51 protein-coding genes and 1 pseudogene (1 of these 52 running past the window's edge) are annotated in these 57,259 nt (G+C 36.0%); 9 read left to right on the forward strand and 43 right to left on the reverse strand.

Annotated elements, in window-relative coordinates:
• A protein-coding gene (locus NSQ14_RS09485) for a glycosyltransferase (protein WP_041846123.1) crosses the window boundary here: on the forward strand, positions 1-353 show its final stretch. Its footprint begins 385 nt before the window's first position; the window shows 353 of its 738 coding nt (coding positions 386-738); its start codon lies off the left edge, out of view; it ends in the stop codon at positions 351-353.
• A gap of 251 nt (positions 354-604) precedes the next feature.
• On the opposite strand, the gene NSQ14_RS09490 is transcribed toward NSQ14_RS09485, so the two are convergent.
• The 5 genes from NSQ14_RS09490 to NSQ14_RS09510 all read right to left on the reverse strand — a co-directional run bounded on the left by NSQ14_RS09490 (position 605) and on the right by NSQ14_RS09510 (position 7,297).
• A complete protein-coding gene (locus NSQ14_RS09490) occupies positions 605-1,657 on the reverse strand; it encodes a zinc-dependent alcohol dehydrogenase family protein (protein ID WP_041846122.1) in 1,053 nt (350 codons plus the stop codon).
• A 648-nt stretch (positions 1,658-2,305) separates the two neighbouring features.
• Positions 2,306-2,947 (reverse strand): PAQR family membrane homeostasis protein TrhA, encoded by a 642-nt coding sequence (gene trhA / locus NSQ14_RS09495; protein ID WP_346216273.1) that lies wholly within the window; start codon positions 2,945-2,947, stop codon positions 2,306-2,308.
• 379 nt (positions 2,948-3,326) lie between these two features.
• Entirely contained in the window at positions 3,327-4,349 is a 1,023-nt protein-coding gene (locus tag NSQ14_RS09500) for a homoserine dehydrogenase (RefSeq protein WP_041846120.1), read from the reverse strand.
• 69 nt (positions 4,350-4,418) lie between these two features.
• On the reverse strand, positions 4,419-5,186 hold the full coding sequence (aroD, locus tag NSQ14_RS09505) for a type I 3-dehydroquinate dehydratase (protein ID WP_041846119.1): 768 nt from the start codon (positions 5,184-5,186) through the stop codon (positions 4,419-4,421).
• A 458-nt stretch (positions 5,187-5,644) separates the two neighbouring features.
• Positions 5,645-7,297: an ABC transporter substrate-binding protein gene (locus NSQ14_RS09510; protein WP_346216274.1), complete on the reverse strand. Its 1,653-nt coding sequence runs from the start codon at positions 7,295-7,297 to the stop codon at positions 5,645-5,647.
• Positions 7,298-7,394: 97 nt separating this feature from the next.
• Between NSQ14_RS09510 and NSQ14_RS09515 the strand changes: the two genes are divergently transcribed.
• A complete protein-coding gene (locus NSQ14_RS09515; protein WP_328187225.1) occupies positions 7,395-8,654 on the forward strand; it encodes an MDR family MFS transporter in 1,260 nt (419 codons plus the stop codon).
• A gap of 57 nt (positions 8,655-8,711) precedes the next feature.
• Here NSQ14_RS09515 and NSQ14_RS09520 read toward each other — a convergent pair whose 3' ends face one another.
• The 6 genes from NSQ14_RS09520 to aroB form a co-directional block, all read right to left on the reverse strand.
• The gene (locus NSQ14_RS09520; protein WP_251245691.1) at positions 8,712-9,218 is read right to left on the reverse strand and encodes a shikimate kinase; all 507 of its coding nucleotides are present in this window, start codon (positions 9,216-9,218) and stop codon (positions 8,712-8,714) included.
• 13 nt (positions 9,219-9,231) lie between these two features.
• Positions 9,232-10,041, reverse strand: a complete 810-nt coding sequence (aroE, locus tag NSQ14_RS09525) for a shikimate dehydrogenase (protein WP_227139350.1) — start codon at positions 10,039-10,041, stop codon at positions 9,232-9,234.
• An 81-nt stretch (positions 10,042-10,122) separates the two neighbouring features.
• Positions 10,123-11,247 carry a prephenate dehydratase gene (gene pheA / locus NSQ14_RS09530; protein WP_041846114.1) on the reverse strand — a complete coding sequence of 375 codons (1,125 nt, stop codon included), beginning with the start codon at positions 11,245-11,247 and terminating at the stop codon, positions 10,123-10,125.
• Positions 11,248-11,322: 75 nt separating this feature from the next.
• Positions 11,323-12,402, reverse strand: a complete 1,080-nt coding sequence (gene aroC / locus NSQ14_RS09535) for a chorismate synthase (RefSeq protein WP_251245693.1) — start codon at positions 12,400-12,402, stop codon at positions 11,323-11,325.
• Positions 12,380-13,684: a 3-phosphoshikimate 1-carboxyvinyltransferase gene (gene aroA, locus NSQ14_RS09540; protein WP_095141222.1), complete on the reverse strand. Its 1,305-nt coding sequence runs from the start codon at positions 13,682-13,684 to the stop codon at positions 12,380-12,382. Before aroA ends, aroC begins: the two co-directional genes overlap by 23 nt.
• Positions 13,685-13,708: 24 nt before the next feature.
• On the reverse strand, positions 13,709-14,761 hold the full coding sequence (gene aroB / locus NSQ14_RS09545; RefSeq protein ID WP_041846111.1) for a 3-dehydroquinate synthase: 1,053 nt from the start codon (positions 14,759-14,761) through the stop codon (positions 13,709-13,711).
• Between the two features lie 435 nt (positions 14,762-15,196).
• On the opposite strand from aroB, the gene NSQ14_RS09550 reads away from it, so the two are divergent.
• Both NSQ14_RS09550 and NSQ14_RS09555 read left to right on the forward strand, forming a co-directional pair.
• On the forward strand, positions 15,197-15,748 hold the full coding sequence (locus tag NSQ14_RS09550) for a CueP family metal-binding protein (protein WP_346216275.1): 552 nt from the start codon (positions 15,197-15,199) through the stop codon (positions 15,746-15,748).
• A 58-nt stretch (positions 15,749-15,806) separates the two neighbouring features.
• Positions 15,807-16,604, forward strand: coding sequence for an HAD family hydrolase (locus NSQ14_RS09555; protein ID WP_346216276.1), 798 nt, complete (start codon positions 15,807-15,809; stop codon positions 16,602-16,604).
• Positions 16,605-16,850: 246 nt separating this feature from the next.
• Here the strand turns inward: NSQ14_RS09555 and panE are convergent, their stop codons facing one another.
• From panE to NSQ14_RS09570, 3 genes are all read right to left on the reverse strand, one after another.
• A complete protein-coding gene (gene panE / locus NSQ14_RS09560) occupies positions 16,851-17,765 on the reverse strand; it encodes a 2-dehydropantoate 2-reductase (RefSeq protein ID WP_346216277.1) in 915 nt (304 codons plus the stop codon).
• A gap of 127 nt (positions 17,766-17,892) precedes the next feature.
• The gene (locus NSQ14_RS09565; RefSeq protein ID WP_041846108.1) at positions 17,893-19,056 is read right to left on the reverse strand and encodes a C40 family peptidase; all 1,164 of its coding nucleotides are present in this window, start codon (positions 19,054-19,056) and stop codon (positions 17,893-17,895) included.
• Positions 19,057-19,401: 345 nt separating this feature from the next.
• Positions 19,402-20,751, reverse strand: coding sequence for an aspartate kinase (locus NSQ14_RS09570; RefSeq protein WP_346216278.1), 1,350 nt, complete (start codon positions 20,749-20,751; stop codon positions 19,402-19,404).
• Positions 20,752-21,222: 471 nt separating this feature from the next.
• Here NSQ14_RS09570 and NSQ14_RS09575 point away from each other — a divergent pair, with 471 nt between their 5' ends.
• Complete coding sequence (locus NSQ14_RS09575; protein WP_346216279.1) at positions 21,223-21,963, forward strand: sulfite exporter TauE/SafE family protein; 741 nt, start codon at positions 21,223-21,225, stop codon at positions 21,961-21,963.
• Positions 21,964-22,921: 958 nt separating this feature from the next.
• On the opposite strand, the gene NSQ14_RS09580 is transcribed toward NSQ14_RS09575, so the two are convergent.
• From NSQ14_RS09580 to NSQ14_RS09605, 6 genes are all read right to left on the reverse strand, one after another.
• On the reverse strand, positions 22,922-24,931 hold the full coding sequence (locus NSQ14_RS09580; protein ID WP_346216280.1) for a penicillin-binding transpeptidase domain-containing protein: 2,010 nt from the start codon (positions 24,929-24,931) through the stop codon (positions 22,922-22,924).
• Positions 24,932-25,265: 334 nt separating this feature from the next.
• Positions 25,266-26,804, reverse strand: a complete 1,539-nt coding sequence (locus NSQ14_RS09585; RefSeq protein WP_270577082.1) for a plasmid pRiA4b ORF-3 family protein — start codon at positions 26,802-26,804, stop codon at positions 25,266-25,268.
• 440 nt (positions 26,805-27,244) lie between these two features.
• Positions 27,245-28,903, reverse strand: a complete 1,659-nt coding sequence (locus NSQ14_RS09590; protein ID WP_328187212.1) for a peptide ABC transporter substrate-binding protein — start codon at positions 28,901-28,903, stop codon at positions 27,245-27,247.
• 405 nt (positions 28,904-29,308) lie between these two features.
• On the reverse strand, positions 29,309-30,655 hold the full coding sequence (locus tag NSQ14_RS09595) for a type II restriction enzyme (protein WP_041846103.1): 1,347 nt from the start codon (positions 30,653-30,655) through the stop codon (positions 29,309-29,311).
• Entirely contained in the window at positions 30,636-31,490 is an 855-nt protein-coding gene (locus tag NSQ14_RS09600; protein WP_200889704.1) for a DNA adenine methylase, read from the reverse strand. The genes NSQ14_RS09595 and NSQ14_RS09600 overlap by 20 nt, the downstream gene beginning before the upstream one ends.
• A gap of 133 nt (positions 31,491-31,623) precedes the next feature.
• Positions 31,624-32,397, reverse strand: a complete 774-nt coding sequence (locus NSQ14_RS09605; RefSeq protein ID WP_346216281.1) for a site-specific DNA-methyltransferase — start codon at positions 32,395-32,397, stop codon at positions 31,624-31,626.
• 467 nt (positions 32,398-32,864) lie between these two features.
• Here NSQ14_RS09605 and NSQ14_RS09610 point away from each other — a divergent pair, with 467 nt between their 5' ends.
• Positions 32,865-33,215 (forward strand): DUF2200 domain-containing protein, encoded by a 351-nt coding sequence (locus NSQ14_RS09610; protein WP_346216282.1) that lies wholly within the window; start codon positions 32,865-32,867, stop codon positions 33,213-33,215.
• A 194-nt stretch (positions 33,216-33,409) separates the two neighbouring features.
• Here NSQ14_RS09610 and NSQ14_RS09615 read toward each other — a convergent pair whose 3' ends face one another.
• From NSQ14_RS09615 to NSQ14_RS09660, 10 genes are all read right to left on the reverse strand, one after another.
• Positions 33,410-34,126 carry a bifunctional nitric oxide dioxygenase/dihydropteridine reductase 2 gene (locus tag NSQ14_RS09615; protein WP_034770379.1) on the reverse strand — a complete coding sequence of 239 codons (717 nt, stop codon included), beginning with the start codon at positions 34,124-34,126 and terminating at the stop codon, positions 33,410-33,412.
• Between the two features lie 755 nt (positions 34,127-34,881).
• A complete protein-coding gene (locus NSQ14_RS09620; RefSeq protein ID WP_034770380.1) occupies positions 34,882-35,421 on the reverse strand; it encodes a DUF1572 domain-containing protein in 540 nt (179 codons plus the stop codon).
• Between the two features lie 157 nt (positions 35,422-35,578).
• Positions 35,579-35,767, reverse strand: coding sequence for a hypothetical protein (locus NSQ14_RS09625; protein ID WP_034770383.1), 189 nt, complete (start codon positions 35,765-35,767; stop codon positions 35,579-35,581).
• 299 nt (positions 35,768-36,066) lie between these two features.
• A complete protein-coding gene (locus tag NSQ14_RS09630; RefSeq protein ID WP_072012680.1) occupies positions 36,067-37,263 on the reverse strand; it encodes an MFS transporter in 1,197 nt (398 codons plus the stop codon).
• 82 nt (positions 37,264-37,345) lie between these two features.
• On the reverse strand, positions 37,346-37,882 hold the full coding sequence (locus NSQ14_RS09635) for a GNAT family N-acetyltransferase (protein WP_034770385.1): 537 nt from the start codon (positions 37,880-37,882) through the stop codon (positions 37,346-37,348).
• A gap of 146 nt (positions 37,883-38,028) precedes the next feature.
• A complete protein-coding gene (locus tag NSQ14_RS09640; RefSeq protein WP_034770386.1) occupies positions 38,029-38,355 on the reverse strand; it encodes a nucleoside triphosphate pyrophosphohydrolase in 327 nt (108 codons plus the stop codon).
• 197 nt (positions 38,356-38,552) lie between these two features.
• The gene (istB, locus tag NSQ14_RS09645; RefSeq protein ID WP_108897602.1) at positions 38,553-39,278 is read right to left on the reverse strand and encodes an IS21-like element helper ATPase IstB; all 726 of its coding nucleotides are present in this window, start codon (positions 39,276-39,278) and stop codon (positions 38,553-38,555) included.
• The gene (istA, locus tag NSQ14_RS09650) at positions 39,275-40,690 is read right to left on the reverse strand and encodes an IS21 family transposase (protein WP_322107725.1); all 1,416 of its coding nucleotides are present in this window, start codon (positions 40,688-40,690) and stop codon (positions 39,275-39,277) included. The genes istB and istA overlap by 4 nt, the downstream gene beginning before the upstream one ends.
• A 251-nt stretch (positions 40,691-40,941) precedes the next feature.
• On the reverse strand, positions 40,942-41,775 hold the full coding sequence (locus tag NSQ14_RS09655; protein WP_051989081.1) for an NERD domain-containing protein: 834 nt from the start codon (positions 41,773-41,775) through the stop codon (positions 40,942-40,944).
• Positions 41,776-42,979: 1,204 nt separating this feature from the next.
• Complete coding sequence (locus tag NSQ14_RS09660) at positions 42,980-43,231, reverse strand: hypothetical protein (protein WP_034770387.1); 252 nt, start codon at positions 43,229-43,231, stop codon at positions 42,980-42,982.
• Positions 43,232-43,368: 137 nt separating this feature from the next.
• On the opposite strand from NSQ14_RS09660, the gene NSQ14_RS09665 reads away from it, so the two are divergent.
• A complete protein-coding gene (locus NSQ14_RS09665) occupies positions 43,369-43,761 on the forward strand; it encodes a helix-turn-helix domain-containing protein (RefSeq protein WP_346217115.1) in 393 nt (130 codons plus the stop codon).
• On the opposite strand, the pseudogene NSQ14_RS09670 reads toward NSQ14_RS09665, so the two are convergent.
• A pseudogene (locus NSQ14_RS09670) lies at positions 43,753-44,604 on the reverse strand (ABC transporter ATP-binding protein); the annotation flags it as partial. The gene NSQ14_RS09665 and the pseudogene NSQ14_RS09670 overlap by 9 nt on opposite strands.
• 340 nt (positions 44,605-44,944) lie before the next feature.
• Between NSQ14_RS09670 and NSQ14_RS09675 the strand changes: the two are divergent.
• A complete protein-coding gene (locus NSQ14_RS09675) occupies positions 44,945-45,208 on the forward strand; it encodes a Parvovirus coat protein VP1-like protein (RefSeq protein ID WP_072012682.1) in 264 nt (87 codons plus the stop codon).
• 216 nt (positions 45,209-45,424) lie between these two features.
• Here the strand turns inward: NSQ14_RS09675 and NSQ14_RS09680 are convergent, their stop codons facing one another.
• The 5 genes from NSQ14_RS09680 to rarD form a co-directional block, all read right to left on the reverse strand.
• The gene (locus NSQ14_RS09680; protein ID WP_396122133.1) at positions 45,425-45,766 is read right to left on the reverse strand and encodes a type II toxin-antitoxin system PemK/MazF family toxin; all 342 of its coding nucleotides are present in this window, start codon (positions 45,764-45,766) and stop codon (positions 45,425-45,427) included.
• Entirely contained in the window at positions 45,760-46,035 is a 276-nt protein-coding gene (locus tag NSQ14_RS09685; RefSeq protein ID WP_034770392.1) for an AbrB/MazE/SpoVT family DNA-binding domain-containing protein, read from the reverse strand. The genes NSQ14_RS09680 and NSQ14_RS09685 overlap by 7 nt, the downstream gene beginning before the upstream one ends.
• A 100-nt stretch (positions 46,036-46,135) precedes the next feature.
• On the reverse strand, positions 46,136-46,627 hold the full coding sequence (locus NSQ14_RS09690) for a methylated-DNA--[protein]-cysteine S-methyltransferase (RefSeq protein ID WP_326973912.1): 492 nt from the start codon (positions 46,625-46,627) through the stop codon (positions 46,136-46,138).
• A gap of 230 nt (positions 46,628-46,857) precedes the next feature.
• Positions 46,858-47,745, reverse strand: coding sequence for a fructose bisphosphate aldolase (locus NSQ14_RS09695; RefSeq protein ID WP_041846767.1), 888 nt, complete (start codon positions 47,743-47,745; stop codon positions 46,858-46,860).
• Between the two features lie 368 nt (positions 47,746-48,113).
• Entirely contained in the window at positions 48,114-49,049 is a 936-nt protein-coding gene (rarD, locus tag NSQ14_RS09700) for an EamA family transporter RarD (protein ID WP_043988273.1), read from the reverse strand.
• A gap of 366 nt (positions 49,050-49,415) precedes the next feature.
• Here rarD and NSQ14_RS09705 point away from each other — a divergent pair, with 366 nt between their 5' ends.
• Positions 49,416-49,955 carry an HD domain-containing protein gene (locus tag NSQ14_RS09705; RefSeq protein WP_041846766.1) on the forward strand — a complete coding sequence of 180 codons (540 nt, stop codon included), beginning with the start codon at positions 49,416-49,418 and terminating at the stop codon, positions 49,953-49,955.
• 313 nt (positions 49,956-50,268) lie between these two features.
• Here NSQ14_RS09705 and NSQ14_RS09710 read toward each other — a convergent pair whose 3' ends face one another.
• The 7 genes from NSQ14_RS09710 to NSQ14_RS09740 form a co-directional block, all read right to left on the reverse strand.
• Positions 50,269-50,448 carry a hypothetical protein gene (locus NSQ14_RS09710; RefSeq protein ID WP_346216283.1) on the reverse strand — a complete coding sequence of 60 codons (180 nt, stop codon included), beginning with the start codon at positions 50,446-50,448 and terminating at the stop codon, positions 50,269-50,271.
• 524 nt (positions 50,449-50,972) lie between these two features.
• Positions 50,973-51,935, reverse strand: coding sequence for a hypothetical protein (locus NSQ14_RS09715; RefSeq protein ID WP_346216284.1), 963 nt, complete (start codon positions 51,933-51,935; stop codon positions 50,973-50,975).
• A 140-nt stretch (positions 51,936-52,075) separates the two neighbouring features.
• The gene (locus tag NSQ14_RS09720; RefSeq protein WP_052480328.1) at positions 52,076-53,026 is read right to left on the reverse strand and encodes a DUF3994 domain-containing protein; all 951 of its coding nucleotides are present in this window, start codon (positions 53,024-53,026) and stop codon (positions 52,076-52,078) included.
• A gap of 342 nt (positions 53,027-53,368) precedes the next feature.
• Complete coding sequence (locus NSQ14_RS09725; RefSeq protein WP_346216285.1) at positions 53,369-54,352, reverse strand: SPFH domain-containing protein; 984 nt, start codon at positions 54,350-54,352, stop codon at positions 53,369-53,371.
• Positions 54,353-54,404: 52 nt separating this feature from the next.
• The gene (locus NSQ14_RS09730; RefSeq protein ID WP_346216286.1) at positions 54,405-55,148 is read right to left on the reverse strand and encodes a TPM domain-containing protein; all 744 of its coding nucleotides are present in this window, start codon (positions 55,146-55,148) and stop codon (positions 54,405-54,407) included.
• Entirely contained in the window at positions 55,145-56,173 is a 1,029-nt protein-coding gene (locus tag NSQ14_RS09735) for a TFIIB-type zinc ribbon-containing protein (RefSeq protein ID WP_346216287.1), read from the reverse strand. The genes NSQ14_RS09730 and NSQ14_RS09735 overlap by 4 nt, the downstream gene beginning before the upstream one ends.
• 138 nt (positions 56,174-56,311) lie before the next feature.
• Positions 56,312-56,989, reverse strand: coding sequence for a PspA/IM30 family protein (locus NSQ14_RS09740; protein WP_034770406.1), 678 nt, complete (start codon positions 56,987-56,989; stop codon positions 56,312-56,314).
• Positions 56,990-57,259 lie beyond the last annotated feature (270 nt).

The raw sequence follows: 57,259 nt of genomic DNA on the forward strand, positions 1-57,259 counted from the left end.
ACAATGCCGGTCTTCATTTCAACAATGATTTAGAGCTCCTGAAATTATTGCAAAATTATAATCCAATTAATGGCTGTACGGTGATGTTTTCGAAAAAAGTTGTAGAAACTGTTGGACTTTTTAATGAACAACTAAAATACGCACAAGACTATGAATATTGGCTTCGGGTCGCTTTACAATATCCCATTCATTATTTCCCAATGACCCTAACAAACTACCGGATTCATGATGATATGGGGACGGTTCGACATAAAGAAGAAATCACAAATGAATTCCATTATGTCAGGGATCAATATCATGATGCAATTGGAAATTTAATAAACATACGGTCTAATAATCAGTTAGACCAATAAATCCTTGAAAATAGAAAACTGTCCAAACGCATCCCTTTGAGCATTACCAGATACACAGGATTTTTGGACAGTTCATTTTTTATCCCACCTTAATGGCGAGTCACCTAAAGATTTTCGAGATTACAAAGAAGATAGGTGGAGATGAAGAACCCCCCACGGATAGAAGTTTCACTTTATTGAAATCTGCTTGTTGCATTTTCTAGATAATAAGAGTTTACCACTATTATAGCCAACACCTTCTAATAACAAGTTTAACTAAAATCTGTTATGATATTAAATCCATATGTTTGATAATTTGACATGTCGTTAAATACATCCGTTACATCATTTAGAGAAATTTCACGAGATACAAGTGATTTTGGATTTAATTTCCCTCGGGCGATCAGTCGCAATAATCCATCATATTCGGTGCGGGGATTCCCCAGGCTTCCAACCACTTCCAATTCCATCATTGTCACCATATCAATGGGAATGTCGACAACACCTGATTCACTGCTGGTTGTAAGTCCGATTTGGACATGGCGACCACCCTTTCTAAGTGATAAAATGGAATTTACAATAGTTTCTTTTATACCAAGTGCATCAATGGAAGCATGGGCACCGCCTTTTGTGATTTCCTGCACAGCTTTGGGGACAACTTCCTTACGAGCATTAATTGTGACCACTGCTCCCTCTTTTTGAGCCATTTCAAGCTTTTTATCATCAATATCTACTGCAATAACTTGTGCACCTAAAGCGTTGGCGACTTGAATAGCGGATAATCCGACCCCACCGGAACCATTAACAACAAGCCAATCACCGGGACGTATATTTGTTTTGACGACACCGTGGAATCCGGTCATATAGCGACAGCCAATGGCAGCAGCCGTTATCGCATCAACTTCATCAGGGAGATGAACCAAATTAAAATCACCTTGTGGGATGCGAATATATTCTGCATAAGCCCCGTCATTGACCATTCCATGCACTCTAACATGTTCACATAGATTAGACCTGCCGCTTAGACAGTAGGAACAATGGGCACAGGATTCATGAAACGGTGTCGTCACACGATCGCCCGGCTTAAAATTATTGATTTCTTTCCCAACTTCGACAACAACGCCTCCCATTTCATGTCCAGGAATAATCGGTAGTTCAGGCTTTATACCAAGCCACCCCATATCCCCCATCCATGCATGCCAATCACTTCTACAAACCCCGCTTGCTTCCACTTTAACAATGACATCATGTGGTCCCGGCGTCGGATCCGGCACTTCACCTACCCGTAACGGTTTTCTTAACTCAACAATTTGTGCAGCTTTCATGTACATGTCCCCCTTTGAATGATTTGAATGAATCGTTTAATCGGTTTTTTTTAGAAAACTTCGGTCCGGTTTGCCCCTTTAGGAAGAATATTAGTCTATATATATTTCATGTGGTCCTTTTCTAGTTTCTCTCGTAGCAAAAACAAACCTATTTTTATAAATGGTTGATATTGATTGGCATATGTTAGCGTTTACATTTTGGAGTGAATTGTGTAAGGATTGTTGTAGGATACATAATTGGCAAACAAGAACCATTGAAGATTTATTTATTAATATACTAAAAGGTCAAATACTTGTCAATATTTTTTCAGACTTTTATATATATTTTTATTGTTATACACAAAAAATATTCTTTAAAAAGAAAGACCGTCTAAATCATTTCAAACGGCCTAAATCTTTCTAGGATTATTTATATTGCTGCTTCACAATAGCAATGGTATACGCATGTGTGAATGTAAAAGGGGTAATATCTACATCACATTGTTTACAGTGAACGGTTTTTTACCGATTCCTTTTATCAACGTTTCCCCTCTTTTCATAATTTTTCTTTCTATCAATCTATTATTATTCTATCCTGCTTTATATCCGTTTTCAATGTATAAAATAAACAAACCACAGCCCCCGTACTGTTTAGGACTGCGGTTTGTTTTAAGGTAGTAGATAAAACAATACACAAAAGAAATGGGCAACGGTTCCGGCAATAACGAACAAGTGCCAAATCATATGATGAAATTTAAATCCACGCCAAACATAAAAAATTGCTCCGATTGTATAAAAAACGCCTCCGATTACAAGTAATACAACACCATTGAATGGCATATTTTCGACAATTTGCTTCCAACCGATGACAACTAGCCAACCCATTAATACGTACAAAATCGTCGATGTAAATAAATATTTTTTCACAAAGAAAGATTTAAAAACAATTCCACCAATGGCAAGGCCCCAAACAATACCGAACAAAGTCCAACCCAGACCACCTTTTATAACAAGTAATGTTATGGGCGTATAGGATCCAGCAATAAACAAATATATGGATGAATGATCCAGTATTTCGAAAACATCTTTCGCTTTTCCTTGGGGAAGGGCGTGAACAAGCATAGATGATGTATATAATAAAACCATTGTCGCCCCGAAAATTGTAAAACTCACAACATGAATTGCAGTTCCGTTTATTGAAGACGAAACAATAAGGATGACGAGTGCCGCTATACTTAATAAAGCCCCGATTCCGTGAGTGACAGCATTTGCAATCTCCTCCCCTTTTGTAAATCTGTGTGTTTCCGCCAAAACTATCATCTCCAATCTTTATCAATTAATTTTATCAATTAATTTTTAACAAGGAAAGGTGAATATTTACTTGAGGTTTGTATCCCAAAGAGGGTTCGTCGTCAAATTTGAGTAATTCTCGCCTCAAAATGGTAACGAGTTTCGGTTTCGTCGTAGAAAACAAGCATTTCTCACCTAAAAATGGTAAAGAGAATCAGGAGCGTCGTCAAAAACGAGCATTTTTCGCCTCAAATTAATTGGTGAGGAGGTCGGTTTCGTCCGTAAAACTGAGACTTTCTAGCCTAAAAAAGTCGACGAAAATGTATCTCGTCAACAAAATAGAGAGTTACCCGCTTTCCATTTACGACGTTCAAAAGACACTCTTCATGTTACATACAAATTACAAATCTCTCCGATATAAATTTATGACATCTTTTAATACTGCTGCCGCTGCTCCTCTCGGATGTGATGCACCGCCTGTTACGCAAACAGTACCCATTTCTTGCGTTTCAAATACAATTCCTTTATTTGTTCCATTTACATAATACAAAGGATTAGAAGGCGGAATGGTTCGTGGTCTTACCTCAAGGGAAAGATGTTCATTTTTTAAAATGACACTGGCCAATAATTTTATTCGTTCATTCTTCTCCTGTGCTTCATTTATTTTCTCTTTTGTGACATGTTCAATTCCCTCAATTTGGATATCGTTTAAGGAAAAACTCGTTTCCAATAACCCGTTCGTAAGTAATAAAATTTTACCTGCACTATCATAGCCTTTCACATCTAAACTCGGGTTCCTCTCGGCAATTCCTTTCATTTGAGCGACTTTTAAAGCTTCATCGAATGATAGATTGTTGTCGGCCATGGTAGTCAAAATAAAGTTTGTGGTCCCGTTTAAAATTCCCTCAATCCTTGTTATTGTTGCGCCGGCCAAACTATACCCGCCAATATCCATGGTCGGCAGTGCAGCCGCGGTTGCCCCACTGAATTTCATACTGACCCCCTTTTTCCGAGCTGCTTCTTTTATTCTTTTAAAAGAATGAACAAGCGCCCCTTTTGAAGCAGAAACAATAGCCATTCCTGCTTCGATGGCATTTAGTATGTACGATAATCCCGGCTCGCCGGTCTTAATATCGGTTGGTGTACATTCAACAAGGACATCACCATTCCATTTTGGAGGGACTAAAAAAATATTTTTTTCCTCGGCATATTGAGTAAGTGCATTGGATCCAACGTCATAATTCATCAATTTGTCCAAAGAGATCCCTTCTGCTTCATAAAGCATCCCTTTTGTACCAATAATACCTGTCACTTTTGGATGGAAACCGTACATATTTTTAATTGATTCGGAATGGCTCAACAATAGTTTACAAAATTCCTTGGCGACAACACCGTATCCTGTAATAATTATTCTTTTTTCCATGATAAATCCTTTCCTGACTGCTTTTCTTTTGTTAAATAAGCTCACATCTTTTTAATGCTAAATATACCTTCATGCTTCAAAATATTTATGAAAGATGTTCAATACGTGTCTTAAATCATCGGCAGGAATTTGCCCCGGTGCCGAAGCGGTTCTACCGGCTCCAAACGTACAAGCTGAGCCGAACAGTTCTCCGGATAAACGACTGATTAATCCAAGGGGACCCATGGCCATCGTAATGAGCGGATGGTCTCTATCCTTATTTTTCATCGTAATCGTAGCATCTAGTAAGGTAAGAATATCTTGAACATTTTTCGGCATAACGGCGATTTTTGAGATATGACCACCAAGCAATTGCATGGTCTCAAGCCGGCGAATTATTTCATCCTTTGTTGGCGTTTGCTGGAAATCGTGGTTTGAAATAATCATATAAACTCCATTTTCTTCAGCTAAAGCCACAACTTCTTTTACAATTGTTTCACCGCTGGATAGTTCAATATCAACAAGATCTGCTCTTTTTGTTTGGATAACGGTTTTTAATAGTTTCAAATAATAGTCTCCGGCAATTTCTTTCATCCCGCCCTCTTTATGCGTACGGAACGTAAAAATGAGCGGAATATTGAACAGTTGGGTACTCATTTTTTCAAGTAGATTTTTTATTGCTGCTAAATCTTCAACTTTTGAATAAGCATCTGCACGCCATTCAATTATATCAGGTTTCAAATCTTTAATTTCTTCCAATTCTTCAAGTAATTCTTGATCCGTTGTTCCCATCAGCGGAATGATCACTTTTGGTATTCCTTCGCCAATTTCAATATCTTTTATTTTCAACATTTTTATTTATTTCCCCCAATACCATATTCAAACGACAATAAGTACTTCACGGTATCAATTGATAAGACACAAAATATTATGCGTTCATGGTATGTTTTTGAAAAAATTTAAGGCAAGCCCATATGATTCGCCCCAAAAAGCCATATTTAAGCAAAACACGTAATGTCTGAAAATTAAAACAATTACAATATCTAGTGTAAATTTTTTTTTTTAAATCCAGTGACAATATATAACTAGTTTATCATAATTGGAAAATTTTAAAAATGTGAAAACAAAAATTGCGTCTTTAAATCGTCCATTTGTAACACCAAAAAAAGTTACTCTTCAGCGGTTTTACAAAATGCATTTCCTATCCTCTTCTGATTTTTATAAACGATTAGGGTATGGCCTCTTCATTTCGTAGATTCCCGGAAGAATTGGAGAAATCCTACAAAAGTCAGATAATACAATCGTATATGCATGAATTATATTTCCGGACGGACCCAAAGCTTAGAAAAATCAACATAGCCAAAATGCTTCATCTGGATATTCATGATATCATTTGAAAATGGAATTTCCTTTTTTTGATGATACAGCGGAATCATAATCGACTTTTCAATCAACAATTTTTCCATTTGTTCATGAAGATCATCCCACTTTTCAAACGGCGTCTGAACATACCTATCCACTTGTCTTTTTAATCCGAGATCATTGTTCAAAATACTGGCAAGTGGCGAATATCCGTTTTTTAAAAAATAGTAAAAAGAAAAGGTTTCGTTCATTTCAAAAATTTCTCCGTGAATATAGAGATCCACTTCTTCCTGTTTCGTTTTTTCATATACTGATTCCTCAAAGGTCAGCCACTTTACTTCAATCGGAACCCCTGCCTCTTCCAAAATCTCTTTCAACCAGTTTGTCATCGGTTCATTCCATTTCCGTTGCATAAGGATCAGCGGTGCGTAAAAACGAGGTCGCTCTACCTTAGGAATCGGGTATGGCTCTTTCTTATGCGATAAGCAGCTCGCATGATTGGGTACCATTTTTTCATATACACCAGTTACTTCATGGCGATGCCCCGCAATAACCGAATGAATGTAATCGCGTACCTCTTGCCGGCTGATATCCGAATTTCGATTGGCGTTCATTATAACAACACCGAATCCGGAATGACTTTTAAAGACAAAAGTAGACTCGTGCTCTTTTTTCAAATTAGAAGTATAGATGAAATCATAGTCTTTCGGTACTTGGATAAATTCAATTTCGTCAAGGAGCGGCCGTTCCTGAAAATGTTCTTTAAAAGCAATTAATTTTGTTTTCACCTCACTATTTTCAGCAACATAAAAAGGACCTGTTCCAACTAATCCATGATCCGTTTCTTTATAAATGCTGGCAATGATTGTTCCCAACAGCTGAAGGGTATAGCTGCAACCATTCGGTGTATCGATATCGATGACAAGCGGTGTTACGGCACGAATTCGTTCAACCGGTTGCCAAAGGTTCGCATATTGAGGTTGCTTTCTCATGTTCTCTAAACATTGGACAACATCATTCGCCGTTAAAATAGACCCGTCATGAAATTTCACATCTTTTTTTAAATAAAGTCTAAGCTTTGTTGGAGTCATATTCCAACTATGGGCAATTTCCGGTTCCACTCCTCCTCTTTCATCGATGGCCACTAACCGGTTATAGACCGTTGCCACCAAATTTGCCAGGTGTACATGGACGGCATCCAACGGGTGAAGAGAATGAAATGGATATTTGCGGGGAATGATGAGTTGATCGATTTCATAGACAGTTTGTTTGAATCCGAACTTTGATTGAAAATGGTTTAGTAACCTTGTTTTTCGCTCCTGAGACCAATCCATCAATAAATATTTGCTACTTTTTTCAATCGGCTCCTCTTCAATCATTGTAGTTAACTCTTGTTCATAAACTTCTTCAACATTTTTCAACCATGTTAATTTCGATACATTCCCGCGACCACGTCCTGATGTAAATGAAAGCCAACCTTCCCTTTCCCATGTTTTTATATAGCGAGCCGTTTGTTTTGGACTTAAATGTAAAATTTGTGCCATATCCTCTACTCGAACCGGCCCTGATTCAACAGATTTCCATAGTGTAAATAAATACTCATTCATTTTGTTCCCACCTAAAAGTAGACAATAATATTTAATATTGTCTATTTATTTTTATATATGTCTATTTTAATATACTAAACATAAGGGGGTCTTCCAAATGAAATGGCACGAATATCCGCAAAATATTAAAGTCCGATTAATTACCTCATTTCTTAATCGAACCGTTTCCTCATCCGTAATGCCCTTTATGGCCTTATTTTTTGCCCAAGAAAAAGGAAAAATTTGGGCCGGTTCATTTTTAATTGTGACCGTTTTTATTAGTTTCATTATGAATTTGATTGGGGGATATATTTCTGATCGTTTTCCGCGTAAAAAGGTATTACTGATTACTTCTTCTTTAAGTGCGATGACGTTCCTTTTGATGACGTTGAGTTTACTCCCAAGTGACCGGTTGATTGGGTTGTTTGCAGTTAGTTATATTATTTTTATTGTTGTGTCACGGCTCGGGAGTCCGGCAATGGAGGCAATCATAATTGATTCAACAACACCCGAGAATCGAAAATCAGTGTATGTGATTGATTATTGGCTAGTCAATTTATCTCTGGCGATTGGGACGGCTCTTGGCGGCATGTTTTATGTAAATCATCAAATCGAATTGTTTGCCGTTCTCACTTTTACATCATCTTGTTTGCCTGTTGCCTATTGGTTGTGGCTTCAAGATGTTTCTGTAAAGCAATTAAAAAAGCAGCATAATAATGTTATTCTTGATGTATTAAGCAATTACAAAGTTGCCATTAAGGATGCTCCTTTTGTCAAAGTGGTAGTCGGATCAATGTTCATTTTTGCTGCAGAATTTTCGATGAGCAGTTATATTGGTGTCCGGTTAGCAAATGAATTTGAGCCGATTGATTTTGGCGGTTTTACGGTTGACGGGGTTCGCATGTTGAGTATTCTCAATATCGAAAATACATTGCTGGTTGTGTTTTTGACATTTTTTATAAATCGAATGGTTAATCATTTCAGCAAGCAAAAAGGTTTATTGGTTGGACTTTTGCTTTATGGGATTGGCTATGTGACGGTCACTTCGGCAAACATTTGGTATCTGTTAGTCTTATTTAATTTTATTGCAACAGTTGGCGAACTGATTTACTCACCAATTCGAAAGACCGAGCAATCGAACATGATTCCGGATGATAAACGCGGGTCATACTCCGCTTTTTCAAATGTCTCTTTTAGTGGGGCTGATTTAATCGCCCGTTCAACCATTATTATTGGAGCATTCTTGGTTCCGTCGATGATGTCGGTTTATATCGGTGTGATTATCATGATGGGAATTTTGCTGATGTATACGGGATTGTTTGCCGGAAAACCTGTACTGCAAAAAGTATCAGTTATGAACAAGAACACAAAAGGTTAACGATAAACGAATTTAATTTTTCTTTACAAAAAAAGGACTGCAAATTATGCAGCCCTTTTATATCATTTCATATTTGTTCATAATCCCTATAATGTCAGTACAAACTTCTTCAATAATGCGGTCGTTAGCAATAATCTCATCTGCATATTTTTTATATAACTCGTACCGCTCTTCATAAAGGGCGAGCAGTTTTTCCTTGCCTTCTTTTAACAATGGTCTGGATTGGACGATGATGTCCGCCATGATTAAATCTACCGGCCGATCTAAAAAGACGATAACCCCATTGTCACCCAACAATTCTATATTGATTGGTTTTTTGATGACACCGCCGCCGGTTGAGACAATCAAATCCTTTCGCTTAGCAATTTCCATGCAAGCCCTTGTTTCAATTTCACGAAAATGGTCTTCTCCCTTTTCAAATAACTGGGGGATTGTCTTTTCTGTCCACTCCACAATAAATTCATCCAAGTCGATAAAAGGCTTTCCGGTTTTCTCTGCTACCAGTTTGCCAATGGTCGTTTTTCCACTCCCCGGCATACCGATAATGACTAATTTGTTTTTCATTCAATCACTCATTTTACTGAAATTTTTTATCGAAATCATCCATTACTTTTGTCAAAATTTCATGACTGATTTCTCTTTCTTGCCAAATTTCTTCCGCTTTTATGGCTTGACCGACCAACATTTCCAGTCCACCGCATATCTTTTTATCCAATCGCCGACCAATTTCCAAAAATTTAGTAACCCGCGGGTTATAGATAATATCAATCAATGTAGCAAAATTTATAATGATCTCTTCCGCAACCGGGCTTTCGTCCACACTCGGGTACATGCCGACTGAAGTTGTATTGATTAGTACATCCCCTCTAACGGTAGCGATCTCATCATACGTCATAAATTGAACTCGCAAATCATCATATACATCTTTACATGTTCGTCGCGATACAATATACAATTTTTTTACCCCATGGTCGAGTAAGTATTGAACGACGGCTTTCGCTGCACCACCGTAGCCCAGTACCATACACACTTTATTTTCAACCTCAACATGATTGCACTGAAGAATCGTGCCAAAGCCAAAATAATCAGTATTATATCCGTATAATTTTCCGTCTTTCAGCAATATCGTGTTAATCGCATTTAATTTTTTTGCCTCTTCTGATAGACCATCTAAGTATGGAATAATCGTTTGTTTATAAGGAATCGTTACATTCGCCCCTTTAATCTCCAATACCTTTAATCCATCGACAAATTTTTGTAAGTCTTCTTTTTTTACTTCAAATTTTTTATAAGCTGCCCGGATTTTTAAAAGAGAAAAAATCTTTTCATGAATTTCCGGCGAGATACTATGGTCTAATTTTTCACCTAAAAGTCCGTAAAATTCCATGGAAACTGCCAATCCTTTCCGTTAAACTCGATGGATTTTGCATGTTTGTTGTTCGATTTCACTAATGTCAACTTTCACTAATTATCTTACTGTATCTTGTTGATAACACCCGAGCAAGCGGAAATACTCACAGCCTTCTTCAATTAAACTTAAGGCTTTTTTCACTTTTTCACTCCGGATATTTCCTTCAAAATCCACATATAGCACGTATTTCCAATTTCCTTCTTCGGTAGGCCTGGATTCAATTTTCATCATGTTAATATCATTTTCAGCAAAATGGCTCAATAGCTGGTAAAGGGTCCCAACTTTATGTTCCAATGAGAAGACAACACTCGTTTTATTACTTTTGGCAGCCACTTGTAAATGTTTAGAAATAATAATAAATCGAGTCGAATTACCAACTTTATTGTTAATATTTTCTTTAAGAATTTCCATATTATAAATCTCCGCCGCTCGTTTTCCGGCAATCGCCACTTTTGTTTGATCATTCAATTCACGAATATGGCGTACACTATCAGCCGTACTTAAAAACGGGATCAAGCGCCAGTGCTTATAATTTTTTAAAAACTTACTCGTTTGTTCAAATCCTTGTGGGTGAGAATATACTTCCTGGACTTTTGACAGGTCTGTTCCTTTAAGACCAATTAAATGTTGATTCACTTTAATATATTGTTCACCAACAATATAAAACTCGTATTTAGTCAATAAGTCGTAAACTTGGGAAATCGCACCCGTTGAAGAGTTTTCAATCGGTACCACGCCAAAATCAATTTCATCATTTTTCACGGCTAAAAAAACATCCTCAAACTCTTCATAATTGCTTGATTCCACATTCTTACCAAAGAATTTGAACATCGCTTCTTCAGAAAAAGAACCTTGCACTCCGTAACAGCCAACTTTTAAAAAGTGGTTCATTTGTTCGCCGGGAAAAACACCATCCCGGATCATTTTGTATTCCAGTTCCTTACCTAAATTAATCAGGTTTGTGTAAAATTTTTTCAATGCCCATTGATAATTTGGATCTTTTAAATTTTTTATATTTTTCTCAATTACTTCCGTTTCCCGATCCCGGTTTAAAACAGGTAACCCGTCCTTCTTTTTATAATTACTCAACTTTATAACGGTGTTCATCCGTTCCTCAAAAAGTTCCGTTAATAGTTTATCAATTTGATCAATTTTTTTTCGATAATCATCTATCTCTGACATTTTTTTACCCCTCTTTATGAAATTAAAACTCCGTGAAGATGTACAAAATTTGTATCCCTTGGAGTTGATCACTCTTTAGGAAATGAACATTAAGTCTAAAATTCCGAGGGCAGTGACTGCTTCAATAACTGGTATTGCCCGTGGTACAATACAAGGATCATGCCTGCCTTTAACAACTAAATCAGTATTTTTATGTTCGGCAATATTAATTGTTTGTTGTTTTTTTGCAATGGAAGAAGTTGGCTTAATGGCTACTGTGAATAGAACCGGCATGCCATTGGTAATCCCGCCTGTAATGCCGCCGTTATTATTCGTGTGCGTTTTAACCTCATCTCCCTCGTAGTAGTAAGCATCATTCGTCTCTGAACCTCGGAGTTTCGTCATTTCAAACCCTTTGCCAAATTCAATTCCTTTAACTGCCGGCACTGAAAATATTAAGTGAGCAAGGACGGATTCAACGGAATTGAAAAAAGGATCCCCAATTCCGGCCGGGATGCCAACGACGGTACATTCAATGGTTCCCCCGACCGAATCCATATCTTTTCGTGCTTGTAAAATTACCTCTTCAATTTCTGTCCGTTTTTCTCCGTCAATAAGCGGTAATTCTTGCTTCTTTAACTCATCAAAAAGAGCTTGGTTTACTTCCACATCCTGAAAACTTTTGTCATCAATATGACTAATACTTTTTACATGGGCACCAACAAAGATTTTTTTTTCGGCCAAAATTTGCTTAGCAATCGCCCCGGCAAATACAAGCGGTGCCGTAATTCTGCCGGAGAAATGACCACCGCCGCGATAATCATGGAACCCGCCGTATTTGACAAATGCCGGATAATCCGCATGACCCGGTCGCATTAAATTTTTTATATCCTCATATACTTTTGAACGTTGATCACTATTTCTGATAATCGCTGTCAACGGTGCACCGGTTGTATATCCGTTAAAAAATCCGCTGATTATTTCTGGTGTATCGCTCTCCTTCCGTGTAGTCGACAATAAACTTTTTCCCGGTTTTCTACGATCCATTTCCGCTAGTACTTTATCCATGTCAATTGCAACACCCGGCGGTAAACCATCAATTGTAATTCCGATGGCTGGGCCATGTGATTCACCAAAAATAGATAATTTTAACTTATTTCCCATTATCCCGCTCAAAGAAACGACCTCCTAGTACTTTAAAGTCTCGCCAAAAGTTTGGGTATGATTTCGAAACACATTCATGGTCTTCTATTAGAATAGACGTTTTACAGACCGTCGAAGCGATGGCAAGGGTCATGGCGATACGGTGGTCATTATGACTCCATACTGCGCTACCGCCATATAAACTTGGCACTCCTTCGATAATTAATCCATCCTCTTTTTCAATAATTTTTGCACCAATTTTATTCAATTCAGTCGCGATTGCATGGAGGCGATCCGATTCTTTGATCCGGAGTCTTCCTGCGTTTATCACCTTGGTTGTTCCTTTACTTAATGCTGCTGCCAACGAAAGTACCGGGATAATATCTGGACATTGAGAACCATCAATAACCGTTGCCGTTAACTCTTTTTCCGGTTTACCGGTTAAACCTCCGTTTTCTTGATAAAATTTCATCCCCATTCGTTCCAGTATATGAATGACCTCTTTATCCCCTTGTAACGAGTCTAAATTCAAATCATGCAAAACAACCTCATTATTTAATGCATTTGCTACCAAGAAAAATGCTGCTTGGGAAAAATCAGCCTCAACCCGATAATCACGGGCTTTATATTTTTGGTTTCCCTTGATAAAAAATTCTTGATAATTATGGTTAATAATATGAATACCAAAATCTTTTAAAGCACTCAACGTAAGATCAATATACCCTTTTGATTCCATTTCTGTCGTAATGACAATTTTTGAATCACCGTCAAGGAGCGGTAACGTAAATAATAATCCTGAGATAAATTGCGAACTAACATTCCCCGTAACTTCATAAAGACCGCTTTTTAACTTGCCCTCAACCCGTAGGTCCAGTTCACCTTCTTTGTAACTGTATTGAATCCCTTGCTCATCAAAAATATTATAATATGTATGAAGCGGTCTTTGTCCCAATTTTCCTCTGCCGATAAAGCGATGCTCCCCCGGAAATAAAGTGGAGATTGGAACGACAAATCGTAATGTAGAACCGGATTCATTACAGTCAATAAGGACTTCATCAATATTCCTTTTTCGGTCTAGTTGCCCGGTTGCATAGATGCCAACAACTTCCAAAACGTCTTCATTTTTTGTCATTTTTGCTCCGAATGATTTCATTGCCTCCATTGTTGCAAGAATATCATCAGAATAATCAATGTTTGAAATCCGGCTTATTCCATCACTGAGTGCGGCACAAATAACTGCCCGATGAGCAATACTTTTTGATGGTGGTACTTTCACTTCACCGTTTAATTTCTTTGGATCAATTAAGCAGTCCATTTTATTCCCCCCCTAAATTCTAAATTATTTAAAGAAATCAATTGTCGTCTCTTTGATATATGATTCACCAATCCGTTTTAATAAAATAACATGAAGGACATCGTTTATATTTTTCTTGTCTAATTGAATTGTTTCCAAAATGGGTGTAAGACTTGGGATTTCCAATTGATATGGGAGATGATATTGCTGAACGATTTGCATAATTTGTTCGGCAACACCTTTTTCCGTTAATCCTTTTTCTTCTGCACGTTTTGAAATTTCGTACATACCGATTGCCACTGCTTCTCCATGCGTATATTTTTTATATTGGTAAAATGTTTCTATTGCATGACCGAGCGTATGGCCAAAGTTGAGAAGCATTCGGTTTCCGGTATCCTTTTCATCCTCTTCAACAACTTCCTTTTTTATCTCACAACAACGGTAAATGATGTTTTCAATATGTTCCATAACCATTTCCATACTTTGGTAATTTTTCAATTCATTAAACAAATTCACATCTTTAATACAGCCGTATTTGATTACTTCCGCCATCCCATCCCAAAAGAACCGCTCCTCTAAAGTATGAAGGACATTCGGATCAATCAGTACTAATTTTGGATGATAAAAGCTTCCTACTAGATTTTTCCCTCTGTCCAAATCGACTGCAACTTTCCCTCCGACACTGCTGTCAACTTGGGCGAGAAGTGAAGTTGGAATTTGCACATATGGAACGCCCCTTAAATAAGTCGATGCCGCAAAGCCGACAATATCACCAATCACGCCCCCGCCAAGAGCGATAATTAAATCGCTTCTTGACAATTTAAAATCTAAAAATTGATTATAAATTTTTGGAAGAATATGGAAGGATTTTGTCTCTTCTCCGGCCGGCAAAGCTAATAGATCTACTTGAAATCCGGCATGTTCAAGACTAGTTAAGACGTTTCTGCCATAGTGTTGATTGACATGAACATCTGTTACAACAAAAATTTTCCGTCCTGCATAAATTTTTTTAATTTCTTCACCAACTTGTTCAAGGAGTCCTTTTTCAATAAGAATTGGATAACTCCTATCCCCCAAATGAACGAATAATTTTTTCATGAAAAGCACCTTCTTTTCGTTAGTTGAAATAAAAAAATAGAACCCTATAAGCTGAGTTCTATTTTTTATTAAGTATAATTACTTTTTCTATTACATGAAGAACTCATCAGTGAAAACTATTCATTTTGTGCAATACAAAAAGCCGGCGCTAAAATAAAAGCCCCAGAAGAAGCCAAAAAAGCTATAAAATTTGCCAACTCTTCTTGCCTGTATTAATTGTTCCATGATCATTCCCCATCTATTTTAAACGTATCAATATTATAAACATTTTGTTTTTTATTATAACAAATTATAGCCGTTTGTCAATGATTAACTGCTAAAAAATAGAAATTATCATTCCCATTTTCTGGAATCAGTTAATGTTTTACTCATTGCATTATTGATTAACTTGTTTTACATTTAAATTATCAAGATTCTATAGAAGGGTGAGGCACCATGAAGAATAAAATCATATGGCTTTCCGGTATCCTCGGAATAGTATTAATATCATTTTTCGTTTCTATTAATTTGGATAAAAACATAAATAATGAAAAAAATACAACGATAAAAAATCAGAGCGGGGATATTAAACAATTAGTCCATGACTACAGTGTCGGTAATTTGAAAAACGGTTCAGCATCGATAACCTCACAGCAACTAATTGTGACAGATAAAAATTCCAATCAAGTGACATACGATCTTCCCAAAGATGAATTTTTTGTTTCCATTGCGCCGTACATCCACCAAACCCATCCGTGTGAAATCCATAGTTTGACAGGCTGCCGCGGTGAACTGGCTAACGAAGAATTTCATGTTTTTATTGAGAATACAGAGGGCAACGTTATTGTCGATAAAAAAATGAAAACACATGCAAACGGATTTATCGATCTTTGGCTGCCCCGAAATGAAACATTTACGATAACCATTACGAAAGATGAGAAAAATGCCCAATCAGAAATTTCCACATTTGAAGATGATCAAACCTGTGTGACAAATATGAAGTTATGATTTTATTCAAAATACACCACATTTTGGAAAAGAGCTAAAAAAGAAAGGATTTGCGACGATGAAATGTTTTTCAATTGATTTGGATGGTACTCTATTAAATTCAACCCGTGAAATACCAGAGGAAAATTTTGCAACTTTAAAATATCTGCATGAGCAAGGACATTATGTAATTATTAATTCAGGCCGGGCAATTGAGGATGTTCTTAAATTTGAGGAGATTGGAAAACTTAATCTTCCTATCATCAGTATTAATGGAACGGTTATCTATTCTGAAAATCGTGATATTCTATTTGAAGCCTCGATACCAATTTCAACGTATAAAAAATTATTTTCGCTTTTAGGCGAGCTCGGTCTCGGTATTATGGTATATACGAATCAAGGCGGTTTTCCATTCCGTAATCCGGACATTCAAGGGAAAAGCTGGGAAGAAATCGAGTCCATGTTCGCAAATTATAATTATGATCAAATTTTTGAAAAAGACAATTTGAAAATCTATAAAGTAATGGCTGTTACTCGACCTGATCAAATTGAAACAATTGATCTTGCAAAAAAAACTGTTGCAGGGAAATTAGCACTGTCTGTTGCATCCTCGCACCCAGACAATATTGAGTTTACATCGGTTGAGGCAAATAAAGGAACAGCGCTATTACGATATCAAAAACATATGAAGATTTCGTTTGATGAAATTTATGCCTTTGGTGACGGTGGGAATGATGTGGAACAATTTAAAGTGGCAACAACAGCAATCGCTATGGCCAATGCACCGCTTGAAGTCCAAAAAGAGGCAGATATAATCACTAAAACCAATGATGAAAATGGATTTACCTATGCAGTAAGAGAATTATTGAAGATGTAATGGCGTTTATTTATTAAATGAAAGTAAGGACAGTCTGAAGCCACTGAAAAATTATTCGATAAGTTTGCTTGCACAATTTACAAGGGGTAAACCCAGTAAACCAAACGGATATCCTGTCCGGAAAGTGTTTTCAATATCATGTTTACCCTTTTTCAGCGGCCTCGGACAGTCTGATATGTCCCTACTTATGCTTTTTGCAATTGTATGTTAAAACTATATTTTTCTAGAAAAACTTACGCTGAAGTTTTACCGTGAACGCTCATATATTTTTAGATTCGCATAGACGGACTCTAAAACGGGTACGGGAAGATCGGCTGTCTTGGCGATTTCTAACAGATAGCCGTGCAAGTGATCCGCTTCTACAGGGAGCCCTTTTTCCATATCTCGTTGCATGGACGATTTCATTTCAGGCGCTAAGTTTGCAATCTTTTCCATCTGAATCGTCTCTAATTCATTGGATATTGGTGCTCCTGCAACATTCATAACATCGATTATTTCTTTTGTTAATTGTTTAATTGTCTCCATTCCACTCGGATGGTTACAAATTGGACCGATCGGAGCTCTCATTAAAGTAGTAATTCCCGACATGGTAGCAATAAATAAATATTTATGCCAAAGATCTTCAATAATGGTCGAGCTTAATTGAAAATCCGCCTTTGTTCCTTTTAACGCATCAGCTAATTTTATGATTCTCTCAGATTCTTGCCCGGATCGTTCACCATATACAAGCATATGTAACGGACCTTTCTGAATAACTGCCCCCTCGCTATCCAGTGTGGCTTCAATGTAACATAGACCACCAATTACCTTTTCTCTACCGAATTGTTCATCCAGTTTGTTATAATGAGCCATTCCATTTAGTAACGGAATAACCATTGTGTTTTCCCCCACATATGGACGAACGTCGTCTATTGCATTGTCTAGTTGATAAGCTTTTGTTGATAAAAGGATGACATCATATGATTCAACTTCTTCACCTGTAATAACTGTTTTTGGTGATAATGTGGCATTCCCATAGTCACTATGAATAACCAGCCCTTTCTCCTTTAAGTTGCGCATTCTTCCTTCTCTTACTAAAAATGTGACATCTGCCCCTTTTTCCAGTAAACGTCCCCCAAAATAGCCGCCAACTGCCCCTGCTCCAACGACAAGAAACTTCATTAGTATACCCCCTATTAAAAAAGTAAAATATGTTGTAATCATTATATACTATTTCCAAAATTTTATTATAAAAGAAAAAAATAGCCGACCAATTAACAATCGGTCGACCTTAATAATGTTTACTATTTTAATTGATGATTCTTCTTACATTTCCATTAAATGCATTAGCCCAGTAGCCGCTTGTCATATTTTCTATTCTAACACCGTAACTGGTTTGGGAACCGATAAATTGTCCATTTCCCAAATAAATACCAACATGACCATTGGTTCTGCCATCTGTATTAAAGAATACAAGATCTCCCGGACGCATGTCACTCGGGGCAACTTTCGTACCTTGTCCAACGAGTACTCCTGTTGAACGTCCAACAGAAATACCGGCTTGAGCAAAGGCCCAATTAACAAATCCGGAACAATCAAAAACGCCATTTACAGGATCTGCTTTACCGAATCCATAACTAGAATTACCAAGAAATTGTTTACCGGCAGAAATTACAGTATTTATTGCATTTCCGCCGCTTACCGTTGGAACAAATGAAGAACTGGATGGTTTATTTCCTTTAGCAACTGCTGTTTTACTACTTGTATTATTTGTTGAATTATTTGTACTTGCTGTAACTGCCGCTTGAAGAGCCGCTTGTTGCGCAGCTTGTTCAGCAGCGAGTTTCTGTGCCAAAAGTTGTTCTCCCTCTGTTGCTAATTGTTGTTTAATAGATTCCGCTTGGGATTTTTGCTCAGCGATCTGACTTTGCATACCTGCCAGTTCTTCTTTCATATCATTAAGTTTGTTTAATTCATCTTGTGCAGCTTTTTCAGTTTCCTCAATCGCTTTTTTATCTTCTTCTTGTTTTGCAATTAAATCTTGATCTGCTTTTGTTAATGTTGAAATAGCACTTGCACGACTGATGAAATCCTCAAAGTCAGTAGCACCGAGCAAAACTTCCAAATATCCTAATGGTCCGCCACCAGCTTGCATAACACGAAGCCGATTCTTAATTTGTTCTTCCCGTTTCGCCATTTGTTCCTGAATGGCTGCTTTTTCAGCTTGTAGCTGTTCTATTTTTGCTTGAGTGGCCGCAATTTTCTCTGTTGTTTCTTCCATTATTTTTTGATTCTCTGCAATCGTTTGTTCTAATCTGGCAATCTGTTCATTTATTTTTGCCTTTTCTGTCTGATTTTGTATAATTTTGCTTTGAATTGAATTACTTGTTTCTGCATATGTATATGTTGGTACCGATGAAAAAGAGATTCCAAGTACAATTGTTGCGCTCAGTGCTGTAAGCGGCTTCTTCAAGATTATAACCACCTTTACTTATTAAGTCGATTTCTGTCTTTTATTCTACACGAGTCTAGTTTCAATCTATTTACTATAATATTACAATTATATTTCAATTGATTTTCCATTCTATTATTTTTGTTAAAATTCAACAAGCAAGTCTTGTTAAATAAATTCAAACTCTACTTTTTAATTTAATAGACGATCTTGTATTGTTTTTAATCTCATTATCATTATTAAAAACTTGTTTATCTTTATTTTCTACAATCTTCCTCCACTAGATAAATTGACTTACATTTAACATGACCAAATGGAATGGTCATTTTGCTTTCCACAGAAAAAAAGCCTGGTCAAACCAGACTTTTAGTTAAAAAACTCTTCATATAATGCTTGTACTGCTTTCCTCTCATCAGCTGCTTTCACACCGAACATCATGCTTACTTCTGATGAACCTTGGTTGATCATTAAAATATTTACTCCGCTTCTTGCAAAGGCTGCAGCAGCTCGAGACATTGTTCCGATCGCTTGCCTCATTCCTTCACCGACTATCATAATCATTGCTAAATCATGTTCAATATGTACTTCATCGGCATGTAATTCAGTCTTTATCCGCTCTAGAACTTGTCTTTCCGTTGCTAAATCCAGTTGATTTTGCCGTAAAATAATAGAAATATCATCAATTCCGGATGGCGTATGTTCATATGACAAATGGAAATCTTCCAAAATTTGCAGAAGACGCCGACCGAAACCAATCTCTCTATTCATTAAATATTTATTTACATAGATATTACTAAAACCGGTATCACTGGCTATTCCTACAACCGGACCGTTCTGGTTATTCCGATGATGGACAATTTTCGTTCCCGGATGATTTGGGTTATTTGTATTTTTTATATTAACCGAAACACCGGCGCGAAATACAGGAATAAGTGCCTCATCATGGAATACGCCAAAACCGCCGTAAGATAACTCTCGCATTTCTTTGTAAGTAATTTCATGAATTTCTTTCGGGTTGTTAACAAAATTCGGATTAACGGTATAGACGGCATCGACATCCGTGAAATTTTCATAAACCGTTGCTCCAACGGCACTGGCCAAGATTGAACCCGTTATGTCTGAGCCCCCGCGAGAAAAAGTAACAATTTCACCTGTTTTTGAATAACCGAAAAACCCTGGAAATATCAAAATTCCGGGTCTGTCACGAAGTTTTTTCAATTGTTCATATGCTTCAGGGAGCACTTGGGCATTTCCCGGTTCATCAGTTAAAAACAAACCTGCTTCTTTCGGATTTACATAGTGTGCTTCCACGCCACAGGATTGAAAATAAGCGGCAATCAACTTAGCACTGTTATCCTCTCCACTTGCCTTTACTGCATCCATAAACCGAGAAGCATTTGATCGATCCCCATGTAAAATTTCTTGTAAATCAGCGGCGATCCGATCAATAATATGCTCGGATACCCCCAGTTTGTGAGCAATTTCTGCATAACGATCAACGACTGCCAGAAAAGCTTCTTTCCCATTTCCCGTTTTACAATATTCTTCCCCGCATTTTATCAGCAAATCTGTAACTTTTATATCATCCTTTTTTCTTTTTCCGGGTGCTGAGACGACAACAATTTTTCGCTCAGGATCTGCTGTAACAATTTGGAAAACTTTTTTTATCTGCTCAGCCGACGAAACAGAAGTCCCGCCAAATTTTACGACTTTCATGAAATTTCCACCACCATTTTTCTGCCAAAAATATCTATGAATCTTATTATCGCTTGAATTTGGTTCGATTGCAATTATTTTTTTATAACTTTCTCTCTTTTTGAATAATGTAACCTCTCGAAATGAATGATATAAAGATTGTTTGAATTTGAAGGAAGGTCAAATATGGTAGATTATAACGTAAAAAGGATTAATAATTTCTATCAAAACTTTTTTATCTTTGGTTGTAGAAAGGTGAGTTTCGCCAAAATCATTGAAATAAAACTTATATTCTATCTATTACAAATATAGCCGAATTTTCCCTATACTTGTAGAAAACACATTTGCATTTAGTGTAAAAAAGTGTTAGTTATGGTCTAATCGATTCCTTTTTGTTTAATTTTAATTACTTTTATTTATCGAAATCAATAATAAACTTTAATTTTCCTTATTGATTGTCATGAAATACACTATATAGAGGAGGTGGTTTAGTTGGAATACATCGCTTTATTCTTTACAGGTATGGTCGCAACCACTTTGGGAACTTTAGCAGGAGGTGGAGGATTAATTAGTTTACCTATCATGCTGCTTTTAGGAAGTCCCATCCACTCAGCTATTGGTGCAAATAAAGTATCCAATACAGTTAGCGCGTTTTCTAGTTTCTTATATTTATTCAAACACGGACAAATTTCAATAAAAGAGTCTTTTTGGGTAATCCCTATTAGTGTTATAGGCGGTATTAGCGGAGGGATAATCGCTTCTATTCTTTCATCGAAATATTTATTTATTATTGCAATCTTTTTACTCATCTTTGCATTTATTTCATCCTTTTTGGGTAAAGACCAATTTCAAGGAGATCAAAAATTGACGATAAACAAAATTAGTTTACCTGGATTATACTCCATTGGTATTTATGACGGCTTATTTGGTCCTGGTCAGGGGACTTTGCAACTTTATTTATTTGGTTATTTAAAAATTTCATACTTGAGGGCGATTGCATATAGCAGACTTGCTACGTTTTCAAGCTGTTTTGGGGCAGCTGTAACATATATTACGACGGGACATATCATTTGGTCATATACCATTTGTTTATTACTTGGTTCTATAAGCGGTGCCCAAGTAGGTGTTCGCATTGCTGAAAAGTTAAAACCAAACTTAATAAAACCGTTATTACGTGTGGTTACTGTTGCTCTTATTTTCCAAATTATTGCTAATCAAATTTCGGGTAATTAGGATGTAGTAAAATCAGAACCTCTTATTATTAAAGTCACAAGTGTTCTCGACTAATTCAAAGATAATATCCTTAAGTTTCGCATCTTAGAAAACCAATCAAATCAACGAGACCCTTTCTCGTCATCGTTTTGAGGCGAAATACTCCCTTTTTGGGCGACGAAAGCTATTCTCGTCGTCATTTTGAGCCGAGAAACTTCATTTTTTGATGACGGGACCTATTCTCGTCACCATTTTGAGGCAAAAAACTCCCTTTTTTGGCGACGAGACCCTTTCTCGTCATCGTTTTGAGGCGAAAAACTTCATTTTTTGGCGACGAGACCCTTTCTCGTCATCATTTTGAGTCGAAAAACTTCATTTTTTGGCGACGAGACCCTTTCTCGTCGTCATTTTGAGCCGATAAACTTCATTTTTTGACGACGAGACCTATTCTCGTCGTCATTTTGAAGCCGAAAACGCTCTTTTTTGGCGACGAGACCTATTCTCGTCACCATTTTGAGTCGAAAAACTCTCTTTTTTGGCGACGAGACCTATTCTCGTCACCATTTTGAGTCGAAAAACTCCCTTTTTTGACGACGAGACCTATTCTCGTCGTCATTTTGAAGCCGAAAACGCTCTTTTTTGGCGACGAGACCCTTTCTCGTCACCATTTTGAGTCGAAAAACTCCCTTTTTTGGCGACGAGACCCTTTCTCGTCATCGTTTTGAGGCGAAAAACTTCATTTTTTGGCGACGAGACCTATTCTCCTCAACATTTCGAGGCGAAATACTCCCTTTTTTGACGACGAAACTCAATCTCGTCACCGACTTTGGACGAAAAACTCCTTTTTTTGGCGACATAATTGAAAACCCACCGGACGTCTTTAGGATGCAAAATTCTAGTATATCAGTTTTTCAGTAACTTTGACCTATGATAAATATTAAATCATCTTAAAAAAATAAAACTGCCCAGATGGACAGTTTTATTTTTTATAGCTCTCAAATATCTCTTTTACCGCATTTACCACAATTTTTCCTTCTCCTTGGATACTTTCCATCATCATGGCGACAAGTAAATCTTGTGTATCGGTATTATAGGCAACAAACCAGCCATTTTCCTGCGCTTGTTCTCCTTGAGTTGTTTTACCGACTTCAGCAGTTCCTGTTTTTCCGGCGAGCGGTAAACCATCCATATTAGCAAGATGTCCTGTTCCTCTTGGGTTGGCCACAACTTCGCGTAAATCTTCAGCAATTGTCTTTACTGTATTGGTCGATATTACACTTTTTTTCCAAACTTGAGACGGTTCATCCTCATTTACTAAAATTGGTTTGATCATATTCCCGTCATTAATAAAAGCGGTATAACCAGCTGCCAAATGGACGACATTGGTTTGGACTTCGCCTTGACCATAACCGGAGTCTGCTAATAAAACATCACCATTTAATTTGCCGTCATTAGAAATTTGCGATGCTTTTAACGGATAGGTAAAAGGAATTTCTTCATCAAACCCAAATTTTTTCAGTCCGTCGATAAACGAATCCGCTCCAATATCCAATGCCGTTTGTGCGAAATAAATATTATCCGAAAATACAAGTGCATCCTTTAAATTCACAGGTCTCCCCGGGTCGGTTACCCGAGTGACAAAATAACCGCCCCACGATGAATCTTTCTGCCATTGTTTAGACGTGATATTCCTCGTTTGATCAGCTGTAATCTTATTCGTTTCGAGGCCAATTGCGGCGGTAAAAGGCTTCATTACCGAACCCGGTGTTTGCGGATAAACGAAGCGATTTAACAATGGCTGTAACGGATTTTCTTCTATTGTTTTTCTTTGACTTGAAGATAAAAACATATATTCATTTGGATTAAATGATGGGCTTGAAACCATCGCCAGCATTTCACCCGTTTTTGGGTTCATCGCAACGGATGTTCCTGCTTTGCCGTTAAATTTTGCCATAATCTCCTGTTGTAATGTACTGTCTATTGTTAATTGGATGTTTTTCCCGTTTTTCACCGGTTTTTCAGCTATTGTTGCAGTTGTACCATCCGGTTTTTTTAAATAGATCGAAGCGCCATTTTCACCTTTTAGTTGTTTTTCAAAGAGCTGTTCCAAGCCCCTTTTTCCAATAATATCCCCCGGTGCGTATCCTTTATTTTTTTCAATATCCTCTGCCGTTACTCCATCAACATAGCCAATTAAATGAGCTGCTGCTTCTCCTAAAGGATAGACTCTTGATTCTACTTTATTTACTGTTACAGCAGGAATGTTTTCCAGTTGAGTAACTACATCCGTTTGTGTATTAGGAATCTTTTTTATTGGTACAAAATAGTCAGGTTGAACCCAACTCGCATTTAAAGCCTTGTCAATGGATTCAACAGATATGCCAAGTATGGAGGCTACCTGGGATTTAATCTCCCCATCTTTTCCTTCCATTTGTCCCGGAATAATACCAACTTCATAAGCTCCTCCATTTATAGCTAATCCGTTTCCATTCCTGTCCAGAATTTCACCTCGAGCTGCTTTTGTCGTCTTTAATCCGACTCGATCTTCCGGTTCCATTCCAGCAAAAATAAATCCTGTATTCCAATTGACTTGCCAAGTCACTTTATCTTCTTTTTCAACTTTTACAAGCTTGGCTTTTTGTTCAAATTCTACAGGACCGGCTAACGTATTCATGGTAACTTTAAATGGGATGGTGGCAGTTTTTGCATCCGGATCAATTTTATCTTTTGGCTTTTCAAAATCAATTTTTAAATCCTTTACTTCCAAATCACCATAAATTTTTTTATAACGTTCAACAAATTCATCTTTTTTCATTATTTTCTTTGCTTCCGGCGTATGCATCTCGTACATCTTGGTGAAATTTTGATTACTCCAGTATTTTACATAAGTTGTAAAAACATCTGATGGTTGAGCGTCTTCACTTTTACACCCCGTTAAGATAATGAGGAAAAATAAACAAAGTAGTCGAAGTATTCGTTTATGATTCAAATCAATTCATCCCTTTCTAAATAAACTCTCTTTATAATCATATTTCATCTTTATTACTATATTATCAATTTCGTTTAGGGATAATTTAGATAACAGATTGGGAAAAGATTATGAATAAATCTCATAGCCAAAATTGACCATTAAGAAATTTATAATTGATATAAATTTGTTGAATGGTATTATCTTTTATATTATAACATTTCTTACGGTTTTCACCGATATTTTTTACATTCGATTCACATAGTTAAACAACCACAGTAACATCCACTGTGGTTGTAGGTAAAGGAAAGATAATTTTGCCATTTCTACTTGTTATCGACACCCTTAACTTCAATCATTCCGGCATCATCTGTTCCATTTCTTTTAGTGCAGCATTGAGTAATGGTAATTGTTGAACAGGGAGAAGTTGAATGTTTAGTTTTTTTGCAATTGGATTAAGTAACCTAGCCATCTCCTCTTTCACCCAAATTTCTCTTGGAATTGCTTTTATTCTTTTCACTAATTCAACTAATTCTTTCTGAACGGTTTCAGTAATATCGCCATCTTTTCCAATCATGTTGTAATAGACAATCAACTGATTTTTCCGCTCCACTGAAAGGATGACTGTGGGTAAATACGGACGTTCATCTGGTTCATCCTGTGTAGGAAAATTAATGTATTCACAATCAAATTCAAGCGGCGTATTGCATCTTTTAAGCGAATGTTTCAAATGCTGCAGTTCGAGTTCATTAACATATAATGGAATTTCATCTTTTTTCGTTACATCATTTGAAGCAGCATCATATTCTTCTTTATCAAAGGTGTATAACATATATGATCTTCCTGCAAGATTATCTTGATCCATATTCTTTGTATATTGACTAGCAAAGATAACTTCATCTAAAATGAACGACAACAACTGAACTTCTTCCCCATCCAGAAACCATGGATAATACCCCGGTTTAAAACTTCGAAACATGGGCCACTGATTTTTCCCACGATAGGACCGACCATGTTCTTTTAGAAGTTGATAATCTTCATCCTCCAATTCGCCCCGATCAACCAAATTTAAAGTCAAACTATTTTGTTTAAAATATTCCTTTTCATCATTTATGTTCCCTGTCATAAGCCGGTTCAAATATGTATAACCTTCTTCACCAATAAAAGCGACAAGACCAAATTCCATCCCAGCCCCTCCCATTACAGAGCAATAAATTAATTCCTCTGTTTCGGGATCTTTGACGACAATAATCTGATCATCATCCATCCATTTCCATGGTTGTAGTTTTTTAAATTCCTCTGCCAAATCGAGTAATTCAGACCAATCATCATCGTAATTTTCAAAGGATTGCGGCAGCCAGTTCTCAAATTCGTTTGCTAAAGATTGATTGATTTCATTCATTAATGATTTTCCGTCAATCTCTTTTATTACAACATCATCAAATATAGACTCCCCACGGCTATCTTCTTCAGGAGCCAATCGCATTACTTTTGTACATCTGGGGTAAAATATGTCGTTTTCTTCAGGAATTATTTTCTCTAAAACAATGTCATGTTCCCAATTATCGCCGAAATCATAAACGTACAAAACACGATCTTTTTCATTTTGAAATATTTCTTTTAAAATTACTTTTTTCTCATCATAATCATAACCAAAACCAAAACTAAAAACTTGATTTTTTTCCTGATTCATTGGACCAATTGTAATTAAATGATTAGTCGATGTACCAGCCGATCTTTTTATATCGAAGGAATGTAAATGATAGTCCTCCCAATCGAAGGAATTTTGGATAATCCTATGTAAGTCATAAAATGTCATGGAATCTCTTACTTCTACTCTCCGCCAAATGGGAGGTTTGATATATTTCAATGTAATTTTTAGTTGATAGATCATATACTCAACACCCTTTTGAGTTAAATTTTATATTTTTTCACCGATTAAAATAATTTTACACGTACATTATAGCAAAATTATTGGGGAATGGGGATAGGTTTTAAGTCAATAAAAAATTAATGAAATACGTGTACTTGTCCAGGTACGTTGAGATAAACCTATTAGACTAATTAGGTATGGTGTCAGGAAAGTAACCTAACCTCATTGAAATTTTACATTACTCTAGCGGCCGCGAACCGGTTCATCATCCCAGTTTTTGACATTAAGAGAAGGTTCTTGTTGTTTTGTAGTCATCATATCTAATTAAATGTTAAAATCTTATAGTGGAAAATGAGGAAAGGTACTTGACCTAATTTTTGACATTGGGGCAAAGGTTTCTCTCTTCTGCAAAAATAAAAAAACCTTCCACCGAGCGATTCGGGGAAGGCATTTTTATTTTTTTATTCCTCAATATCCAACCATTTAAACTCATAAGCAGAAACAACCGGTTTATTTGGTACACCCGTTAGTTTCGGATTGACGAGTTCAGCCCGTGCATTTTGATAAATTGGGGCAATGGCGGCATCATCAAATAAGATTTTTTCTGCTTTCACAAAGTTTTTATAACGTGCTTCATTGTCTGTTGCTAACGTTGTTGAAGTTTCCGAAATTAATTGATCATATTCCGCATTGGAGTAACCCATTTTATTATTACCACTATCCGTTGTGAACAGACTCATAAATGTATATGGATCTTCAAAATCCGGACCCCATCTGGAAACTTCCATTTGGTAATCGCCTGCGTCTTCCAAGTCAAGCCGTTGTTCTTTCGGTACTTGTTTTATAGTAACTGTCAATCCCGGTAAGTTTGTTTCCAATTGGTTGGCGATATACTCAACGATAGATTTCGTTGCCTCATCATCATCTGCTAGTAACTCAAGTTCAACTTTATCTTTTCCAATTTCCGATAGACCTTTTTTCCAATACTCTTGGGCCTTTGTTTTATCAAAAGTAACAAGATCACCGCTTACCTTACGAAAATCTTCTCGTGACTCAGGCATGGAAACAAATCCGGTTGGAACTAGTCCGTTTGCAGCAATCGAGCCATCATTTAAAATTTCATGAACAATCGCTTCTTTGTCAAATGCACGACTAATAGCAGCCCGAATATTCTTGTTTGCCAATGCATCATTTGCTTTTTGATTGAATTTAATAAAATATACAAAGGTATTTGGTATGGTTACAAAATCATCGTTGCCGGAATATTGGTCAACCAAATCAGAAGTTAAATTTACGCGATCGACACTGCCTTCTTCATATAAGTTGGCTGCCGTTTGTGGGTCTTTCAACACATCAAAGTGAATTTTATCCATCTGTACAGTGTCAGCATCCCAATAATTGTCGTTCTTTACCAATTCCCATGAATCACTAGTACTTGTCCAGTTTGTTAATTTATAAGGACCACTTGCCAATAATGTATCCGAACTTGTCGCAAATTTATCGCCTTGTTCTTCTACAAATTTTTGGTTCAATGGGAATAGCGTACCAAAGGAAGTTAAGTTTTCAAAATAAGGTGTCGGGTTTTCCAGTTCTACAACTAATGTAAAGTCATCTTCCGCACGTACACCTAATTGATCGGGGGACATTTCTCCATTGCTGATGGCAGTGGCGTTTTTGATAACATTATTCATTAAGTATGGACCATATTCGGATCCAGTCGCAGGATCAATGGCACGTCTCCAAGCATAAACAAAGTCATTTGCTGTAATCGGGTCACCATTTTCCCACTTGGCATTTTCACGGATTTTAAACGTCCAAGTTAAACCATCTGCACTGACTTTATGATCTGTCGCCAATTCTGGAACAAGTTTTCCATCTAAATTTAATCGATACAAACCACCCATTGTACTTCTTAAGAATGCAAATGAAGATTCATCTGTTGCAAGGGCTGGATCCATCGTAGGAATGTTTTCTTTGTTTACAAAATTAACGGATTTTTCGCTGCTAGCTTTATCTTGTATTGTACTGGGGGAATTTTCCTTTCCACTGGATGTACAAGCAGCTAAAAAAATAATAATGAAACCGATTGATAATAACATGAATAAACGTTTCAATCTCATCGCTGCACCTCTATGTTCAATTATTCCTATCCATATAGTTGGATTTAATTGTTATTATAACGCTATAATTTTCTTTAGTAAAGAGATGAAGAACAGTTTTTAATAGTAAAAGTTCGAAATAAGGAATGTTCATATAATCTTTCAATTAAGTTTATTAAAAAATTGTAAAGGTTAAACCTTGCTAAGAAAGCAGTCTAGTACTTCAATCTGTCAAGTTGCTAAAAATTTTTTACTTGAGTTTCGTGTCCCAAAGACGGGTGAGTTTCGTCGATGAAAAAAAGCATTTTTTACTCCAAATTATCCTTGAGAATCGGTTTCTTCAAACATAAAAAAAGAGTACAAAATTTTAATGATCAACTTATGTACTCGTCTAGGATTTCCTTATTTATCATTGTTCAATTTAACTTACCCTTCATACTCTTCATGCAAAGAAAGTATCCAATCCACCCACGCTTGAATTGATGAAGCTCTTCTCACAAATGTAGTTTCAGAATCTATTCCATACAGATTTTCCTCTTTCATCATTTTGACAATCTCGTCTTTGTTAATAGGTATACCTGCGTTATTTAATTGTGCATGTAACACTCTTTTAAATATGCGATGTTGTAGAATAGAGCTTACAAAACCCAAGTATTTTTGTTTATAAGGCATTGTCATTATTAATTGACCTTTTTTGGTCAATGAATAAATCGTATTTCCATTGGTTCGTTCACGCTGAGCCAATCCTAAATAAATTGCAGCTGCAGTATAGTAGTCGATTTGTCTACTGACGACTACATTAAAAGTAGTCGTAGAGACTAACTTTTCTTTATCCATTGAACCATCATTGTCTACAAGTACACTTAAAAAATCAATAACTCTAGAAAAGGAATTTGCTTGAGGAAAAGGTATCTTTGGTTCCTCGACAACTTTTTCCGTCTTCAATATATCATATATTTCATCAAGTGTTATATTTTCATGTTGAAGGATGTAGTTTTTCTGTTTTACTAACTTAAGTGAGTTGTAATGATTTTTATTTTCATACTCGAACATAAAAAAGCTAAATACATCGTTTGATAATGTAAAAAAGGTAGGAATAACCGGTTTTTTTATTTTGTCTTGCCATAGACGATAAGGGTAATAAAGCTGACGTATTAAAAAATCACTTACAGCTTCATTTTTTGCTTCTATAATGATAAAGGCATTGTCGGTTTCGTATCCACCATCAATTTCTAATTGAGCATTATTCACTTGAATCGTGAAATTACCTGTTCCATTTAAACCCCTCTGTTTTCTAAATGAAGTTAGTAAAGGAAAACTGCTAATATCAAACTCAAAAATACTAGAGCCCATCCTGCCGGAAACTGTAGGAATAGCTGTTTCCCCAAACAAATCGTCGATCATTCCCGATGCAAATGCACAATTTAATGCAACACTTTCACTATACAAATTATTTCGATCAATTGTCTCGATCATTTCAGGTAAATACATCTCAACAGGCTTTAAGTTCTTATCATATTTAAGTTTTTCATAGGCATCAAATTTTCCTATAACATATCGAGAACGAGAAACAGGTAGAATCGATAAAAAATGTTGCTTAAAAATAGCAGGCAAGTTAATATGGTGATCAAATTTTGCCATTAGCCTTGCCTGCCGGACTGTATTTATTGTTTTTGAATCGATTTCATAGTACCCATGTTTCTCTATTTCATTCAAAATATTATATTTATCAAATAATATTTCCCACGCTTCATCATTTAGAGTTTTGCTCATAATTCATCACCAGCACCTCATCAATTTTTCCCCGCTTTGTAGCTATTGAATTGATGTTTCTTGTTGCAGAAACAATTTCAATGTGATAATCCTTATATAAATCCTTGATAAAATCTGTAGCTGAATTGCTTAAAAGTACCTTACACCCACGCTTATCTAAATCTACAAACAAATCGCGTAACCTAATTTGTTCATCTTTATTAAAACCTCCTAAAGTATATCCAGTAAAGGAAGCTGTTTCACTAACCGGATCATAAGGGCTGTCAAAATAAACAAAATCTCCCTTTTTTGCGCTAGAAACAGCATCAGCAAAATCGCCATTTAAAATTTTCACTTCATTATTATTTAAGTAATGAGATACAGCCCTTAATACAAATTCATTGACAATATTAGGATTTTTATATCGACCAAACGGAACATTAAACTGCCCTTGCGAATTCACTCGGAACAATCCATTGAAACAAGTCTTATTTAAATATATAAGTCTTGATGCTTTTTCAACATCAGATAATTTACTAAACCGATTTTTATCTCTGTCCAAATCTCTAATTTTATAATAATAATCACTAGTGTTCTCATGTTTTCTTAAATCTTCAATTAACTCGTCAACATTATTTTTTATGACTAAATAAGTATTGATTAATTCACTATTTATATCATTAATTACTGCTTTTTTGGGTTGTAAATCGAATAATACCGCTCCGCCACCTAAAAAGGGCTCATAATAAGTACCCATTCTTTTGGGGATATATTTCCGTATTTCCGGGAGTAATTGTCGTTTGCCTCCAGCCCATTTTAAAAACGGCTGTATTACTCTGCTTTTCGTTATTCCCATTACCTTCTTCTCCCTCTATTTTAAATCCTTTATTTTATATGTTACATTTAACGACAATTATCGTCAAAAGTTTTATTAGGAATAACGCAGATTTCTATGAATAAATATACAAAAAAGGCATGCTATTTTTATATCATTCTGGAAAAAGATGATTTATTCTTCTAAAACTAATTTTTACATAGTCTAAATTATTATCGATTCCAATAAACCTTCTGCCATATTTCAAAGCAGCAACACCTGTAGTCCCACTTCCGCAAAATGGATCTAATATAAGAGAATGTTTACTTGACGATGCTACTACAATTCTTTCTACAAGCTGTAATGGCTTTTGAGTAGGATGGTAACCGAAAGTTTTTTCTTCCATAGGAACATGTGGAATATGCCAAACATCTGTCATTTGTTTTCCTTTATTCATTTTTTTCATCAATTCATAATGAAAAGTATGCGGTACCGATTTATTTTTCTTTGCCCAAATGATATTTTCGTAGCTGTAAGTAAACATTCGTTTACTTATATTAGGAGGTGGATCGGTTTTTACCCAGATGACTTGATTAAGAACATGAAAACCTAGCTCTTTTAGGATCGTGCCAATTGAATATATGTTATGATGGGTGCCGCTAATCCATATCGTTCCGTCTTCTTTTAATATTTCTTTGCATAAACGAATCCATGCAAAATTAAATTTATGCATTTCTTCATAGGAACCAATTTTATCCCATTCCCCTTTATCCACGCTTACAACTTTTCCAGATTTAACTGATATGCCACCATTTGATAAAAAGTATGGGGGATCTGCAAAAATGACATCGACGCTTTCAGGTTGTAAAGTACTCATTACCTTTACTGTATCTCCCCAAAAAACAATGGCATCGTTACTAATAATAAATTTTTGAAAATAATTTCTCATGTAACACCTTCCCATCAATTTTTATGTGATGTGAAAAGAACAAGGAAAAATTAAGGGAAAAATGATCGCAGTAGTCGGAGGATGACCAATTCACAAGTGTAAAAGGGAATAATTTTTCAAATACATGTACTTTGATATAATTCTACATTGTTAACAAAAAATCCTTCCTAATGGAAGAACCAATTGTAATAATTTCGAAGTTTGTAAATCTGTGTTTTCCGCTTATACACAATTTATTAAATCTCTGCTGTTAAAAAATAATGATCAGTCCCAGAGTTGGTCGCTCAATATTTAAAACTTGAGCATCTCTGGGTCATGGGGTCAGGTTCTGCGTCCCATTTGTCACATTGGGGAAAGGAACTATTTTTCGAGATGATTTTTTTCGATTAAAATGTGTTATATTCTTTATAAGAACTTACTTTTAACAAATTCATATTCTCACAAATGGTATTATGGGAGGATTAATCATGACGAAACATAAGATATATACAATGAGTGTTGCAAGTGTGTATCCCCATTATATTGCGAAAGCTGAGAAAAAAGGTCGTACAAAGTCAGAAGTTAATGAAATTATTTGTTGGTTGACAGGATATAGCCAGGAACAGTTAGAAGAACATCTGGAAAAACAGACTGATTTTGAAACCTTTTTTGCAGAAGCTCCGCAATTGAATCCTGCACGAACTTTAATTAAAGGTGTAATCTGTGGCGTTCGAGTGGAGGAAATAGAGGAACCAACAATGCGAGAAATTCGTTATTTAGACAAGCTAATCGATGAGTTAGCAAAAGGGAAATCAATGGAAAAAATTTTACGTAACTAATATTGAACAATAAAATTAGGGTACTAATCTTAATAATTTCGGACGCAAGCGGGCAGCACGACCCCCTACTTTGTAAACTCGTGGGGTCTTACTGCCCGTTAAGATGGTATAAAAAGCTACTCCCTTTTTTAACAGTAAGACCATTAACAATTTAAAACAAAGCAAAAAGTTCTAGTCCGAATGAGCTGAGATGTTCAAATTGACAAATCAACTGAGAAAAATTTAGGTAGTTCTTTTTCACGTTTATCAAGCATAATCTGTTCTGGCTTAATGCCTTGCCCACGAAGTACTTCAATGTTCTGCACAAGGAACTCGTCGCTACCTACAATATAGAAGAACCCATCCTTGTCTCCAGCAAGATTTTTCACTTCTTCATAATAGTCTTTACGGTTATCGACGAACTGTGCCGTGAAATTCTTGTCATGAGCGGATGTAAAAATATTTGTAAATAAAAAGTCTCTTTTTGAATCGATATTCAAGGAATAAATGTGTTTGACATTGTCAGCACGGTTGAAATATTCAAGTACAAGCGGTCTGAAAGTTGCCAAGCCGACACCCGAAGACAACAGGTAAACATTTTTATCTTCCCTTTTAAGCGGCACATTTGAATGAGTTTTAAATATGGCAACTTCATTACCAACTTCAAGATTTCTTAAAATTGTTTTAAACTCAGAGCACTGCTCCTTGAATCGTGTTGTAATACCAATTGCACCTTCATGTGGTAAAGTGGAAATGGACATATGACGGACCAAACTACGATTTGGTTTATCCCCAACATTAAAACCTTCCAGTCCGAGATGCGTGTGTGACCCTTCCTCCCATGTAAAATCTTCCGGAACGTCGAGCAGGTACGTTTTCACCTCAGGCGTTTCCTCAATAATTTTATTTATTTTCGTCCAGTATATTTGCATCGTATAATCTCCTTACTTAATTAATGTGTTATTAACAAATATACTATAATTGATAACAATTCTCAATTAAAAAGTTGATCGTTTCAGAAAATGATCTGGTTTACCTTACTAATAGTGAATTAAAATATTTCTCTTTCCTTTAGGTAAAAATCTTTTCAAAGCCTTTCATAATGTGGATTTTCTCCAGTTAAGTAGTTTCAGTGAGTTATACTCTCATTTGTTTGGAAAAGGACCTCTTCTCTTATCCTATTGTTTATATGATAAACGAATAAAGTTTGGTCCGAATCCACAACCAAATCTTCAATAAAGCACCGGTTAGTTCAATATTTTTATCAATTCAATTTCGTCTCTGATTGGGATACCATCATTGCCCATTAATGGAATCCACTAAATTACATAAAATTCAAAAAAGTACTGCCAAAAGATTCGGTAAAGGTTTCACAATCGAACGGGATACATACATGGCAAAAGAACCTTCCACTTTTCTGGTCAGCGGAACCCATTGAAAATTGACATCAAGATGGTGAATAATGTAATCGTTATTATTTCAATTAAGAAGTAAAAAACATTTCAGTAACAGTTAACCCTTTGGGAACAAGAACGTTTCAAGAGGAGCGTCTTTGTTCCTTCAATCTTCGCATTTGGTATGAGATTATCCATATCTTTTGCATGTTTTTATTTAGCTAACGATTCAATTTCATTTTCAACCTTTTTCCATAAATTCCTCTTCTTTGTTAATGAACACTCAACTTAACTTAATTATCTCGGTGTCTTTCAAGCATTTCCTTTCGATAATCTTCAGACTTCCCTCTTGGTATGCTGAGTGTCTTCCATTCATTGTTCTTTAGCTGTTTTCCAATATAAACAATCTGTCCGACATGATACGCGTAATGGGCCATTTGCCGCTCAATTGCTTCTAAAACTAAATGCTTCTCACCACGAATTTTTATCGTTTTTAATAGATCATCTTCTTTTAAACCAGTTAGTGTATCTATTAGAACATCCCATCCTTTTTCCCAAACACTAATTAACTCTGATTTTGAAGAGATGTCATCAATAAATTCTTCATCAAGATTTCTATTTTCCTTTTCCCCATCGGAAGTTAGGAAATCGGTCCACCTGGAAATCATATTGCCACTTAAATGTTTCACGATGACGGCAATACTATTAGATTCCTGATTATACGTCCAATGGATATCTTGTTCCGATAACTGTTCAATTGTTTTATCTCCGAGGGTTTTAACACTTTTAAAACGTTCAATAACAACTCTCAAATATACATTCCCAATTTTCATCATCATCACCCGCCGAAAGTTATAATTTTAATACGAATATCATTACTTTTTTGTAAAATCTTTTCTTTTGCTTCAATAGTTGCCGGGCGGAACTTTTTTTCTCTTTTGATCTAAACTGAGATTTTTATTTCGAGTTCCTCCAAAAATAATTTCACTTTTATACTTGGGGGCGGCTAAGGTCTTTTGCCTCACCAAATACATCCTTAACCGTTTTTTCAGTGTCACCGATTCCTGCATAAGCTTCTAGCGATATTTGCAGAAGTCGGATTTCTCCAATCTCTTCCTTTATCGTATCAAACCAGACCTTGATTAGTGAAATTGGCGCATTTACTAGATAACCATTCATTAAATTTCTTCAAAAACTCAACTTACTCAAAAAGCTTATGGCTATTATAGAAACTATGACTTTTTAAATGATGATCAATAAACAAGAGTAACTCGTATTATCTCGATAACAGCAAAAAAAGATGGAACATATAGCTATGTAGTTGATTGGGTACGCTGGGTGAAAGTTGGGCAACATTAGACTTTGATATCGAAACGAACTAATAATAACAGAAAACCAAGTGCATAGCTCAGAAATGACAGGATTCAATTATAAAAAAAGAAAAGACACTAATTTTTCAATTTAAAAACGAAGAAGCGTTAATTTTCTGTTATATATGATTTGGTTCGAATAGATTTCACAAAAACTAAGGAAACTCCTAGAATCATGATAAAAATTGCTATCCCAGATACATAAGGTTTTGAACCAATTAGCTGCGGAACTATTCCTCCCAATAGCGCACCTAACGGCATAAATAATGTGGTAAGGCTACTAATTGCAGTTCCAACTCTTCCAATCATATTTTCCGGTGGTAATTGTTGAAAAAGCACAGAAAAAATAACATTTATTACACCTATTGAAATACTGGCTAGAAATGCAAATAGGTAAATAAAATGACCTCCAATTGATAACCCAATAAGCCAAAAAGCACCATAAAGCACTATAGTACCAATCACAATTGCACCAAATTTAACTCTCTTACTAACGAAATCACTAACTATCGCTCCTACCATACTTCCTAGACCAGAAGCTGTAAGTAAAATACCATACGAAGAAGCGGATTCAAAACTTTCCTGTGATATAGCTGGTAAATTTACGGTGAGGCTTGCTAACAAAAAATTTAGAATTAAAAATGGAATCATTAATTCTAATATTTCTCTTTTACTAACAAACTTAAGACCTATTTTTAAATCCGAAAAATACGTATATTCTCCTTGGTCTTTCTCTGTTTTTGTACTTCCCTTTATCTTTAAAAGTGAAAAAAAGATAGTTGCAAGGATAAAAATTGAAATATTTCCCACTAAAATTGTATAAATAGAGGTTGCAGCAATTAAAATTCCAGAAATTGCATTAAAAAATAACTCTACCCCATTAGCAGCAACTGACATCATTGAATTTGCCTTAGTTAAATCTTTTTTTTCTACAAATTTTGGTATTAACGTTCCTTCGATTGGATAAGTAAATTCAGATAAAAAAGCCAAAAAGGGTAAGACTAATAAAATAGCATAAATGGATAGATGATTAGCATAAATGAATAATATAATGAAAAGTAATAGAGCTTGTAATAGTGAAAACAGCACTAAGATGTTTTTCTTGTTAGCTCGGTCAATTACCGGACCATAAAGGAAGGAAAAAACTTCCGGTAACAAAAATAATGCACCGGCAATTCCTGTATATAATGTATTATTTGTTAGGTCAAATACCATCCACATTATAGTTATATAGTAAAGGCTATCTCCCAGGTTAATTAAAAATCTTCCAAATAGTAGGTTTGTGAAATTCTTATTAATAAACATTATTTATTGTTCTCCTAATTTGCTTAGTGATTGAATTATCCCTTAAATAGAACTTCGAGATTTATTCCATATTTAATTATTTTCAAAAAGGTTCTTCATTCAACTTAATCGGTGTAATGATACCTTTTTCCCAGTCCGATCGAGTTGCTGCATATATAATCGCATCCATAAGCGACCCATCATCATTTTCCCATGCTTCCCTTAAGTAGCCTTCCTTCACAAATCCGGATTTTGCTAATGTTTTTCGCATCGGTATATTATCATAACGGGTGTAGGCTTCAATTCGTATTTTCATATCAGGAAGATTAAATATATAGTCTTTTATCCAGTTAACCGCTATGGTTCCGTAACCTTTTCCTCTCCATTTTGTTGCCAAACGGATGTCAAATAAAGGAATTGAATCCGTTATATCATCTAGAATAATCAATCCGATTTTCTCGCCATCTTTATTTATCCAAAATGTTGCCCGCTCATCCTGAAACCAGCCTTTACGAAACGATTGCATAATTTTATATTTTGACGGATAAGGATCACGATGAAATTCCCACGTATTTTCTATAAAAAAAGCAACTAATTCTTCCAATTCATCTTTTAAAGGTGAAAAAGTCAATTCTCCCATCTAACTATCCCCTTATTTTTTATATTTCTTTTTTATATTTTAATTCCTTTATACCATATTCCCAATATTTCTGTATTATAATGTTTCAGGATGCAGAAATTACTATTTGCTGAAGCGATGACTGACAGTTCAGTATTAGCTCGATTTTATTCATCGAGGACCTCTATTAAAAAAATCCGTTCTTCAAAACTACCTCGTTCTTCAGCCTTTTTCAAACGAATTTGCTCAACTTTATCGAAACTAGCTGCATGAACTTTGGCAAGAGCGTGTATAATTTCTAATAAATCAGCCAATTCCTCCAAGGCCTCTTCGTTTGTCTCTGAATTCAAAAATTCATCTAGTTCCTCTTTACTTTTTCTACGTAATTCGGTGACAAATTCCTCTTCATCTAAAATTTTCGTATCAGCTAGTTTACCAGTGCTTTTTATTATTTCCGGAATTCGATCCCGAACAAGTTTATTATGTATTGGCATAAAGGTGGCTCCATACAGGTTCTAGTATTTATTTTACTAACTACCATTATAATGGATTAGATTGGCTCGATAAAGCATTTTTCCAATTTAAAATCAACTATAAAAATGATTTATTCTGTTCAACGTGCTTCAGTTTGTATTTTGCAATAGAAAAGTGCAGAGAAATGCAATTAAAAATGCAGAGGTTTGCCACCCATTTAATTCCTTTTCGACAATGCGTGGGACAGTCTATAGCTCTCGCCATGAAAAGAGATGATATGGGCGTGATGAATTAGCCTGTCCACTAACGCTGCTGTTAATCGAGAATCTGTAAAGATCCGGTTCCATTGACTAAATTCTAAGTTAGATGTAATAATTACGCTTTTCTGTTCATAAAACTCCGATATAATTTGGAATAATAATTCAGCTCCTTCTTTACTAAATGGTAAGTATCCCATTTCATCTAAAATGACCAAATCAACCTTCTCCATCCGTTTTCTAAATGCTGATAAACGGTTGTTACGTAAAGCTTGCTCTAATTCCTCAACTAGGTGGGCAACACGGTAAAAACGAACCTCAAAACCTAGTTCACAAGCTTTTCTCCCTAGTCCTGTGGCTAAATGAGTCTTCCCTGTCCCGGGTGAACCAACTAAAACTACATTTTCTCGATTCTCAATAAATTGTAGGCTACACAAATCCTCTTTGGTTAAGTGAGGAGGGAACCGAAGTTGTTCGGTCCACTCGTAATCATGTAAACTCTTTTTATCTAAGAACTTCGCCTTTTTTATCAAGCGGATCGCTCTCGCTTTTTCTCTTAATCTTATTTCCTCCTTAAGTAGCCTATACAAGAATTGTTCCGGAGTTTCAAACGGTATTTGCTCGTATACATCCGCAACATAAGCTAACCTCAATGACTTACACAATTCTTTAATGTCCTGTTTCAATTGACAGCCTCCTCTCTAGGAGTTAATGAATCGTATTTACTCCAGTCCACTTCATAAGGATTATTATCACTAGGTAGCTTATCCTGTGCAATTAATTCATAGAACTCTTCATTAATCTTCTTCATGTCATGAGAAACTAATAAACTAGCTAGAGCTTCTAATCGTTTTCGTCGAATAATTAAATTATCTACCAACAAAAATTCTTTAATTCTTCCCGGTAAATACTTATTATAGCGCGAATATTCTACAACCCTTGGTTTATGAATCCATGTTTTAATTATTGAAAGCCATGGTAAAGCTTTTCGCTTTTTCATATATGGCCGATAGTCATCCAATAATATCTCCCCATTAGGTGAAACAATCTTTAATTGATCCCATGTTAATATCATTTGTAATTGACTATAGTTGCCACCCTTAGGGACATGAACCAACGTCTGATCCACTTTCACTTCATTATATTTGTTTACTTTAACAAGATGCTCTTTAAATACAGGATAGGGCTTTTCCGGTAATGCTAGAAGATAATCCCGTTCTTCCTGCCATAAGTCCTCAATACGTACGTTTTTGGCATAATGAATTCTATTTCTGTCCGCCTCTAATTTATGAAATAATTGATCAGTTAAACCCTCATAGCTGTCCATTATTGGAGCTGAAGTAAAAAAGTTATAGCGTATATATCCAACTTTATTCTCAACATTTCCTTTTTCATGGCCACTTCTTGGATTGCATACCTGCACATCAAAGCCATAATAATTCTGAAATTGAACAAATTCATCAGTTAATTGTGCTTCTTCATTTTTTGTCCTTTTTTTCTTCACAGCGGGGGTCAAATTATCGATTCTTATCCTTTTAGGTACTCCCCCAACCTGTTTAAAAAGAATATTGAGACCATGTAAGAAGCATTCTTGATTTTCAGCTGGTAACGGTACTGCAAATCCAGCATTACTATGAGGAAACGTCATAACTAAAGCATGAATATCCACAATTTCTCCATCTTGTACAGCTTCCATTACTCCAAAGTCTACTTGAGCTTCACCCGGAGGATGTTCTAATCTTTCATACCCTTTATCCTTTTCTTCTTGGTGAGTATTCATCCATTCAGAGATAAAGTAACAAACAGTACGATAAGAACCTTGGAAACCCATTTTCTTTAGTTCTTCAAATATTTGTTTCTTTGTTCTTCTTAATTTTTTCCTTAACTTTAAATCCTCAAAAAGCCAATCTGAAACAATTACTCCCCACTTTTCCTCATACATCATCCCTTTCTTTTTAAATGATTTCTGTTTAGGGAGTTGATCTTCATCCGCATACTTCTTAGCTGTTCGCCAATTAATTCCCATTGTTCTTTGTATTTCTGAAATAGATAAACCTTTGTTATTTCTTAAATGTTTGATACAATTAATATCAGACATTGCTAGCATCCTTTCTTACCTCCACTACCAATTGCTTGACACAATTACTGTAGTGGGACTTGGGGTGACTGGCAAGTCTTTTTTTTGTTTATGCACAAAAATTTAGTGCAGGACTCTGCATTTTTCCTTTGCAAAGCTCTGCACTTTTATTTTGCCATACACACTTCAGTTTCAAAAAACAATTAAAATTACAATGAAGATTATTAAATTTTCTCATTAAAAAAAGTTTGAGGTCACAATCCTCAAACTCCTTAAGTTGAACTACTTTGTTGTATTTTTTTACTACCGGGATTAATAACTTCTTTCCGAGTATACCTACACTTCGGATAATTACTACATCCAACAAACTTCCCATACTTCCCATTTTTAACTTGTAAATTCCCACCGCATTTTGGACATTTACTATTATCGACATTTGCCTTTTGCTTCCCTTTAGCGTTATTAATATTTTGTACATGCTGTTTTTCAATTTCCTTCTTTTTGCTTTTATTTCCTATCATCAATCTATTTAACTTACCAGATATCTTTTCGGCTGTTTCTTTACTAATAACGGTCGTTTGATACTGCTCAATTGTTTTAATCAAGTTTCTTACATAGATTACATCAGCTTCCTTAAAATTCATTCCTGTTTTAAACGAAGCACTTTTAAAAAATACAACCATTGAAAAATACGGTACCGATTCAAACTCAGGCCCTAACCACTCCTTTAAGCTTTTAATATGGCCTTTATTTTGCCAAATGGGGTTTAAAAATTTTTCTTTTCTTTTATAGATTACTTGGGTCCAATATTTTTTATTTTCCTCACCAAAGATCCAACCATCATAATTTTTCGTTTCCAAAACAAAAATTCCATATTCAGAGACGACTATATGGTCAATTTGGGAGTATCCACCCGCTTGTTTTGGTATGTATAGATCGTGAAATGCCTTATATTGATTCGGCTTAAGCTTTTCAAGTTTTTCAATTTCTGTTTGGACTCTTCTTTCTCCTACTTTTCCAGTCCACTTTGGTAGGTTTTTGTTAACCCATATACTAATAGCACCAAGTACGAAGAATATGACAACAAACTGTATAATTCCTTCCACTTCATCAAAGCCCCTTTATCCCGCATTCTGTACAATCATTCCATTATCCGAAAGGCTAATCTAATCACGACATTCATTTGGGTATTATCGAAATTGGTGAACCTTCTACGACAAGCTCAATAGACTCTACAGATCATTTTTAAATAAAGTTTCATCACTTGCAGGAAACTTCTATACTTCATTTATTCGAGCCACTTTTACTAGTTAAGTAGTCTCCCGTACTTACTCCCTTACAAATCCCTCTTTACATAATATAAAAAACACTCGGCGATTGCCGAGCCTTTAGGCGAGAGCAGAGCCGCAAGAGCACTTATGCGTTAGGAAAGTAGAAATTGAAAAATTTATACTTTCCTATTAGCCAAGAAAGACCGATCTTGGAGTCCCTCTTCTTTCTCTAAGATGTTTCAGCTAAATCCGATACTTTTCATGGACAATTCGTCATATTATGTACCAAGAACAGTGGTCTGTTTGTATTTCCGTATGTATTCTCCTTTCTCATCACAATTCTTATTATCTTCCATTATACAGCGAAATTTTTACAATTTTCAACAAAAATAGTCATTTTATACCAATTTCCTTTTATGATAGACTGGTTTCGATAATTGGAATGCTTACGATTGTTTATTGCTTAAATATACTCGAAAAATCGTAACAAGAAGTAAGCGGAGTACCGCAAACATTTCGAAAGTTTTGTACACTAAGCTAAAATTCGACATAAAAACAGCCAAAAATCTGTACTATAAGGGAGTTCCTTTAGGTAACCTCGTATTTTACAACGTTAAGAACATTTTCAAGACAAGTACCCTTGATTTAGAAACGTTTCAAACTATATCCTCCTCTCAAATAAGCCCATAGCTGCTTACTGATGATTTCGAGTTTCACATTACTTACTTTTGAAATAAAATGAGTGGACAATGAGTGCAACGATATATTCTGGCTGATTTTCTTGGACATCTATTACTTGTACATTACTAATCATATGGTTGGGTTTTAATGTGCCTAGTAGCTTTCCACCTTGAGTTAGTGAAATGCCGGATGTCACTGTAATTGCGGATGATTTATACAATTTATCATAAAAGTTGAACTGGATGGCTTCTTTTAATTTTGCAGCATTTTTTAAATTTATTAATGTTCGCGCTTCACCAATTCGTTCTCCATTTTTATAAATTATCCACTGATCTTGATGGGAAAACCACTTTTCAGGTTACCATTGTACATCATAAATGTCCTTGTTAATTTGAATTTCTAAGGACAAGTACCAGTTAAATCCAAAAATATCCCCGATAAAATATTGCCATTTTTGTGGAAAATAACGTTTTACATAACCTCTCAGCTCTTCCCCTTTAAAAAGTGGCTTTTGATTCATTAATGACTTTTGGATATTGTAAAATGACCACCCATCAATATTTTTGGGTTGGTAAGAACGCTCTTTGGCTGCCAGTCTCTGACTAATCAAAAAAATGCTTCTTCGCTGTTTAAAATGAGAAATTAGTGTTAATACTGAATTCTAAACTAATAGAATTCAGGTGATCTAGTATGAGAATTGAAATTAATGATATTAATAAAGTGTTTCACATTCAAGAACCTTGGTTTATGGAAAGCTGTATATTTGATGAGATAAGAGAACAATTGGATGTTTACGTAACATTCCATAAAGGTTCTACGTTTACTTGTTCAAACTGTGGTGCGAATTCTCAACCTGTATACGACATTGCTGATTATTACCGAACATGGCGTCATCTAAACTTTATGGAATATCCTTGTTATATTCATGCCGAATTACCTCGTACCCATTGTGAACAATGTGGAAAGATCCACCGAGTTAGGGTGCCGTGGGCCATTAAAGATCGTGCTAACTTTACAACTTTTTTTGATGCATGGATTATTACATTAGCGAAAGACATGCCCATGAATGCAATCAGTCGGCTTGTTGGTGAACATGATACAAGGTTATGGCGGATTTTGCACTATTATGTTGAGAAGTGAGTCAACCCTCCGTTGTTTCATAATTTTTATTGCCTCTGTTAAAGAAACGTTTGGAGTAACAGTTACAGGAGCCGGGTTCATAATTTGATCGACCGTTTGGATATGTGGACGGACCTGAGATAACCGCTCTTTACCAATAAATTCTTCAACAAATTCATTAGCCGGATTTCGCAGTATTTCATCAGGTGTATCAAATTGGACAACTCGACCGTCTTTCATAATGACAATCCGGTCAGCAAGTTTGATTGCCTCATCCATGTCATGTGTGACAAATACAATCGTCTTGCCAAGTTTTCTTTGTAGTTTTTTAAATTCCGTTTGTAATGAATCTCTTGTAATTGGGTCTAAAGCACCAAATGGTTCATCCATTAAAATTAACGGTTGATCAGCCGCAAGTGCCCTAAGTACACCAATACGCTGTTGTTGTCCGCCGCTTAATTCATTAGGGTAACGATTGAGGTAATCAGGAGTCATATCAACGAGGCTCAATAATTCTTTTGCACGTTCTCTTTGTTTGTCAGGCGACCATTTTAATAATCTCGGGACAAGAGAAATGTTTTGTTCGATCGTCATATGAGGAAATAAACCAATTTGCTGAATGACATAACCAGTTTGTCTTCTTAATTTAACCGGATCCATTTGCATGATATTTTCTCCGTTAAGAAAAATTGTTCCCTCTGTTGGTTAAATCAGCCGGTTAATCATTTTCATTGTTGTTGTCTTCCCGCAACCACTTGGTCCGATAAGAACAATAAATTCACCTTTTTCTATTTGAAAATTTAAATCATCCACCGCTCGTTTTTGTCCTTTATAAATTTTTGATACATGTTCAAATGTCAGCAAAAAGAACACCTCCGTATAATTTTTCCAACTAATAATATTGTATAATAAATTTTGTAAAATTAAAAGTTTATGAACGATGAGTGATCAGAAACTATAGGTAAAAGTAAAATGCAGGTGACTCAAGTGATTCGAGAAATGGCGGAACATGATACGAATGAAAATTAATCATTTTAAAAGGCTGAAGTTAGAAATCGAAGTCTAGTCCCATTCCACCGACCTTTTTATTCTTCCTATTCTCTTCTCATAGTTTTATGTATACCAAAGTATCCCCTACACCCGTCCATTCAAAATCACCATGACAATCATAAATTATTATAAATTGTTAAAAGTAGGTGATTTGATGTACAAGTCCAAGCGAAGAGGATTTTGTTTTCCGGGATATAATTGGTGTGGTCCGGGTTGTTCAGGGCCAGGGCGACCAACAAATCCTGTCGATGCCTGCTGCAAAGCCCATGACGAATGTTACAGAAGATATGGTCATTCCAGGTACTGTGATGAAATGTTTAAGAGGTGCTTACAGCCTTATCGGAACAGACATACAAGAATGGGTAGAGATGCCTCATTATTTTCTCGATTTTTCACGGTAAAGAATTTTTTCTTTTAACCTTTTAAATTCCTATTGTGGCTGTCCAAAAGGCAAAATCGATGTCTTTTGAGACAGCTCTTCCTTTATCCAACTTTCCGTCCAAAACCGTGTTGTTCCGTTCGTCTAATTTTTTCTTGCGGTTTTTCAACGTAGGCTAACTGCATTGCCAAAATTCCATTATAAATTCTTTAAACCATACGTTAAGAAGAATATGAAAGATTTTATCGCATTTAATTAATAAAAAGGTAAAAATGTGGATACTAAATCCAGACAATTCTGAACAACTTCATCTGGAACATGGTCCACAATCTTTAAATTTCTTGAACGCCAATCAACACTCCTTAATTGATCGGTTAAAATTACCCCTTGAACATTCAATTTATCTGGTATTTTAACTTCGAAAGGATAGCCTTTTTCTTTAGTCGTGATTGGACATACAACTGCAAAAGTTCCACTGTTAAATAATTTGGGTGATAAAACAATAGCCGGTCTATGTCCTGCCTGTTCATGACCGGATTGAGGACTGAAATTAAGATAAACTATATCGCCTCTGTCTGGTGTTTGATTCATTACCATATTTCAGCACCTTCTGGTTTGCCCCAATTCACTTCATCATGTTTATTTTCAGGAGTAATTTTTGACATTAATTCTTCAAGAGTTGGTTTTTTCTTTATCGGAATAATTTTGATTGCATTATTTTCTACAGAAATACTAATGTCTGAACCTTCTTTAATATTTAAGTCGTCTAATATAACTTTCGGAAGTCTAACAGCAAGACTATTTCCCCATCTTTGCACTTTTGTGGTCATCTTGATTTCCCCTTTGTTTTCTTTATTCATTTTAATTTTATCATCCTTTGCATAATTTGTATATACTAAGTATATACAAACCGTTTAAAAATAATGCAAGGATAAATTTTTAATATTGTTTTTTTAAAGGAAATGACTAATTTTTACTATTTTCCTTATGCTTCTTCTCATGTCTGAGCAACCACTCTTTCCGCCAAAGTCCACCGGCATATCCGGTCAATTTTCCATTAGCACCAATGACTCGATGACATGGAATCACAATGGTTAGTTTGTTTTTTCCATTAGCACTTCCCACAGCACGAACTGCCTTTTCATTTTCGATGGCCACAGCGATATCTTTATAAGACTCCACTTCAGCATAAGGTATTTCCGTTAATGCACGCCAAACTTTCTTTTGAAAAATAGATCCTTCCAAATGATAAGGTATCGTAAATTCATAACGTGTCCCTTGAAAATACTCATCCAGTTGGTTATAGCATTCTATCAGAACAGAAGGTATTTCCGGCTGGGGGTAGTTCTTCCTTTTATCTTTCTCCGAGAACAAGATCGATGTTATTGCATCTTGAGTACCGGTTATTTCTATCACACCAATGGGTGATTCATAGTCTAATTGATATAGTTTAGCCATATAAAAACCTCCATTGAAATATATCGGATTACGCCTGCCAGCCCCACTGATGGATAAGAACCAATCGGACGCATGCTGGCAGCCCGTCCCCCAAATATTTCTTTGTAAACTAGAAAATCGGTGGGGGGGGCCTGCCTGTTAAGATGGGATAAATTGATTGAAAATTTCCGAAAAACCTTTTTTGATTGTCATTCAAAAAAGATGAGCGACAAAAGGTCAAACTATAGAAATTATGTGTTGGAAGCTTCCGCAATTGCTTCAATGGATTTACCTAAAATCGCGTTAAATTCCTCATCAGTTTGATTTGCTGATAATCCTTCTGTCAATGCCCGGGAGAAGCTGGCAATCATTCCATGGTTACGAGCTAAAATTTTATTTGCTTCAGCTTGTGAATAACCACCGGAAAGTGCAACGACCCGTACAACATGGGGATCTTTAATTAAATCACTGTAAAAATTATCTTCTGTTGGTAACGAAACTTTAAACATCACTTTTACATTCTCATCAAGTTTTGCCAAATGTTTAAAGAACTCTTCTTTTAAAATTCTTTCTGATTCAGCTTTATCTTGTGCATGAATATCTACTTCCGGTTCGATTATAGGAACGAGTCCGGCCGCAGCAATTTGTTTTGCAATGTCAAATTGTTGTTGAACAACTGTTTTAATTCCTTCAGCATTTGCTTCTTTAATAAATGAGCGCATTTTTGTACCAAATATGTTGCGTTCATTCGCTCGTTTTAATAAGTTATCTAATCCGTCAATCGGTTTCATCACTTGAACACCATCTTTAAGTGGAGCAAGACCTTTGTCAACTTTTAGAAAAGGAACAATCCCTTTCTTTTCCCAGAGAAAATCAGCTGTATATTGTCCATCAATATAACGATCCATTGTATTTTCAAAAAGAATGGCACCGAGAATATGTTTGGAGTGGAATGCCGGACTTTTGATAATACGTGTTCTCATTTTGTGTATAATGACAAACATCTCTTCATCATTTGAATAGCGGTCTTCACTAATGCCGTAAGCTTTTAATGCTTTTGGCGTACTGCCGCCACTTTGATCCAATGCGGCAATAAAGCCTTTTCCTGACTGCATTCTTTTCAATTGCTCTTGATTCATCATTATTACCCCTTTCAAAATTGGAATTATGTACATACCTAATTATACCATTCTTTATAAGGATCAGGGTAGATTGTTAAGCGGAAAGAACTTATGATTAAGTAAACTCTCTTAATTATTACTTCTTCTTCAATGGGTGCCTTTTTGTAATCAGACTTATTTTGTGTTTTGAAGGGTATTTTTAAACTTAAACAATTGTATGTGAAAATAATGAAACAAACTAACCTTAAAATTGGATTTTTTAATCATGATTTTTTTTAGCAATATCAAGAATCTTTATAACCTGAAAGAGCCAGTAACTTGCTTGTACTGCAAAAAGATGAAGGCTCTTATTTTTCGTTCTCACCGTTTTAAACTGATAACACAACCTACCTTTTTGAAACACCCCTTACTACAGGGGCTGTTGTTACTTTTCTTTTTCTTAGCCCTTGATGAATATTGGAAACTGTAAATATCACAATTGCCAACCAGATACATGTGAAAGTAATGGCATGATCCTTTGTAAACGGTTCATTATACATTAGGACACCAAGAAGTAAACTAATTGTTGGCGTGATATATTGAAAAAAGCCGACCATATATAGCGGAATTTTTTGCGCTCCAATGCCAAACAGTAGCAGCGGTAAAGCTGTCGCAATCCCCGAACCTAGTAAAAATAAATCAATTTTAGGCGACCCTGTCAAAAAACTTTTCTGGCCATTCATGGTTATATACACTAAGAACAAGAATGCAAAAGGGAAAACAAATAATGTTTCTAATAGCAAGCCTAGTATCGAATCTACTTTTATAAGTTTCTTAGACAATCCGTAAAAGCCAAAAGAAAACGCCAACAGCAAGGCAATCCACGGGAATTCGCCAAATGTAATCGTCATATAAATAACACCAATTCCGGCGATGGCAAATGAAACAGCCTGCAATACGTTAATTTTCTCCCGTAAGACAAAAACCCCCAGCAAAACGGAGATCAGCGGATTAATGTAATATCCTAAACTCGCCTCCACAATGTGATTCGCATTCACGGCAAAAATGTATGTAAGCCAGTTAATGCTTATGAATAGAGATGCGATAAATAAGCCAATCCATGTTTTCTTTTTGCTCATTTGCACTTGGAAAAAGCTCTTAAGTAATTTTCTTTTTAAAATGATTACGATTATTAAGACGAAACAAAACGACCAAATCACACGGTGAGCCAGTATTTCAAGTGCCGGAACACCGCTTAAAAATTTCCAGTAAATAGGAAGTATTCCCCATAATAGATAAGAACCTGCAGTAAAAGAAATACCGATTGCGTTATCACGTTCCATAAATTCCCTCCCGTGTCTGTTTATTCCATTAAAATTGTTTGTAATTATATCATATTTATCTTAAACATTTCTCAAAAATGCTCATTTGCATGTTGAGAATTTAAACTTGGTATTTCGGTGAATTGGAAATAATCAAAAAAAAGAAAGTCCGCAACTTGGCGGACCTGGGCTTTTTTTGGTTAAACTAAAATACGATTAAAGGTCATAAAGCAAAGTTTCTTTTACATCAACAATACCGTCCCATTTCAAAATGCACAATTATTGATTAATCAAATAAAATAATTGCAAAAACTAACAAAAGATGTTAATGTTTATAACAATATATTTTTATTTATTTGGAAAATACCGGTGTAAAGGAGGTTTATTATGGCTAGGAAAGTTACATTGGAAACATTATTCCGTCACCCGATTGTTCAAAAATATGTCGGTCGTTCCGGTATGGATCATGCGATTACTGTAGCTGAAAAGGCCTTTAATATTGCTATAAAGTCAGGTGTAAACCCGGATTTAGCGGCAAAGGCAGGTTTGCTCCATGATATTGGCCATTATCAATGGTATACAAATGGAAAATGGGATTATCAAATGTACAAACAAAATGATATCCATGCAATCAAAGGTGCTGCTCGTGCCCATAAACTTCTTGTCCGTTCTGGAGAAGATTTAGAAAATGCGAAGGAAATTGCACTGGCTATCCTGCTTCATACAGATTCTTATTTACCTGAGGGAAGTCTTGAATTAACCCCGCTTCAAAAAGTTGTTGCCGAAGCGGATACCGATGACGAAGAACCAGGGGGAAAACATCATTATCGGCAAATTGACCAACGCACCGCGCTAGCCCGAATTCAAATGCTTGACAAAAGAATTGAACGCCATCTCGAATACAATAATTTAGGGAAAACAAGTTAATTCATAAATACAAAAAATTTTTATGAAGCTGAATCCCTTGCCTTCCACCCTCCCCGCTTGTTTTCAAGAATAAAGACTGCCTGCGGAAACGTCCCGGACAGCCTTTTCACCATGCTTTTTTCCAAAACAGATGCCCCCACTCATCATCTCCACTCATTTGTATCAATTTTGGAAAAAACTTTACCGGTTTTACGTAACCTATTTTGGAAACGGAATAATTTTCCCCGTTTCTTCCGGTTGTCTACTGATCATGATTTGAATAATCGACTTTCCAACACTGTTTGATTCAACAAACAAGGCTTCAAAACACCAATCAATTCCATCGCCAGTTTTTCTCGCTTATAAAAAGTAAGTTCATCACTGAAAAAAACATGCTGGCAATCTCTTGCTCCTGCGTAAACTCATTTTGAAAAATATAAGGGAGCTCAGGAAATTGTTCTGCCATGCGGGTTATATATTGATAAATACATTCCTCCCCTGTTCGTTTCGGCACATAACTCCTCCTCTATTTTTACCAATTTCTTTTGATGTTTTTACGCCTAGGGCAATTCGTGAGTTTGAAATTCTAATCTTATAACCCCATGTTGGTAAACAATTTCTTATATGTGAATAACAATACAGATTGTAGAATGAGGACTAATGACATTATCAAACCTGACATATTATGTTCTAAAACAGCCAATATGGCAAAAATGATACCTGTAATGATAAAAAGAATACTTAGGATAGGCGTGAGTTTGCTTAATAAATTTAATTTTTTGTTCATTGGATTCTTCCTCCTTTTTCATACCGCACATCGTTATTTACAATGCATGAACACGTATCTATACACTTCTGCCATAACATCCACCTTAATTACATAATAACATATGACAGAATATTTTGTCACCCGTGTTCAATTTTTTTGTACATTTTTTGATTGAATAATATGTCGGATCGTTAAGTAAAGTCTTTGAAATGTCACGACTTTATTTAACCTATTTGCCCAATTAAAAACATATCTTCTCAATTACTTTTTTAACTGCTACACCCGCCACCACAGCTGGAGCAACTGGAACCACCAGAGTCACCCGAACCGCCGGAATCGCCCCAATCACCGTGATGCCCGGAATATTTTGAATCACTTTCCACATAACAAGCAAAACCGGAACAAGAAGATCCGCTATTGTATTGTGTCGCTTTATAATATTCACTAGACATTGCTTCATGCATGACCTTTTCGTATTCATTTTCATAAAAAAGCGAAAAATAGACTGCCGGCAGCAACGCATACTGATATACTTCTGCTTCCGATTGCGTCTTCTTTGTCACAAAAGGTTTTTCTCCTTTAATCTGTTCAGATTCCTCAATTTGCAAATTCATTTTTTTAATTAAGCTTCTCTTCAAATCCATCCACTCACCATTATGGCGGAAGTAATGATTTAAAAGTTCCTCTTCAGACAATGTTTTGAAATCTTCCAATATATTTTGTGAGATCGGATATTTTAGAAATCCACCCCAAAGAACCCGACTATTCGGTGTCGATTCAAATAAGCTTAAATATACCCAATCAAAGAAACCTCTTTCTCCCGGAATTGGCTTACTGTCCAAATTTGGTGTGTGATGAAGCATATCTTGATAAAATTGCTTACTAAACTGTTCATAATCCCTCGTAAACATCAACATTTCATGCCATACTTCATCGACTTCCTTACTAAACATCGGCACCGATTTTAAAATTTTATTCATGACAAAATACCGTTTCAGTTCAAAAAAAGCCCAGTCAAACTCGTACGGTTGCCAGTTTGGATGCTCTTGTAAAAACCGATATTTCATTCTTTCTAGGAAATGAGGGGATAATGCTTGATTTAACTCCTCAACTAACTCTTCTCCACGCTCGATATATATACCTAATTGTACAGGAACCGGTACATTCATAATTCGCCTCGTTCTTTTATTTGCAAAAAAGTAACTTTTTAATTTCGACATAAAATTTACCATACCCATTCCCCCTTGCTCAACCTTTTTTAAATATACGTTTTTTGTTGACCGAAAGTTTCAAAGGCTAAAAGAAAATCATAACCACCCTTTGAAAGGATGGTTATGATTGCCATTCTCTAGTTTTCTATTTTCCGTGATTATCAATTTTTCATTTCACTGTCTTCGATTTTTTCATACTTATATGAGGTCATCGATTCTAAGTCAAAAAGTTGAATACCCTCTTCATTATACCGTTGGAGTTCCATCGGCATTTTTTTACGGTTTGGCTCTTGTTTTTTTCCATTGACGTACTTGCTGTCATGATGGAATGTGATAACTCCTTGGATATAATTCCATTCCCATGTACCGATTAACGCATTGTCTTTGCTTGGATACTCTCCATTTCCATATCCCTCATAGCTGCCATCTTTATTCAGCACAATGCTGACATTTGGAGAACCGTCTTCCTGATAAAAGCCCCATTTTCCAATGAGTTCACGGCCATCCTTGGATACATTTAATAGGACACTATCTCGGTCAATTCCAGCGTTTAGGTCCAACTCTTTTAAATCATCCGTATTAATCGTTCCATCTCCGCCATCTGCAGGAGGAATTGGATTGTCAATAGCCAGTAGTCGGTAGGCATGATTCCAATAATCTTGTCCCGTTTTCATATGTTCCAAGGCTTTGGCATCTTTGCTTGCATCACCATCTTTTATGGCTTCTTCAAACAATTCCATTCCTTTATCAAATTCATCTAACGCCACGGTAATCTCTTCCCCAACCTGTTTGTGAGAGTTTGGCGGGGCAATCCGACGAAATTCATTCAATATCGCCCGAATGTCTTTGACTTTTTCACGAGAAGCAGTTTGCCATTCTTTTGGTTCCATCTTTGTGTCTTGCCGTACCTCTCCAAAGGCTTTGATAGCGTTGTTAAATTCTGAACGCAGTCGTACCGCTTCATCTGTGTACTCCTTCAAGGAAACTTGATTGGCTTTGACCTCTTTTGGAGCCTCTTGTGTGTTGTTTTTCGAATTCTCTATACTGGTACATCCTGCTAGGAAAAGCATCGGAAGGGTGAGTCCTACCACCCATTTTATTTTGGACTTCATGTAATACCTCCAGTTTCTTTCAATTGATTCATACTGATCGTTATAGAAGAAGAATATTCCCTTGTCTTTTCAAGGTTGTGTTCCATAGACCAAAACGAAAATAAAAAACCGCTCATAATAAATATTCGCTACTCACAAGAAAAATCCTTCTCTATATTTATAATTTTTTACTTTAACTAGTGAAATCCGTGACGCAAACCGTGGGTAATCCGATTATAGCGACATTATATGATGGGATTATCAAGATTTGTATTTAAATGTATACGGTGAGGATATCAAGATTGCCATTTACATAGGAAGCAAACGTAAAAGGAAAACTCGGCGATCACCGAGTTTTCTTTATTACGCTAATTTATAACCGCAATTCGGGCAAAATTTCGTTCCGGTATTTTTCTCGCCGCAATTTGGACAAAAGTTTACTTTCTTTGCTGTGTCAGTTGGCGGGGGCGTTTGTTCGACAGATTTTGCTCCGTCTTTCTCGTCTCCCTCCATATTTTTTATCATTTCTTTAGCCATATTCATACCTATCATCATTCCGGCTACGTCCGATGCCGCGCCACCACCACTCGTTTTGCCAGACGACATCCCGTCAAGTATCGATACTTGCTGGTATTTCTTCATATCACCAACCATGCCAAAAGATGCGTTTTTGTTAATCATATCTTGGATTTCTTTCGGATAATTAAAACTCATAATCGTAAAGCCGGTAATGGTCAAACCGTCATCAATAACTTCCATATCCAAATCTTCTTTAATTCCCTTGGCGATTTCATGGGCATTGGCTTGCAAGTTGAACATATCTTTTCCTTCTTTAGAAATCCATCGCATCAAAAGCTGATCCAGGATTGCGGTAATCCGAATTTTCACGTCATCCACAAAATAACTGCTTTTCACCCCGGCAATTTTATCAATCAGAGCAACATAATCATTGACTTTAAATTGGAACGTACCATTCGCGCGGATCGGCATTCCCCCCGGCATACCCGGTGTTGGAATATTGATGGCGTTTTTCGTTCCCCATTTTACCGTAAATTCTTTCGTATTAACAAAAAGAACTTCGATACGCATTCCGCTGTTAAAGCCAAACTTGAACCCTTTCAAAGTTGAAAGAAACGGGATAATTTCCGATTCGATATTGTAATCACCTTCATCTTTAAAAATCCCTTCAATTTTTCCATTATATAAGAAAATTGCATCCTGACCCGGACGAATAATTAATTTACTGCCTTTCTTAATTTCACGGTTGCTCCATTTCCAAAAAATCATATCATCGCGAAATTCTTCCCATTCTACAACATTGGCAAATTGGTTTTTGAAAAATGCCATTTCATCAAATCCTTTCTTTCCTAAAATTGACCTATTCTTTCAGCTGACGATATTAAAAACTGCCGCGACTACCGCTATGGGAATGTCCACCACCCGTTATGCCACCGCCACTAGAATTTTGCGACGGTTTTCTTGTTTTTGTCACAACTGTTCGGATATAATCATCTCTTTTTGCCAGAATGTGTGACGTATTCGTGTTTAAATATGTTCGATTATTCGTCGTTACTCGCCCGCCACTGTTATAGACGAACGTCCCTGTAATCACACCGCCTATGATAATGGCAATAATAATCTGGAACCACCATTGGAGAAATAGATTAGCCGGTTCGCCAGCCATATAGTCATCAACCAGCCATATAAATTGTTCAAAAGCCTGTTCGTAATTTCCGGCAGTCAACGCAGGAGAAATTTGTTCACGAATGTTATCCAATCGACTATCATTCAAATATAGTTTACCTTTATAAAATCCGGCCAAATAAACTTCCCTGTTGTTCATATCTACTGTCAACATGGCCACATTCCATTTATCTAAACCTTGTTCGTCTATTTTTTCATCGTAAAAATCTTCCGTATACTGCTTCACATCAATATTCGGGTCATTGACAGTTACAATTAAAATATCAGTGTCCCATTTCTCACCAACCTGTGTTGCTAAAGTCTCCAGTTTTGTCACTTCCCGATCGGTTAACAGGCCGGCCTGATCATAGATTTTTTGACTGATAGCAAAAGCATGATTTCCCCCCACCATGAATGAGAGAAGAAAGAACAACGCAAACAGGAACAAGTTTTTCTTCATATTAGACCGCCTCCCATGAAAAAGGTGACAAGTCTAAAGATAAGTAATGTGATCGCAGCAATACCACCAAACCAACCTGCTACTTTGGCACGACTAATTGGCGGTTTTCCGACCACTTTCCCTGTTTGCCCGTTCATTGCAAAAATATAATCTTTCCCCCTGTAATGATAGGTCACCATCCAAATCGGAAGCAGCACATAATAACTTTTCATTTTTTTGCTTTCAATTTCCTTTTGCTCAGGAATAAACGTTGCATACCCGGATACGGTGGAATGAATATACGAATCAATAAAACTTTGAATCTTTGTTTTCGCCCGGGGAAGTAATGCCTTATCATCGTAATTATATTTTTCCGCTAGATAACCGGCCAAATAAGGTGTTTTAAATGTTTTCAACTGATCATACTTGTAAGGCTCTAATTTATCCATTAACCCATCTTCCATTTTCTCAGAAGCATCAACAGGGACTTTCATATAGTCGAGGTTAATATCACGAAAGATGCGATAATAGCTTGTCTCCGTATAAATATAATCACCACTCGTATATTCACGTACCTTTGTTCCACTCCCGGAAACACGGACACGACTATTTAAATCATACATCCAAAACGGTACATACATCCCGGTCAATTTTTTGATCCGGTCAGCCGTCATAAAATCATTTGGTGTCACTAATCCATTTTTACACCACTTTTTAAAAGCTGCGACTGCCTCGACTTTGTTAATAGAAAAGGGGATGACTAATGAAGGTGCCAATGTTCCTGAAACCCGTTCCGCAATAACCACGCCGGCCCCGCAAAAACTGCATGTGGTCGCAACGGTATCAGTATCGGTTAATAAAACTGCCCCACAATTTTCACAATGATATTCTTTTGTTTCATTTTCTTCAAAAGTTGTCGTAATAAATTCATCAGAAAAGTTTTCTATCGCATCCTGTCTGCCGCAAGAAAGGCAGGTTAATTTTCCTGACTCACTATCAAACGACATATCATCGCCACAGTTCGGGCATTTATAATGAATGACCATGTTTCTCACTCCTGACTGTAACCAACACATAAACTTAATAAAGCCGCAGCAGTTTACTTAATTGCTGCAGCTTTATACAATATGAGTCGTTATAAATTTTCTATATTATGACACCCTTAATAATAACATGCCAATTTGTTATTCATCTTGTTTTAACTTTGCCTTTAGTGCAGCGAGTTCATCATCTACACTCGTTTTTTGCTCATATTTATCCGCAAGCTCATCCAGATCGTCTTCCGGTTTCTTGTTTAGTTCGGCCATTGCATTTGCTTCATCTAGGGCACGATTGATTTTATCTTCCATCCTGCCAAACGCAGATGATGTATTGTTCGCATCTGTGACCGACGAACCGATTTGGTTTAGTCGTTGTTGTGTTTTGGCAACTGACCATTTTGCCTTTAACATGCTTCTTTTTGCTTCTAATTCATTGATGTCTGAAACGAGCTTATCATGCATTTGTCTCATTTGACTTGCATTAGATGCAGCCAAATTGTAAGCCGATTGGAATGCTGTTTGTTTTTCGGCCAATTGCGTCTTTCTTTCAAGGAACTTTCTTGCATCATCTTCATTACCTGCTTCTAACGCTTTAATTGCATACTTTTCCATTTTCTCGATATCGCTTTTACACTCCGCCAATACTCGTTTTGCCCTTTGCTCTTCAGCCATAACCGATGCAGTCTCAGCTTTCACATTGCCAAGGTCACGATTCAAATTTCTCAAATATTGATCAATCATCTTTTCGGGATCCTCCGCTTTATCTAACAACGCATTTATATTACTGGCCATAATATCTTTAAATCTTGTCAAAATACTCATTTATTTTTCCTCCTTAATAATAACAATAATATATATACTGGCTGAACCGGTAAAAAGATTCATTTTTTTAAAGCTTATATAGATGATGGAACGAAATTATTACATTCTAAAAGATTGTCTATTGCTGATTCCCTCAAAAAAATATTCTCGTTTAGGTGGAAATTATTGAAATTCTTTAAGAAATTTAATTCCTAATTCCATTCTAATTACATTTTTACATCCATACTATATTAAGAGATGTTTAGCAAACTGTGTATCACTTAAAAATGT

The organism is Caldifermentibacillus hisashii, assembly GCF_039654145.1.
Classification (GTDB): Bacteria; Bacillota; Bacilli; order Bacillales; family Caldibacillaceae; genus Caldifermentibacillus; species Caldifermentibacillus hisashii.

Bases quoted from the DNA above. Each gene is read 5' to 3' on its own strand.
- NSQ14_RS09490 (WP_041846122.1), bottom strand. From the start codon at position 1,657: ATGAAAGCTGCACAAATTGTTGAGTTAAGAAAACCGTTACGGGTAGGT.
- NSQ14_RS09500 (WP_041846120.1), bottom strand. From the start codon at position 4,349: ATGGAAAAAAGAATAATTATTACAGGATACGGTGTTGTCGCCAAGGAA.
- NSQ14_RS09510 (WP_346216274.1), bottom strand. From the start codon at position 7,297: ATGAATGAGTATTTATTTACACTATGGAAATCTGTTGAATCAGGGCCG.
- NSQ14_RS09515 (WP_328187225.1), top strand. From the start codon at position 7,395: ATGAAATGGCACGAATATCCGCAAAATATTAAAGTCCGATTAATTACC.
- NSQ14_RS09520 (WP_251245691.1), bottom strand. From the start codon at position 9,218: ATGAAAAACAAATTAGTCATTATCGGTATGCCGGGGAGTGGAAAAACG.
- aroE (WP_227139350.1), bottom strand. From the start codon at position 10,041: ATGGAATTTTACGGACTTTTAGGTGAAAAATTAGACCATAGTATCTCG.
- pheA (WP_041846114.1), bottom strand. From the start codon at position 11,247: ATGTCAGAGATAGATGATTATCGAAAAAAAATTGATCAAATTGATAAA.
- aroA (WP_095141222.1), bottom strand. From the start codon at position 13,684: ATGGACTGCTTAATTGATCCAAAGAAATTAAACGGTGAAGTGAAAGTA.
- aroB (WP_041846111.1), bottom strand. From the start codon at position 14,761: ATGAAAAAATTATTCGTTCATTTGGGGGATAGGAGTTATCCAATTCTT.
- NSQ14_RS09550 (WP_346216275.1), top strand. From the start codon at position 15,197: ATGAAGAATAAAATCATATGGCTTTCCGGTATCCTCGGAATAGTATTA.
- NSQ14_RS09555 (WP_346216276.1), top strand. From the start codon at position 15,807: ATGAAATGTTTTTCAATTGATTTGGATGGTACTCTATTAAATTCAACC.
- panE (WP_346216277.1), bottom strand. From the start codon at position 17,765: ATGAAGTTTCTTGTCGTTGGAGCAGGGGCAGTTGGCGGCTATTTTGGG.
- NSQ14_RS09570 (WP_346216278.1), bottom strand. From the start codon at position 20,751: ATGAAAGTCGTAAAATTTGGCGGGACTTCTGTTTCGTCGGCTGAGCAG.
- NSQ14_RS09585 (WP_270577082.1), bottom strand. From the start codon at position 26,804: ATGATCTATCAACTAAAAATTACATTGAAATATATCAAACCTCCCATT.
- NSQ14_RS09590 (WP_328187212.1), bottom strand. From the start codon at position 28,903: ATGAGATTGAAACGTTTATTCATGTTATTATCAATCGGTTTCATTATT.
- NSQ14_RS09595 (WP_041846103.1), bottom strand. From the start codon at position 30,655: ATGAGCAAAACTCTAAATGATGAAGCGTGGGAAATATTATTTGATAAA.
- NSQ14_RS09600 (WP_200889704.1), bottom strand. From the start codon at position 31,490: ATGGGAATAACGAAAAGCAGAGTAATACAGCCGTTTTTAAAATGGGCT.
- NSQ14_RS09605 (WP_346216281.1), bottom strand. From the start codon at position 32,397: ATGAGAAATTATTTTCAAAAATTTATTATTAGTAACGATGCCATTGTT.
- NSQ14_RS09610 (WP_346216282.1), top strand. From the start codon at position 32,865: ATGACGAAACATAAGATATATACAATGAGTGTTGCAAGTGTGTATCCC.
- NSQ14_RS09615 (WP_034770379.1), bottom strand. From the start codon at position 34,126: ATGCAAATATACTGGACGAAAATAAATAAAATTATTGAGGAAACGCCT.
- NSQ14_RS09620 (WP_034770380.1), bottom strand. From the start codon at position 35,421: ATGAAAATTGGGAATGTATATTTGAGAGTTGTTATTGAACGTTTTAAA.
- NSQ14_RS09625 (WP_034770383.1), bottom strand. From the start codon at position 35,767: ATGAATGGTTATCTAGTAAATGCGCCAATTTCACTAATCAAGGTCTGG.
- NSQ14_RS09630 (WP_072012680.1), bottom strand. From the start codon at position 37,263: ATGTTTATTAATAAGAATTTCACAAACCTACTATTTGGAAGATTTTTA.
- NSQ14_RS09635 (WP_034770385.1), bottom strand. From the start codon at position 37,882: ATGGGAGAATTGACTTTTTCACCTTTAAAAGATGAATTGGAAGAATTA.
- NSQ14_RS09640 (WP_034770386.1), bottom strand. From the start codon at position 38,355: ATGCCAATACATAATAAACTTGTTCGGGATCGAATTCCGGAAATAATA.
- istA (WP_322107725.1), bottom strand. From the start codon at position 40,690: ATGTCTGATATTAATTGTATCAAACATTTAAGAAATAACAAAGGTTTA.
- NSQ14_RS09665 (WP_346217115.1), top strand. From the start codon at position 43,369: ATGGAAAGCTGTATATTTGATGAGATAAGAGAACAATTGGATGTTTAC.
- NSQ14_RS09675 (WP_072012682.1), top strand. From the start codon at position 44,945: ATGTACAAGTCCAAGCGAAGAGGATTTTGTTTTCCGGGATATAATTGG.
- NSQ14_RS09680 (WP_396122133.1), bottom strand. From the start codon at position 45,766: ATGGTAATGAATCAAACACCAGACAGAGGCGATATAGTTTATCTTAAT.
- NSQ14_RS09690 (WP_326973912.1), bottom strand. From the start codon at position 46,627: ATGGCTAAACTATATCAATTAGACTATGAATCACCCATTGGTGTGATA.
- NSQ14_RS09695 (WP_041846767.1), bottom strand. From the start codon at position 47,745: ATGAATCAAGAGCAATTGAAAAGAATGCAGTCAGGAAAAGGCTTTATT.
- rarD (WP_043988273.1), bottom strand. From the start codon at position 49,049: ATGGAACGTGATAACGCAATCGGTATTTCTTTTACTGCAGGTTCTTAT.
- NSQ14_RS09705 (WP_041846766.1), top strand. From the start codon at position 49,416: ATGGCTAGGAAAGTTACATTGGAAACATTATTCCGTCACCCGATTGTT.
- NSQ14_RS09715 (WP_346216284.1), bottom strand. From the start codon at position 51,935: ATGGTAAATTTTATGTCGAAATTAAAAAGTTACTTTTTTGCAAATAAA.
- NSQ14_RS09720 (WP_052480328.1), bottom strand. From the start codon at position 53,026: ATGAAGTCCAAAATAAAATGGGTGGTAGGACTCACCCTTCCGATGCTT.
- NSQ14_RS09725 (WP_346216285.1), bottom strand. From the start codon at position 54,352: ATGGCATTTTTCAAAAACCAATTTGCCAATGTTGTAGAATGGGAAGAA.
- NSQ14_RS09730 (WP_346216286.1), bottom strand. From the start codon at position 55,148: ATGAAGAAAAACTTGTTCCTGTTTGCGTTGTTCTTTCTTCTCTCATTC.
- NSQ14_RS09735 (WP_346216287.1), bottom strand. From the start codon at position 56,173: ATGGTCATTCATTATAAATGCCCGAACTGTGGCGATGATATGTCGTTT.
- NSQ14_RS09740 (WP_034770406.1), bottom strand. From the start codon at position 56,989: ATGAGTATTTTGACAAGATTTAAAGATATTATGGCCAGTAATATAAAT.